This window comes from Curtobacterium sp. 1544 (assembly GCF_040544915.1).
In the GTDB taxonomy this organism is placed as follows: domain Bacteria; phylum Actinomycetota; class Actinomycetes; order Actinomycetales; family Microbacteriaceae; genus Curtobacterium; species Curtobacterium pusillum_C.
In genome coordinates this window covers 1-57671 of sequence record NZ_JBEPKX010000022.1, presented here as the reverse complement: position 1 = coordinate 57671, position 57671 = coordinate 1, and the positions used below count along the sequence as shown (strand labels likewise).

At 71.6% G+C, this 57671-nt stretch carries 53 protein-coding genes (1 of these 53 running past the window's edge); 33 read left to right on the top strand and 20 right to left on the bottom strand.

The genetic code is table 11. The features are described from left to right. Positions 1-1642, bottom strand: the 5' portion of a protein-coding gene (locus ABIC61_RS13115) for a DNA gyrase/topoisomerase IV subunit A (RefSeq protein WP_354030255.1). The gene continues 845 nt to the left of window position 1, outside the view; only the first 1642 of its 2487 coding nucleotides appear in the window; it begins with the start codon at positions 1640-1642; its stop codon lies off the left edge, out of view. Positions 1643-1668: 26 nt separating this feature from the next. Here ABIC61_RS13115 and ABIC61_RS13110 point away from each other — a divergent pair, with 26 nt between their 5' ends. Continuing rightward, entirely contained in the window at positions 1669-2820 is a 1152-nt protein-coding gene (locus ABIC61_RS13110; RefSeq protein ID WP_354030254.1) for an alkaline phosphatase family protein, read from the top strand. Between the two features lie 18 nt (positions 2821-2838). On the opposite strand, the gene sepH is transcribed toward ABIC61_RS13110, so the two are convergent. Beyond that, complete coding sequence (gene sepH / locus ABIC61_RS13105) at positions 2839-3861, bottom strand: septation protein SepH (RefSeq protein WP_354030253.1); 1023 nt, start codon at positions 3859-3861, stop codon at positions 2839-2841. A 264-nt stretch (positions 3862-4125) separates the two neighbouring features. Here sepH and ABIC61_RS13100 point away from each other — a divergent pair, with 264 nt between their 5' ends. After that, entirely contained in the window at positions 4126-4425 is a 300-nt protein-coding gene (locus tag ABIC61_RS13100) for a DUF4193 domain-containing protein (protein ID WP_031263038.1), read from the top strand. 165 nt (positions 4426-4590) lie between these two features. Here the strand turns inward: ABIC61_RS13100 and ABIC61_RS13095 are convergent, their stop codons facing one another. Beyond that, positions 4591-5022 (bottom strand): DUF3093 domain-containing protein, encoded by a 432-nt coding sequence (locus ABIC61_RS13095; protein WP_144750109.1) that lies wholly within the window; start codon positions 5020-5022, stop codon positions 4591-4593. A 65-nt stretch (positions 5023-5087) separates the two neighbouring features. On the opposite strand from ABIC61_RS13095, the gene dut reads away from it, so the two are divergent. The 5 genes from dut (at position 5088) to dxs (ending at position 12107) form a co-directional block, all read left to right on the top strand. Beyond that, entirely contained in the window at positions 5088-5579 is a 492-nt protein-coding gene (dut, locus tag ABIC61_RS13090; RefSeq protein WP_354030252.1) for a dUTP diphosphatase, read from the top strand. Beyond that, positions 5576-6298: a DUF3710 domain-containing protein gene (locus tag ABIC61_RS13085; RefSeq protein WP_260852530.1), complete on the top strand. Its 723-nt coding sequence runs from the start codon at positions 5576-5578 to the stop codon at positions 6296-6298. The genes dut and ABIC61_RS13085 overlap by 4 nt, the downstream gene beginning before the upstream one ends. A gap of 23 nt (positions 6299-6321) precedes the next feature. Beyond that, on the top strand, positions 6322-7074 hold the full coding sequence (locus tag ABIC61_RS13080) for a DUF3159 domain-containing protein (RefSeq protein ID WP_354030251.1): 753 nt from the start codon (positions 6322-6324) through the stop codon (positions 7072-7074). Between the two features lie 128 nt (positions 7075-7202). Then, positions 7203-10019: an aconitate hydratase AcnA gene (acnA, locus tag ABIC61_RS13075; protein ID WP_354030250.1), complete on the top strand. Its 2817-nt coding sequence runs from the start codon at positions 7203-7205 to the stop codon at positions 10017-10019. Between the two features lie 153 nt (positions 10020-10172). Continuing rightward, positions 10173-12107: a 1-deoxy-D-xylulose-5-phosphate synthase gene (gene dxs, locus ABIC61_RS13070; RefSeq protein ID WP_354030249.1), complete on the top strand. Its 1935-nt coding sequence runs from the start codon at positions 10173-10175 to the stop codon at positions 12105-12107. A 124-nt stretch (positions 12108-12231) separates the two neighbouring features. On the opposite strand, the gene ABIC61_RS13065 is transcribed toward dxs, so the two are convergent. From ABIC61_RS13065 to ABIC61_RS13050, 4 genes are all read right to left on the bottom strand, one after another. Beyond that, positions 12232-14370, bottom strand: coding sequence for a 3-hydroxyacyl-CoA dehydrogenase NAD-binding domain-containing protein (locus tag ABIC61_RS13065; protein WP_354030248.1), 2139 nt, complete (start codon positions 14368-14370; stop codon positions 12232-12234). Positions 14371-14372: 2 nt separating this feature from the next. Beyond that, the gene (locus ABIC61_RS13060; protein ID WP_354030247.1) at positions 14373-15605 is read right to left on the bottom strand and encodes a thiolase family protein; all 1233 of its coding nucleotides are present in this window, start codon (positions 15603-15605) and stop codon (positions 14373-14375) included. Positions 15606-15711: 106 nt separating this feature from the next. Beyond that, complete coding sequence (locus ABIC61_RS13055; RefSeq protein WP_354030246.1) at positions 15712-16938, bottom strand: HRDC domain-containing protein; 1227 nt, start codon at positions 16936-16938, stop codon at positions 15712-15714. Then, a complete protein-coding gene (locus tag ABIC61_RS13050; protein WP_354030245.1) occupies positions 16931-17515 on the bottom strand; it encodes a DUF3000 domain-containing protein in 585 nt (194 codons plus the stop codon). The genes ABIC61_RS13055 and ABIC61_RS13050 overlap by 8 nt, the downstream gene beginning before the upstream one ends. Positions 17516-17538: 23 nt before the next feature. Between ABIC61_RS13050 and ABIC61_RS13045 the strand changes: the two genes are divergently transcribed. Then, positions 17539-18762: an alpha/beta fold hydrolase gene (locus ABIC61_RS13045; protein WP_186321884.1), complete on the top strand. Its 1224-nt coding sequence runs from the start codon at positions 17539-17541 to the stop codon at positions 18760-18762. Positions 18763-18940: 178 nt separating this feature from the next. Here ABIC61_RS13045 and ABIC61_RS13040 read toward each other — a convergent pair whose 3' ends face one another. Next, positions 18941-19393 carry a SufE family protein gene (locus ABIC61_RS13040; protein WP_354030244.1) on the bottom strand — a complete coding sequence of 151 codons (453 nt, stop codon included), beginning with the start codon at positions 19391-19393 and terminating at the stop codon, positions 18941-18943. Continuing rightward, positions 19390-20295, bottom strand: coding sequence for a sulfurtransferase (locus tag ABIC61_RS13035; RefSeq protein ID WP_354030243.1), 906 nt, complete (start codon positions 20293-20295; stop codon positions 19390-19392). Before ABIC61_RS13035 ends, ABIC61_RS13040 begins: the two co-directional genes overlap by 4 nt. Before the next feature lie 199 nt (positions 20296-20494). Between ABIC61_RS13035 and zapE the strand changes: the two genes are divergently transcribed. From zapE to ABIC61_RS13020, 3 genes are all read left to right on the top strand, one after another. Continuing rightward, entirely contained in the window at positions 20495-21454 is a 960-nt protein-coding gene (gene zapE / locus ABIC61_RS13030) for a cell division protein ZapE (RefSeq protein WP_354030257.1), read from the top strand. 272 nt (positions 21455-21726) lie between these two features. Beyond that, the gene (locus ABIC61_RS13025; RefSeq protein WP_144750084.1) at positions 21727-23001 is read left to right on the top strand and encodes an ammonium transporter; all 1275 of its coding nucleotides are present in this window, start codon (positions 21727-21729) and stop codon (positions 22999-23001) included. Between the two features lie 288 nt (positions 23002-23289). Continuing rightward, a complete protein-coding gene (locus ABIC61_RS13020) occupies positions 23290-23946 on the top strand; it encodes a tyrosine-protein phosphatase (RefSeq protein ID WP_354030242.1) in 657 nt (218 codons plus the stop codon). A 246-nt stretch (positions 23947-24192) separates the two neighbouring features. On the opposite strand, the gene ABIC61_RS13015 is transcribed toward ABIC61_RS13020, so the two are convergent. After that, complete coding sequence (locus tag ABIC61_RS13015; protein ID WP_144750067.1) at positions 24193-25164, bottom strand: aldo/keto reductase; 972 nt, start codon at positions 25162-25164, stop codon at positions 24193-24195. A gap of 142 nt (positions 25165-25306) precedes the next feature. Here ABIC61_RS13015 and ABIC61_RS13010 point away from each other — a divergent pair, with 142 nt between their 5' ends. Next, a complete protein-coding gene (locus ABIC61_RS13010) occupies positions 25307-26275 on the top strand; it encodes a beta-ketoacyl-ACP synthase 3 (RefSeq protein ID WP_354030241.1) in 969 nt (322 codons plus the stop codon). Positions 26276-26361: 86 nt separating this feature from the next. Here ABIC61_RS13010 and ABIC61_RS13005 read toward each other — a convergent pair whose 3' ends face one another. The 6 genes from ABIC61_RS13005 to ABIC61_RS12980 form a co-directional block, all read right to left on the bottom strand. Continuing rightward, entirely contained in the window at positions 26362-27276 is a 915-nt protein-coding gene (locus tag ABIC61_RS13005) for a hypothetical protein (protein WP_354030240.1), read from the bottom strand. Between the two features lie 57 nt (positions 27277-27333). After that, a complete protein-coding gene (locus ABIC61_RS13000; RefSeq protein WP_354030239.1) occupies positions 27334-28287 on the bottom strand; it encodes a hypothetical protein in 954 nt (317 codons plus the stop codon). Positions 28288-28572: 285 nt separating this feature from the next. Then, on the bottom strand, positions 28573-28941 hold the full coding sequence (locus ABIC61_RS12995; RefSeq protein ID WP_354030238.1) for a flagellar assembly protein FliW: 369 nt from the start codon (positions 28939-28941) through the stop codon (positions 28573-28575). After that, positions 28938-29819 carry a flagellar hook-associated protein FlgL gene (flgL, locus tag ABIC61_RS12990; RefSeq protein WP_354030237.1) on the bottom strand — a complete coding sequence of 294 codons (882 nt, stop codon included), beginning with the start codon at positions 29817-29819 and terminating at the stop codon, positions 28938-28940. The genes ABIC61_RS12995 and flgL overlap by 4 nt, the downstream gene beginning before the upstream one ends. 2 nt (positions 29820-29821) lie before the next feature. Then, positions 29822-31243 (bottom strand): flagellar hook-associated protein FlgK, encoded by a 1422-nt coding sequence (flgK, locus tag ABIC61_RS12985; RefSeq protein WP_354030236.1) that lies wholly within the window; start codon positions 31241-31243, stop codon positions 29822-29824. 4 nt (positions 31244-31247) lie between these two features. Beyond that, a complete protein-coding gene (locus ABIC61_RS12980) occupies positions 31248-31733 on the bottom strand; it encodes a flagellar protein FlgN (RefSeq protein WP_144750055.1) in 486 nt (161 codons plus the stop codon). Between the two features lie 421 nt (positions 31734-32154). Here ABIC61_RS12980 and ABIC61_RS12975 point away from each other — a divergent pair, with 421 nt between their 5' ends. The 20 genes from ABIC61_RS12975 to ABIC61_RS12880 all read left to right on the top strand — a co-directional run bounded on the left by ABIC61_RS12975 (position 32155) and on the right by ABIC61_RS12880 (position 48731). Continuing rightward, complete coding sequence (locus ABIC61_RS12975; protein WP_354030235.1) at positions 32155-32970, top strand: sigma-70 family RNA polymerase sigma factor; 816 nt, start codon at positions 32155-32157, stop codon at positions 32968-32970. Between the two features lie 131 nt (positions 32971-33101). Further along, positions 33102-33959 carry a flagellin N-terminal helical domain-containing protein gene (locus ABIC61_RS12970; RefSeq protein WP_222121922.1) on the top strand — a complete coding sequence of 286 codons (858 nt, stop codon included), beginning with the start codon at positions 33102-33104 and terminating at the stop codon, positions 33957-33959. Between the two features lie 102 nt (positions 33960-34061). Next, positions 34062-35459, top strand: coding sequence for a flagellar filament capping protein FliD (fliD, locus tag ABIC61_RS12965; protein ID WP_354030234.1), 1398 nt, complete (start codon positions 34062-34064; stop codon positions 35457-35459). Between the two features lie 11 nt (positions 35460-35470). Further along, positions 35471-35947, top strand: a complete 477-nt coding sequence (fliS, locus tag ABIC61_RS12960) for a flagellar export chaperone FliS (RefSeq protein WP_354030233.1) — start codon at positions 35471-35473, stop codon at positions 35945-35947. After that, the gene (locus tag ABIC61_RS12955; protein WP_354030232.1) at positions 35937-36206 is read left to right on the top strand and encodes a hypothetical protein; all 270 of its coding nucleotides are present in this window, start codon (positions 35937-35939) and stop codon (positions 36204-36206) included. The genes fliS and ABIC61_RS12955 overlap by 11 nt, the downstream gene beginning before the upstream one ends. A 347-nt stretch (positions 36207-36553) precedes the next feature. Further along, on the top strand, positions 36554-36898 hold the full coding sequence (locus tag ABIC61_RS12950; RefSeq protein WP_144750047.1) for a flagellar basal body rod protein FlgB: 345 nt from the start codon (positions 36554-36556) through the stop codon (positions 36896-36898). Further along, complete coding sequence (locus ABIC61_RS12945; RefSeq protein WP_092096696.1) at positions 36895-37290, top strand: flagellar basal body rod protein FlgC; 396 nt, start codon at positions 36895-36897, stop codon at positions 37288-37290. The genes ABIC61_RS12950 and ABIC61_RS12945 overlap by 4 nt, the downstream gene beginning before the upstream one ends. After that, on the top strand, positions 37290-37625 hold the full coding sequence (gene fliE / locus ABIC61_RS12940) for a flagellar hook-basal body complex protein FliE (protein ID WP_079235908.1): 336 nt from the start codon (positions 37290-37292) through the stop codon (positions 37623-37625). Before ABIC61_RS12945 ends, fliE begins: the two co-directional genes overlap by 1 nt. Next, entirely contained in the window at positions 37625-39295 is a 1671-nt protein-coding gene (gene fliF / locus ABIC61_RS12935; protein WP_354030231.1) for a flagellar basal-body MS-ring/collar protein FliF, read from the top strand. Before fliE ends, fliF begins: the two co-directional genes overlap by 1 nt. A gap of 53 nt (positions 39296-39348) precedes the next feature. Next, positions 39349-40347 carry a flagellar motor switch protein FliG gene (gene fliG / locus ABIC61_RS12930; protein ID WP_354030230.1) on the top strand — a complete coding sequence of 333 codons (999 nt, stop codon included), beginning with the start codon at positions 39349-39351 and terminating at the stop codon, positions 40345-40347. Then, entirely contained in the window at positions 40340-40999 is a 660-nt protein-coding gene (locus tag ABIC61_RS12925) for a FliH/SctL family protein (protein ID WP_354030229.1), read from the top strand. The genes fliG and ABIC61_RS12925 overlap by 8 nt, the downstream gene beginning before the upstream one ends. Then, on the top strand, positions 40996-42351 hold the full coding sequence (locus ABIC61_RS12920; protein ID WP_354030228.1) for a FliI/YscN family ATPase: 1356 nt from the start codon (positions 40996-40998) through the stop codon (positions 42349-42351). Before ABIC61_RS12925 ends, ABIC61_RS12920 begins: the two co-directional genes overlap by 4 nt. Continuing rightward, on the top strand, positions 42351-42782 hold the full coding sequence (locus ABIC61_RS12915) for a flagellar FliJ family protein (RefSeq protein ID WP_097179251.1): 432 nt from the start codon (positions 42351-42353) through the stop codon (positions 42780-42782). Before ABIC61_RS12920 ends, ABIC61_RS12915 begins: the two co-directional genes overlap by 1 nt. After that, positions 42779-43477, top strand: coding sequence for a C40 family peptidase (locus ABIC61_RS12910; protein WP_354030227.1), 699 nt, complete (start codon positions 42779-42781; stop codon positions 43475-43477). The genes ABIC61_RS12915 and ABIC61_RS12910 overlap by 4 nt, the downstream gene beginning before the upstream one ends. Continuing rightward, the gene (locus ABIC61_RS12905) at positions 43474-44883 is read left to right on the top strand and encodes a flagellar hook-length control protein FliK (RefSeq protein WP_354030226.1); all 1410 of its coding nucleotides are present in this window, start codon (positions 43474-43476) and stop codon (positions 44881-44883) included. The genes ABIC61_RS12910 and ABIC61_RS12905 overlap by 4 nt, the downstream gene beginning before the upstream one ends. A 40-nt stretch (positions 44884-44923) precedes the next feature. Then, positions 44924-45367: a flagellar hook assembly protein FlgD gene (locus tag ABIC61_RS12900; protein WP_144750032.1), complete on the top strand. Its 444-nt coding sequence runs from the start codon at positions 44924-44926 to the stop codon at positions 45365-45367. A 38-nt stretch (positions 45368-45405) separates the two neighbouring features. Next, the gene (locus ABIC61_RS12895; RefSeq protein ID WP_144750030.1) at positions 45406-46581 is read left to right on the top strand and encodes a flagellar hook protein FlgE; all 1176 of its coding nucleotides are present in this window, start codon (positions 45406-45408) and stop codon (positions 46579-46581) included. A 148-nt stretch (positions 46582-46729) separates the two neighbouring features. Continuing rightward, a complete protein-coding gene (locus ABIC61_RS12890; protein WP_354030225.1) occupies positions 46730-47266 on the top strand; it encodes a DoxX family protein in 537 nt (178 codons plus the stop codon). A gap of 77 nt (positions 47267-47343) precedes the next feature. Beyond that, positions 47344-47691 (top strand): ArsR/SmtB family transcription factor, encoded by a 348-nt coding sequence (locus ABIC61_RS12885; RefSeq protein ID WP_354030224.1) that lies wholly within the window; start codon positions 47344-47346, stop codon positions 47689-47691. Then, positions 47688-48731 carry a DMT family transporter gene (locus tag ABIC61_RS12880; protein WP_354030223.1) on the top strand — a complete coding sequence of 348 codons (1044 nt, stop codon included), beginning with the start codon at positions 47688-47690 and terminating at the stop codon, positions 48729-48731. Before ABIC61_RS12885 ends, ABIC61_RS12880 begins: the two co-directional genes overlap by 4 nt. 123 nt (positions 48732-48854) lie before the next feature. Here the strand turns inward: ABIC61_RS12880 and ABIC61_RS12875 are convergent, their stop codons facing one another. The 4 genes from ABIC61_RS12875 to ABIC61_RS12860 all read right to left on the bottom strand — a co-directional run bounded on the left by ABIC61_RS12875 (position 48855) and on the right by ABIC61_RS12860 (position 54998). Continuing rightward, positions 48855-50435 carry a Na+/H+ antiporter gene (locus ABIC61_RS12875; RefSeq protein ID WP_354030222.1) on the bottom strand — a complete coding sequence of 527 codons (1581 nt, stop codon included), beginning with the start codon at positions 50433-50435 and terminating at the stop codon, positions 48855-48857. A gap of 162 nt (positions 50436-50597) precedes the next feature. Next, positions 50598-52088, bottom strand: a complete 1491-nt coding sequence (locus ABIC61_RS12870) for a glyceraldehyde-3-phosphate dehydrogenase (protein ID WP_354030221.1) — start codon at positions 52086-52088, stop codon at positions 50598-50600. Continuing rightward, positions 52085-53434: a phosphoenolpyruvate carboxykinase domain-containing protein gene (locus tag ABIC61_RS12865; protein WP_354030220.1), complete on the bottom strand. Its 1350-nt coding sequence runs from the start codon at positions 53432-53434 to the stop codon at positions 52085-52087. The genes ABIC61_RS12870 and ABIC61_RS12865 overlap by 4 nt, the downstream gene beginning before the upstream one ends. Before the next feature lie 115 nt (positions 53435-53549). Further along, entirely contained in the window at positions 53550-54998 is a 1449-nt protein-coding gene (locus ABIC61_RS12860; protein WP_354030219.1) for a helix-turn-helix domain-containing protein, read from the bottom strand. 134 nt (positions 54999-55132) lie between these two features. Between ABIC61_RS12860 and ppsA the strand changes: the two genes are divergently transcribed. Then, positions 55133-57535, top strand: coding sequence for a phosphoenolpyruvate synthase (ppsA, locus tag ABIC61_RS12855; protein WP_354030218.1), 2403 nt, complete (start codon positions 55133-55135; stop codon positions 57533-57535). Positions 57536-57671: the final 136 nt, after the last annotated feature.

Below are 57671 nucleotides of genomic sequence, written 5' to 3'. Positions count from 1 at the left end.
GCTTGGGCACCCTGACGATGCCCAGGTCCGACGACGGGATGTCGACACGGACCAGCCGACCGGTCGTCGAGAGCAGGACGCGGCACGGAGCGTCGGCGATCTGCAGCGACTCCGGGTCGACGGCTGCCTTCCGACCGCCCTTGACGGGGGCGTCCGCCTCGGTGAGGAGGGTGCGGCGCGGGGTCGCGAACCTGTCCGAGACCTCGGTGAGCTCGAGGGCGACCTGGGCACGGAGGCGCTCGTCGGACGCCAGGAGCTCTTCGAGCGCTGCGATCTCGGTGAGCAGCTGGTCGCGCTCGCCCTCGAGTTCGAGCCGTGAGAACTTCGTCAGGCGCCGGAGCCGGAGTTCGAGGATGTACTCGGCCTGCACCTCGGACAGGTCGAACACCGTCTGCAGGCGGGAGCGCGCGGCCTCGGAGTCGTCCGACGACCGGATGACCTCGATGACCTCGTCGATGTCGAGGATCGCGATGAGCAGCCCCTCGACGAGGTGCAAACGCTCCTTCTTGCGCGCGAGGCGGTACTGCGACCGCCGGGTGACGACGGACAGGCGGTGCTGCACGTACACGTCGAGGAGCTCGCGCAGCCCGAGCGTCCGGGGCGATCCACCGACGAGCGCGACGTTGTTGATGCCGAAGCCGTCCTCGAGCGGGGTGTGCTTGTACAGCTGTTCGAGCACGGCAGCCGGGTTGAAGCCGCTCTTGATGCCGATGACGAGCCGGAGCCCGTGGTTGCGGTCCGTCAGGTCGTTCACGTCGGAGATGCCGACGAGCTTCTTCGACTGGACGCCGTCCTTGATCTTCTCGATCACGCGCTCGGGGCCGACCAGGTACGGCAGCTCGGTGACGACGAGACCGGCCTTCCGCGGGGTGAGGTTCTCGACCGAGACCTTCGCCCTGGTGCGGAACGAGCCGCGGCCGCTGGCGTAGGCGTCCCGCACGCCGGAGAGGCCGACGATCGTGCCGCCGGAAGGCAGGTCGGGGCCCGGCACGAACTCCATCAGTTCCTCGAGCGACGCCTGCGGGTTCATGAGCAGGTGTTTGGCGGCCTCGACCACCTCGCCGAGGTTGTGCGGCGCCATGTTCGTCGCCATGCCCACTGCGATGCCCGAGGCGCCGTTGACGAGCAGGTTCGGGAACGCCGCGGGCAGCACGCCGGGCTGCATGATCTGGTTGTCGTAGTTCGGGACGAAGTCGACGACGTCCTCGCCGAGGCCCTCCGTCATGGCCATCGACGGCTCGGCCAGTCGGGCCTCGGTGTACCGGGCGGCTGCCGGTCCGTCGTCGAGGGAACCGAAGTTGCCGTGCCCGTCGACCAGCGGCACCCGCATCGTGAACGGCTGCGCCATCCGCACCAGCGCGTCGTAGATCGCGCCGTCGCCGTGCGGGTGCAGCTTGCCCATCACCTCACCGGTGACGCGGGCGCTCTTCACGTGCCCGCGGTCGGGCCGCAGGCCCATCTCGGACATCTGGTAGAGGATGCGCCGCTGGACGGGCTTCAGGCCGTCGCGTGCGTCGGGGAGTGCCCGTGAGTAGATGACGGAGTACGCGTACTCGAGGAAGGAGCCCTGCATCTCCTCGGAGACGTCGACGTCCTCGATGCGTTCACCGTCGGGCAGGCCGACTGCTTCCGTGCGTGCCATGGCACCCTTCTGCGAGACTGGGGGAGATGGGAACAAGCGTACCGACGGCCCCCGACGCCACCGCCAACCTCGCCGACGTCTTCCCGAGTTGCCTCGTCGCGCTCGGCGCTGCGGACGACGCGTGGTTGCGGACCACCGGACTGGAGGCACGGATCACCCTCCGTCCCGCCCGTTCCGCGATCGTCGTGCTGGTCGACGGCCTGGGGGCCGGCGCGCTGGCGGCCCGTGCGGGCCACGCGCGATGGCTCGCCGCCGGCAAGCGGAAGCTGCGCAGCGGCTTCCCCACGACGACGGCAGCGGCGCTCAGCACCCTCACCACAGGCCGCCCGCCCGGCGAGCACGGCGTGGTCGGGTACAGCGGCTGGAACCCGGACACCGGTCAGGTGATGAACCTGCTGAGCGGCTGGGACAGCGAGGTGCCGGCCGACTGGTTCCTCGCCCGGACCCTGTTCTCCGAGGCGCCCACGCTCGGTGTCGACCCCGTGGTGGTCGGTCCGGCCCGCTACCGATCGTCGGGCATGACGGCGAACGTGCTCGGCGGCGCCCGGTACGTCCCGGCGGACTCGATCCCGCAACGCGTCGACGCTGCCCTCGCCGAGACGGCCTCGGGCCGGTCGCTCGTGTACCTCTACGTGCCCGAGCTCGACTCGATCGGCCACAAGAACGGATGGCAGTCGGACCGGTGGACCGCCGCGCTCGAGCTGCTCGACGGCGAGCTCGCACGACTCGACGCACGAGCCGGTTCGGACGTGGGCATCGTCGTGACGGCGGACCACGGCGTGCTCGACGTGCCCGACCACGCGAACATCGCGATCGACCCGCTCCTGCTCACGGACGTGATCGGGGTCGCCGGGGACCCGCGCTGCCGGCAGTTGACCGTCGCGCCGGGCACCGACGTCCGGTCACTCGTCGGTGCCTTCCGTGCGCGCTACGGCAAGAAGGCGTACGTCGCCAGCCGTGACGAGGCGATCGCGGCGGGGTGGTTCGGCACCGTGTCGGACGCGGTCGTCGAGCGGATCGGCGACGTCATCGTCGTGGCCCGAGGCTCCTGGGCGTTCAACGACGACCGCGGCCTGCGCGACGGCGAGGTTCCGAAGCGGATGATCGGCCAGCACGGCGCCATGACGGACGAGGAGACGATGGTGCCACTGCGGCTCGCCGGAGCGTTCGCGCAGTAGCCCACCGGGCCCCACGGATCAGGCCGGGTCTTCGTCCGGTCGCGTGCCGAAGACGATCTCGTCCCAGCTGGGCATCGACCGGCGGTTGCGCTTCTTGCGCTCCGGACGGCCGTTCTCGGGTTCCGGGGCGGAAGCGGGCCGGGCATCCTGCGGCTCGGCAGCCGAGGAGTCGTCCTCGAAGCCCTGGAGCGGGATGTCGACGACGCTGATCGAGGTCCCGCGCGGTGCGTCCTGCTGGTCGCCGAAGGCCGCGGACTCGCGTTCCCCGCGTCGACGGCGCAGCGCCTCGAGCAGGTCGGCGGTCTCGTTGCCCGGGGCGCGCTCCTCGACGGCTGCACCGATGCGGGGGAGCGGTGCACGGAGCGGGCGTTCCTGCACGTCGGGGTTGGTGACGTCCTCGTCCGGCTCGTCGACGCGGAACGCGCCGGAGTCGAAGCGCGTGCCGTCGGTGTCGTGGTGGTCGGTCTCGACCGCACGGAGGCGCGGTGCGATGCCCTCGTCGTCGGTGTGGGACAGGCGGTGCGCATCGCCGTTGTCCGGCGTGAGGGTCGCCGTCTTCGGGTCGAAGCGCCACTGGGCGTCGTGCTCGACCTCGGAGGCGGTGTAGTGCACGCGCACCTGCCAGCCGCTCTCGACGTGCTTCCACGAGGCCCAGCTGACCGCCGTGGCCTCGCCGGCCTCGAGCTTGGCGGTGATCGCCTCGCCGAAGGTGTCGGGGGCCTCGTCGTCGACCGGGCTCACGGCGACGCGGTGTGCGGCGTCGAGGATGAACGCACGCTCGGCGAGCACGGGGCCCTCGAAGCGACGGACGTACTCGACGTCGACGTCGAGCGCCGCGGCGACCTCGGCGGCGTCGGCACCACCACGGATGCGGGCCTGGACGTCCTTCGGGGACACGCGCTTCTGCGGACCGGCCTCGGGGTTCGCCTGCCGGACCTGGCCCGGCAGCGACGAGGTCACGGGCAGCCGGAACTCGGTGCCGCCGTCGGTCGCGAGCAGGAGCGCCCCGGACTCCACTCCGATGACTCTCACGTCTTGCATGGTTCCGCCTTCCGAGCGTCGCGTACGGTCGTGCGTCGTACCTCAGGAGTATGCAGCCGTGGACACCCGTTCACGCGGAGGCGCACGGGCGTGCCGCGGACTGCCGCGACGCGTTTCCGGACGCCGGGAATAGCTGCGCACGACGACGGGTTGCAGCGCCAGAACGACCCGCCGGAGACTTCGGTTTGCGCTCTGGCGAGACGTGGTGCAAACTGTCGCCGCCGATCACCGGCGACGACCTCTCGATACGAGAAATGGATGGGCATGGCCACCGATTACGACGCCCCCCGGAAGACCGACGACAACTCCGACTCGGAGTCGATCGAGGCCCTCAAGGAGCGCGTTCCCGACAAGATGTCGGGGGTCGTCGACGATGATTCCGACAACCCCGGCAGCTTCGAGCTCGCCGGACAGGACCTCAGCGACGTCGACCTCGACGTCGTCGTGCTCCCGCCCCAGGTCGACGAGTTCACCTGCGTCGAGTGCTTCCTGGTGAAGCACCGCTCGCAGCTCGACCACGAGTCGAAGCTCGGCCCGGTCTGCGCGGAGTGCGCGGCGCTCTAGGGGCAGTACCCACGGGAACGTACGAACACGAACGGCCCGTCACCTCCTCGGAGGTGACGGCCCGTTCGCCGTGCCGGCGCCGCGGCGTGGGACGGAACGGGCGGGGCGGGGGCGCGCCGTGCCTCCAGGCCGGACCCGCAACCACGGGACCGACGCGACCCGGACTCAGGAACGCAGCGCGGCGACCACCGCTGCCGGGTCGCGGACGCTGACCAGCCAGTACGGCGTCGGGTCCGCGGCGTCCGCGACCTCGACGCGCACGACCCCGCGCACGTAGCCGCGGAACAGCGTCCACGCGCGAGCGTCGAGCTTCGGGCCGCGCTGGGTGGTGGCCTCGGCGCCCTCGAACGCCTCGGCCGATCCGACGAGCGACCGGGGCAGGTGGGCCTTGCCGGCACGGAACTCGGTGTCCGTGACCTCGATCGTCGGGGCGAGCGCCCAGAGCAGGACGAGCACGCCGAGCTCCATGCCGATCGCGACCAGCACGCCGGCGAGCACGCTGATCGGCAGGAACACGAGGAGGCTGGCGGGGATGACGAGCGCCGTCGCCAGGTAGAGGACGGGCGGAGCCCACAGTCGTTCGCGGTACAGGGTCACGACACCATTCGACCACGACTCCGGCCAGGTCACGGAACGGTCACGGTCTGCACTACCCTCGACACGTGACCGAACCAGTCGACGTGCTCTGGACCGGGGAGAACGCTCCCGGATACGCCCACCCCGGTGACGCCGGTGCCGACCTCGTCTCGACCGAGGCCTTCGTGCTGCAGCCCGGCGAGCGACGCCTCGTGGGCACCGGGCTCCGGATCGCGCTGCCCGACGGGTACGCCGCCTTCGTCGTCCCGCGCAGTGGCCTGGCCGCGAAGCACGGCATCACGATCGTGAACGCGCCCGGCACGGTGGACGCCGGGTACCGGGGCGAGATCAAGGTCGCACTGCTCAACACCGACCAGGCCGCGGCGCACGAGGTGCACGTCGGCGACCGCATCGCCCAGATGATCGTGATGCCGGTCCCGCGCGTGTCGTTCACCCGCGTCGAGGAGCTCCCCGACAGCGTCCGCGGCCAGGGTGGCTTCGGGTCGTCGGGCTACGGTGTCCGGAGCGATGCCGTCAGCGGCACCGCCGACAACGCTCAGGAAGGAACGCGCGCATGAAGTTCGGTCGACGCAAGCGTGACGAGGTCGAGGTGGCCGAGGCCGTCGCCGACGAGGTCGAGATCGCGGACACGACTCCCGAGGTCGACATCGCGACCGACGCCGACGCGGACCTCGACGAGGTGGACGCCGTCGCGCCGACCGACAAGTCCGCTCCTGACGACCGCGCCGACAGCGGGCCGCACGACGAGACCGAGGCGAACCTGGTCCGCCCGTACGTCGACCTCGGCGGCGTGAAGGTCCTGCCGCGCGAGGGCCTGCACCTGCGGCTCGAGGTCGAGGAGGGCTCGCAGCGCGTCGTCGCGGTCGGGCTCGACTACGACGAGTCGACGCTGCAGGTGCAGCCGTTCGCGGCCCCGCGCTCCACCGGGCTCTGGCACGAGATCCGTGCGCAGATCGCCGAGCAGATCGAGCGCCAGGGCGGTGTCGTGACCGAGGTCGACGGCCCGTTCGGCCCCGAGCTCCGCGCGCAGGTCCCCGTCGTCTCGGACGGCACCGGCGTGACCGACGGCGCCCGCCCGGCACGCTTCATCGGCGTCGACGGCCCGCGCTGGTTCCTGCGCGGCGTGATCGCCGGCAAGGCCGCCGAGTCCCCGGACGACGCCGCCGAGATCGAGGACCTGTTCCGCAGCGTCGTCGTGGTCCGCGGGAACACGCCGATGCCGCCGCGAGACCTCATCCCGCTGCACATGCCGAAGTCGACCCAGTCGGCCATCTGACCCACGACCTGCCTGGAGGCACGGTGCCGGACAACGACGACACCTCCCGTCCCGACGAACGCGCGTCGGACGCGCTGCCCTCCTTCAACGAGCAGTTCCGCGCGGCCGTCGCGAACACGGGGCTCGGCAAGGTCGCCCCGGGCGAGGCGCCCTCCGGGCACGCGCTCGTCGCTGCGATCGGCGGCGTCCGCGGGCTCGCCGAGTCGGTGCTGCCGGGGCTCGCGTTCCTCGTCGTCTACGCGATCACGAAGGAGCTCGTCCCGAGCGTCCTGATCCCGGTCGCGATCGGCGTGGTGTTCGTCGTGCTCCGGCTGCTGCAGCGGCAGTCGCTCGTGATGTCCCTCGCCGGGATCCTCGGCGTGGCGATCTCGGCGGGCCTCGCGCTCATCACCGGACGCGCCGAGAGCAACTTCATCCCGGGGATCATCATCAACGCGGTCTGGCTCGTCGGGCTCCTCGTGACGCTCGCGATCCGGCAGCCGCTGATCGGACTGGTCGTCGGGTTCCTGCTGCCGCCGAACGAGGACGGCAGCCACCAGGACTGGCGTGCCGACCCCGCCAAGCGCCGCGTGCTCACGGTGGCGACCTGGCTGTGGGTCGGGCTCTTCGCGATCCGGCTCGTCATCGAGGTCCCGCTCTACCTGACCGCCCAGGTGGAACTGCTCGCCGGCATCAAGCTCATCACCGGCGTCCCGCTCTACGCGGCACTGCTCTGGGTGACCTGGTTGCTCGTCCGCACGGTGTTCAAGCGAGAGGGCGACACCGCCACGGTGTAGAGTTGTCTCGACATCGAGACACTTCTCGTCGGTCCTCCCAGGGCTGACGGGTTTAGGTTTGCCTTGCTGGTGGGACGCCGCGCGCCCCGCTTGGATGGGGGCACACCGATCAACAGGGAGGCGGCACAGTGGCTGCAGTCAACAGCTTCGGCTCGAAGGACACACTGTCGGTTGGGGGTGTCGACTACGCGATCCACCGGATCGACACGGTGCCCGGGCACGAGAAGCTCCCGTACAGCCTGAAGGTGCTGCTCGAGAACCTCCTCCGCACCGAGGACGGCAAGAACGTCACCGAGGGGCAGATCCGCGCCCTCGGGTCGTGGCAGCCCGACGCCGAGCCGGACACCGAGATCCAGTTCTCGCCGGCGCGCGTCGTCATGCAGGACTTCACGGGCGTGCCGTGCATCGTCGACCTCGCCACCATGCGCGAGGCGATGGCCGACATCGGCGGCGACCCGAACAAGATCAACCCGCTGTCGCCGGCCGAGATGGTCATCGACCACTCCGTCATCGCGGACCTCTTCGGTCGCGAGGACGCCCTCCAGCGCAACACCGACCTCGAGTACGAGCGGAACGGGGAGCGCTACCAGTTCCTCCGCTGGGGCCAGACCGCGTTCGAGGACTTCAAGGTCGTCCCGCCGGGCACCGGCATCGTGCACCAGGTCAACATCGAGTACCTGGCGAAGGTCACCTACACGCGCGACTTCGACGGCGAGACCTACGCCTACCCGGACACCCTCGTCGGCACCGACTCCCACACGACGATGGTGAACGGTCTCGGCGTCCTCGGCTGGGGCGTCGGCGGCATCGAGGCCGAGGCGGCGATGCTCGGTCAGCCGGTGTCGATGCTCATCCCGAAGGTCGTCGGCTTCAAGCTGTCCGGGTCGATCCCGGCCGGCGTGACCGCGACCGACGTGGTGCTCACCATCACGCAGGAGCTCCGCAAGCACGGCGTCGTCGGCAAGTTCGTCGAGTTCTACGGCGAGGGCGTCGGCGAGGTCCCGCTCGCGAACCGCGCCACCATCGGCAACATGTCGCCGGAGTTCGGCTCCACCGCGGCGATGTTCCCGGTCGACGACGTCACGCTCGACTACCTCCGCCTGACCGGCCGCGACGACGCGCAGATCGCACTGGTCGAGGCGTACGCCAAGACCCAGGGCCTCTGGCACGACCCGTCGGTCGAGCCGAACTACTCCGAGTACATGGAGCTCGACCTCTCCACGGTCGTCCCGTCGATCTCCGGCCCGAAGCGTCCCCAGGACCGCATCGAGCTGTCGAAGGCCAAGGACCAGTTCGAGGTCGACCTCAACAACTACACGACGCCGAGCGAGCAGACGGACCTCGACGACGCGGTGGAGGAGACCTTCCCGGCCTCCGACCCGATCGCCGCGGGCTCCGCCAACGAGGACACGCACCTGCACGAGCACGTGTACGTGTCCAGCGCTCCGTCGACCGCGTCCCAGCCGACGAAGGTCGCCATGGACGGGGCCGACCCGTTCACGATCGACCACGGCGCCGTCGCGATCGCCGCGATCACGTCGTGCACGAACACGTCGAACCCCTCGGTCATGATGGCCGCCGGCATCCTCGCCCGGAACGCCGCGAAGAAGGGCCTCACCGCCAAGCCGTGGGTCAAGACCACCCTCGCGCCGGGCTCGAAGGTCGTCACCGACTACTACGAGAAGGCCGGTCTGACGACCTACCTCGAGCAGCTCGGCTTCTACACGGTCGGCTACGGCTGCACCACCTGCATCGGCAACTCGGGCCCGTTGCCCGAGGAGATCTCGCAGGCCGTGCAGGACAACGACCTCGCCGTCACCGCGGTGCTCTCCGGCAACCGCAACTTCGAGGGCCGCATCAACCCCGACGTGAAGATGAACTACCTGGCGTCGCCGCCGCTGGTCATCGCGTACGCCCTCGCCGGGTCGATGCACTTCGACTTCGACAAGGACGCGCTCGGGCAGGACCAGGACGGCAACGACGTCTTCCTGCAGGACATCTGGCCCGACGCGGTCGAGGTCCAGCAGGTCATCGACGCGTCCATCGACACCGAGATGTTCACCCACGAGTACGGCTCCGTGTTCGAGGGTGACGACCGCTGGAAGAACCTGCCGACCCCCACGGGCGACACGTTCGAGTGGGACACCGAGTCGACGTACGTCCGGAAGCCCCCGTACTTCGAGGGCATGACGATGCAGCCCGACGCGGTGTCGGACATCTCCGGCGCCCGGGTGCTCGCGAAGCTCGGCGATTCGGTCACCACCGACCACATCTCGCCGGCCGGTTCGATCAAGGCGGACAGCCCGGCGGGCCAGTACCTCGCGGAGCACGGCGTCGACCGCAAGGACTTCAACTCCTACGGATCGCGTCGCGGCAACCACGAGGTCATGATCCGCGGCACGTTCGCGAACATCCGCCTCCGCAACCAGCTCCTCGACGGCGTGGAGGGTGGCTACACCCGTGACTTCACGACGCCGGACGGTGCGCAGTCGTTCATCTACGACGCGTCGCAGCACTACCAGGAGCAGGGCATCCCGCTCGTCATCTTCGGCGGCAAGGAGTACGGCTCCGGTTCGTCGCGTGACTGGGCTGCGAAGGGCACGAACCTCCTCGGCGTGAAGGCGGTCATCACCGAGAGCTTCGAGCGCATCCACCGCTCGAACCTCATCGGCATGGGCGTCGTCCCGCTGCAGTTCCCGGTCGGCGAGTCGATCGAGTCCCTCGGGCTCGACGGCACCGAGGTCGTCTCGATCTCCGGCCTGACCGAGCTCAACGAGGGTCGTACCCCGAAGACCGTGCACGTCACGGCCGAGCCGAGCGAGCACTCGCCGGCGGGCAAGCAGACGATCGAGTTCGACGCGGTCGTCCGCATCGACACCCCCGGTGAGGCGGACTACTACCGCAACGGCGGGATCCTGCAGTACGTGCTGCGGTCGCTCGTCTGACGCGACCACGAGACGGACGGGAGGCGGGGGGGGGGGGGGGCCCCCCCCCCCCCCCCCGGGGGGGGGGGGGGGGGCCCCGCGGCCCCCCCGCCTCCCGTCCGTTGTCGGGTCACGCGCATAGAGTGAGTGGTCAGCACCACGAAAGGAGCGCCCGTGAGCCTGCTGAGCAGCATCACGTCGCCGCGCGACCTGAAGCGTCTGTCGGACGCGCAGATGATGGACCTCGCCGCCGAGATCCGCCGCTTCCTCGTCGCCGAGGTCGCGAAGACCGGCGGGCACCTCGGTCCGAACCTCGGCGTCGTCGAGCTGACGCTCGCGATGCACCGGGTCTTCGAATCGCCGCACGACCCGTTCGTCTTCGACACCGGGCACCAGTCGTACGTGCACAAGCTCGTGACCGGGCGGCAGGACTTCTCGCGGCTCCGGGAGCGGGGCGGTCTGGCGGGCTACCCGCAGCGGAGCGAGTCCGAGCACGACATCGTCGAGTCCTCGCACGCGTCGTCGTCGCTGTCCTGGGCCGACGGGATCTCCCGGGCTTTCGTGCAGACGGGGCAGGCGGACCGGACGGTGGTCGCGGTCGTCGGCGACGGCGCCCTGACCGGCGGTATGACGTGGGAGGCGCTCAACAACATCTCCGACGGCAACGACCGGCGGCTCGTGATCGTCGTCAACGACAACGGTCGCTCGTACGCCCCGACGATCGGTGGCATGGCACGGTTCCTCAGCTCGGTCCGGACCCGTCGTGAGTACCGAGCGTTGTTCGAGAAGTCCCAGGCCGCGGCTGCTCGTTTCGGCGCGCCCGGTCGTGCGCTCTACCGGGGGATGCGCGGCGGCCTGCACGGGTTCCTGTCGCGGTTCACGAACAACGAGGCGCTGTACTCGAACCTCGACATCAAGTACATCGGCCCGGTCAACGGGCACGACCAGCGTGCGATGGAGGCCGCCCTCCGTCAGGCAAGAGAGTACGGCGCGCCGACGATCGTGCACGCCATCACCGAGAAGGGGCACGGCTTCGAACCGGCGCTCCGCGACCAGGCGGACCAGTTCCACGCGGTCGGGCACATCGACCCGGAGACGGGCGAGTCGCTCGACGTGTCGTCGGGGCCCTCGTGGACGTCCGTGTTCGCGTCAGAGCTCGCGGCGGTCGGCGGGTCGGACGAGCGGATCGTCGCGATCACCGCAGCCATGCTCCGCCCGACCGGGCTGCACCTGTTCCAGGAGCAGCACCCGTCGCGAGTGATCGACGTGGGCATCGCGGAGCAGCACGCCGTGACGACCGCGGCCGGGCTCGCGTACGGGGGACTGCACCCCGTGGTCGCCCTCTACGCCACGTTCCTCAACCGCGCGTTCGACCAGGTCCTGATGGACGTCGCGCTGCACCGGGCGGGCGTCACGTTCGTACTCGACCGCGCCGGCATCACCGGTCCGGACGGGCCGTCGCACCACGGCATGTGGGACCTCGCGCTGCTGCAGGTCGTGCCGGGCATCCGGATCGCCGCACCCCGCGACGCCCCGACGCTGCGCGAGGAGTTCCGCGAGGCAGTCGCCGTCGACGACGCCCCGACGGTGCTCCGGTGGTCGAAGGGGCAGGTCGGACCGGACATCCCCGCGCTCCGGCGCCTGGACGACGGCGTCGACGTGTTGCACGCGCCCGACTCCGGAGCCGAAGAGGACGTCCTGCTGGTCGCGGTCGGATCGATGGTCCCGGTCGCCCTCGAAGCCGCAGCACTGCTCGAGGCGCAGGGCATCGGCGTCACGGTCGTCGACCCACGGTGGGTGGTGCCGATCCCGGAGTCGCTCGTCGAACTGTCCCGGACGCACCGCCTCGTCATCACGATCGAGGACGGCGTGCGGGTCGGCGGCGTCGGGACCCGGCTGCGGCAGGACCTCCGCGCAGCGGGCGTCGACACCGGTGTGAACGAGCTGGGGCTCCCGGACGAGTTCATCGACCACGCCTCCCGCTCCCAGATCCTGACCGACGTGGGACTGACCGCGCAGGCGATCGCCCGGGACGTGATCGACCAGGTCGTCGGGACGAAACTGCCCCAGGCGAAGCCGGCGCGGTCGCGTTCGTCCGTCGACGGCTGAGCCGCCGACTGCGCGACCGGCCGTCAACGGTGGAGCCGCAATCGCGCCCCGTCACGAACATCGCGCCCCGTCGTGACGGGGCGCGATGTTCATCTGCGGGCGCCATCGCGAGCGCCGCGCTCCGTCAGCGGGAGGCGGGGCCGACGATCAGCGGTTCGTGGAACGAGCTGCCGAACACACGCTCCGAGGCCCCGGAGCGGTCGAGGTACGGGCTGATGCCACCGGCCTGGAACGGGTAGCCCGCGCCGAGGATCAGACCGAGGTCGATCTCCTCGACGTGTTCGACGACGTGGTCCTCGAGCATCCGGTGCACCTCATCCGCGAGGGCGTCCTCGAACCGCTGCTGCATCGTCGCCGCGTCCACGGGCGCTGCGTCCTTCTTCGCCGGTGCGACGAGCTTCACGGCAGCCGGGTCGTACCCGGTCGCGTTGCCCTTCTTGTCGCGGGTGAGGATGTGCCCGAACTCGGCGATCTTCTTCAGGCCGTCGCCAGGGTAGAAGCGCTCCGGCCAGGCAGCGTGGTGCGAGTCGAGCACGTGCGCACCGACCGGCAGCCCGACGAGTTCGAGCAGCTCGAACGGCGACATCGGGAGCCCGAGCGGTGCCGCTCCCTGCGCGACGACGTCGAACGAGGTGCCCTCCTCGACGCCGCGCATCGCCTCGCCGAGGACCCGCGCGAGCACCCGGTTGACGACGAAGCCCGGCTGGTCGGCGGTGATGATCGCGGTCTTCTTGAGGGTCTTCGCGACGGCGAGTGCCGTGACGAGGGCCTCGTCCGAGGTCTTCGACGCTCGCACCACCTCGAGCAGCGGCATGACCGCGACCGGGTTGAAGAAGTGGAACCCGACGAGGCGCTCCGGGTTGGTCAGCACGGACGCCATCTCGTCGACCGACAGCGACGACGTGTTCGTCGCGAGGATCGCGTCCGGGGCGACGACCTGCTCGATCTTCCGGAAGACGTCCTGCTTGACGCCCATCTCCTCGAACACGGCCTCGATCACCCAGTCGGCATCCGCGAACGCGTCGTAGGAGACAGAGCCGGACACGAGCGCCTTGATGCGGTTCGCGTCGTCGGGGGAGACCCGGCCCTTGTCGAGCAGCTTGTCGACCTCGCCGCGGATCCGGTCCACGCCGGCGTCGACGCGGCTCTGGTCGACGTCCGTGATGACGACCGGGACGCCGAGGCGGCGGGCGAAGAGCAGCGCGAACTGGGACGCCATGAGGCCGGCGCCGAGCACGCCGACCTTCGTGATCTTCTTCGGTTCGACGCCCTCCGGTGCACCGACCGGACGCTTCGCGCGCTTCTGGACGAGGTCGAACGCGTACATCGACGCGGCGAACTGGTCGCCGGAGATGAGGTCGGCGAGGGCGTCGTCCTCGTCGGCGAACCGCTCGTCCAGCGACCCGGACTTCGCCGACGCGACGAGGTCGAGCGCGCGGAACGGCGACTTCGGGACGGTGCCGATCTTCGACGCCACCTGGCCGCGGGCGACCTTGACGACTGTGCCCCACGCGGCCTTCTCGATCATGCCGGGCTCGTTCTTCCGGACGACCTTCGTCCGACCGGAGACCACGCCGTCGACCCACGCCACCGCGGAGGGCAGGAACGTGACCGACGGGATGAGCGCGTCGCCGATGCCGAGCTCGACCGCGGCGGGCCCGTCCATCAGGCGGTTGTTCTTGAGCGGGTTCTCGACGATGACGCGGAGCGCCTTCTCCGGACCGATCAGGCGGGGGAGCAGCGTGGCGCCGCCCCAGCCGGGGATGATGCCGAGGAAGACCTCGGGCAGCCCGATGCCCTGCGCCGCCGACGAGAACACGCGGTACGTGCAGTGCAGCCCGATCTCCAGGCCACCGCCGAGGGCGATGCCGTTGATGAACGCGAACGACGGGACGCCGAGGTCGGAGAGCTTCCGCAGCGTGGCGTGCCCGAGGGCGGCGAGGTCGTGCGCGGCTTCCCGCGACGGCACGGCGGCCGCCTGGGAGAGGTCGGCCCCGGCGGCGAAGCAGTACTCCTTGCCGGTGATCGCGACGGCCTGCACCGTGCCCGCGGACGCCTCGGTCTTCAGGGTGTCGAGCACCCCGGAGAGCTCGTGCAGCGTGCGCGGCCCGAGGGTGTTCGGCCGCTTGTAGTCCTTGCCGTTGTCGAGCGTGATGAGCGCGAGCGTGCCACCCGAGGGCAGCGCGACGTGCTTGAGGTACGAGTGGGTGACGACCTCGTCCTCGCTGAGGGCGAGGAGCCGGTCGTTGTCGACGATGGTCATGCTCAGGCCGCCTTCCGTGCCGCGGACTTGCTGAAGTTCGGGTTCTCCCAGATGACGGTGCCGCCCTGGCCGAGCCCGATGCACATCGTGGTGATGCCGTACCGGACGTCGGGGCGCTCGGCGAACTGCGCCGCGAGCTGGGTCATCAGGCGGACACCGCTCGAGGCGAGCGGGTGCCCGACGGCGATCGCGCCACCCCAGGCGTTCACGTTCGTGGAGTCCTGGTCGATGCCGTAGTTGTCGAGGAAGGCGAGCACCTGCACGGCGAACGCCTCGTTGATCTCGAACAGCCCGATGTCGTCGATCGTCAGACCGGCCTTGGCGAGGGCCTTGTCGGTCGCGGGGACCGGGCCGATGCCCATCACCTCGGGGTCGACACCCGCGAACGCGAACGAGACCATGCGCATCTTCGTCGGCAGGCCGTGCTGCTTCGCCGCGTCGGCCGACGCGAGCAGGCTCATCGTGGCGCCGTCGTTCAGGCCGGCCGCGTTGCCGGCGGTGATCCGTCCGTGGGACCGGAACGGCGTCTTCAGGGCGGCCAGTGCCTCCAGGGTGGTGCCGGGCCGGGGCGGCTCGTCACTGGAGACGATGTCCCAGCCCTCGCCGGTGTTGACCTCGACCGGCACCAGGTCCGGCTGGAGCTTGCCGGCGGCCCACGCGGCGGCGTAGCGCTGCTGGGACTGGACGGCGTAGGCGTCCGTGCGGTCCTTGGTGATCGCGGGGAAGCGGTCGTGCAGCCGCTCCGCGGTCTTGCCCATCACGAGTGCGTCGCCGTTGACCATGCGCTCCGCGATGAAGCGGGGGTTCGGGTCCGAGTTGAAGCCCATCGGGTGGCGGCCCATGTGCTCGACCCCACCGGCGATCGCGACGTCCGCCGCGCCGAAGGTGATCGCTCCGGCGAGCGTCGTGACGCTCGTCATGGCACCGGCGCACATCCGGTCGATGGCGTACCCGGGGACCGTCTTCGGGAGGCCCGCGAGCATCCCGACGGTCCGGCCGAGGGTGAGTCCCTGGTCGCCCTGCTGCGTGGTGGCCGCCACGGCGACGTCGTCGACCGCGGCCCCGTCCAGCGAGGCGTTCCGGTCGAGGAGTCCGCGCATCGCGTGCACCGCGAGGTCGTCCGCGCGGGTCTTCCAGAACACCCCCTTCTCCCCGGCTCGTCCGAACGGTGTCCGAACGCCGTCAACGAAGACGACGTCTGCTGCCTTTGGCAATCTGGGCCTCCAGATCCTCATCGATCAGGTCGGGGCACGTTCCGCCCCGACCGGCCGGGACGTACCCGGCATGCAGGGTCGACGCTATGCCCCGACCCTGTGCGGACGCATGCCGGTTGGGGCGTTCCTACGACTCCGTGTTGCTCTCGGCAGCAGGCGCCTGTGCAGCAGCGACAAAGGCGTGCGCGATGATCGACGCGGTCTCCTCGACCTGCCACGGGCGGGCGTCGTGCGAGGCGAGTGCGGCCCCGACGGTCTCGGTGGCGATCGGCTGCGGCGGCTCCCACGACACCACGCGGAGCGTCTCCGGGGTGAGCAGGTTCTCGACGGGCAGGTCGAGCTCCTCGGCGCGCGTGACGACCGCCGCGCGTGCGGCCTTGTACCGGCGGTCGGCGGCCGGGTTGCGGTCCGCCCAGGCGCGAGGCGGCGGCAGCGTGGCCTCGCCCGTGCCGCGGAGCTTCGGGAGGTCCTCGGTCGTGCGGCCGTCCTCGACGGCGGCCCACCAGCGGTCGAGTTCGGAACGGCTGGCGCGGCCGGTGAAGGCCTTCACACCGCTCAGCTCGCCCTTCGACGCCGGGTTGGCCGCGGCGGCCGCGACGATCGCCGAGTCCGGGATGGTGCGGCCGGGCGCGATGTCGGTCTCGCGGGCGTAGGCGTCCCGCGCGGTCCAGAGCGACCGGGCGATCGCCAGCGCACGGGTCCCGCGCAGCGCGTGCATCCCGGACAGCCGGCGCCACGGCTCGGCCTTCGGGGGCTTCGGTGCCCGGGTCAGCACGGCCGCGAACTCCTCCTCGGCGATCCGGGACTTGCCGGCCTCGTCGAGCTTCGCCGCGAGTGCGTCGCGGAGGTCGGGGAGCAGCTCGACGTCGAGCGAGGCGTACACGAGCCAGGACTGGGGGAGCGGGCGGGTCGACCAGTCCGCGGCGGAGTGCGCCTTCGCGAGCGTGATGCCGAGCAGCTGCTCGACGACCGCCCCGAGCCCGACGCGCGGGAAGCCGGCGATCCGTGCGCCGAGCTCGGTGTCGAAGATGCGGGTGGGGACGAGGCCGACTTCCTGGAGGCAGGGGAGGTCCTGCGAGGCGGCGTGGAACAGCCACTCCTCGTCGACGATCGCGTCCTGCAGCTCGGAGAAGTCGCCGATCGGGATCGGGTCGAACAGGAACGCACCGGCGCCGCGGCGGAACACCTGGATGAGGTACGCCCGCTGCGAGTAGCGGTACCCGCTGGCGCGCTCGGCGTCGAGGGCGACGGGTCCGTGTCCGGCCGCGATCGCGGCGACGGCCTCCAGGTACTCCTCGCGGTTCTCGATGACCTTCACTGCGTCATGCGAGTCCTCGAAGGCGGGGTCAGTCACGGGCGAGCCTCCTCGGGGCCAACAGGGTCACGCCGTCCGACGCGGGCGGCAGACCGGCGAGCATCGCCACGATCTCCTCCCAGGCCTCGACGTGTGCGGTGAGGTCGTCCCCGCGCGGGGTCCACGAGGCACGCAGCTCGAGCTGCGCCCCGTCGCCCTGCGCCGCGAGGTCGCCGTAGCCGCGCGAGATGATCTTGGTCGCCGTGCCCGAGGCGTGGTCGTAGGTGGCTCCGTGCGCCGCCAGGGCGTCCACGAGCCAGCTCCACGTCACGTCGGCGACGAACTCGTCGACGCCGATCTCGGGTTCCAGCGGTGCCTGGGCGAACGTCACGATGCGGAACGAGCCGCCCCAGCCCTCGGGTTCGTCCGGGTCGTGCAGGGCGATGAACCGGCCCGTGCCGAGGTCGGAGTCGATGCCGTGCGCAGCGCCCGAGACGTCCGCCGCGAGGGCGATCGAGAAGGGCGCGATGCGCGAGGGCGAGGGGATCTCGGTGATCGTCGTCTCGGCGCGGGTGCCACCCGACGCCACGAACGCACGGAGCCGCGCGAACGCGTCGGGCTCTCGGGTTTCGGACACGAATGCAGACTAGGCTCCGGACCATGTCCCGATCCGCGCGACCCGCCGAGGACGTCGTCCAGGAGACCGCACGATCGGCCGGGTTCGTCGCACTGGGAGCGGGCATCGCAGCGGCCGCCGTCACCACCGCGGTGATCGGCGGGTTCGTCGCGGCGGTGGCCCGGGCGGTGGTCACCCCCGACCGCAAGCGCACCGAGCGCGTCCCGATCCACGCCGTCGACCCCGTTCGGAAGACCGTGACGCTCGAGCGCACCGCCGACACCGAGCTGCAGGGCCGCTACAGCCTGTGGTTCGGCGGCGGCACCGGGCACATGCGCGTCGGCGAGGTCCTCGGCACGACCGACACGACCGTGACCCGTCGCATCATCGCGATCGACGCCGGCGACCCCACGGCAGCGCGGCGGGGTCGCTGGGGTGGCTGGTTCTACCTGACCCCCGGTGAGCTCGACGTCCCGGTCGAGGACGTCGACGTCTCCACCCCGAACGGCCCGGCGCCCGCCTGGGTGATCCGCGCTGACGACCCGGAAGCACCGTGGGCCGTCCTCGTGCACGGCCGCGGCGTGACCCGCGCCGAGACGATCCGCGCGGTGCCGGTCTTCCGGGCGGCGGGGTACTCCGTGGTGCTGGCGAGCTGGCGGAACGACGGCGTCGCCCCGCGGAGCGTCGACGGCCGCTACGGCCTGGGCAGCACCGAGTGGGAGGACATCGACGCCGTCCTCCGCTGGGTCTCCGGCCAGGGTGCGTCGAGCGTCGTGCTCATGGGCTGGTCGATGGGTGGCGCGGTCGTGCTGCAGACCCTCGTCCGCTCACGGTTCGCGGGACTCGTCGACGGCATCGTGCTCGAGTCGCCCGTCGTCGACTGGCACGCGGTCCTCAAGTCCCAGAGCCAGCTGCTCCGCCTGCCGCGGCCGGTCCGCAAGGTCGCCCAGCGGCTCCTCCGCACGCCGGTCCTGCACCGGCTCACGGGTCTGCACCAGCCCGTCGACCTGCGCGAGCTCGACATGGTCGCGCGCGCCGACGAACTGCACGTCCCCATCCTGCTCATGCACAGCGACGACGACGGATTCGTCCCGTCCTCGGCGTCGCACGCCCTGGCCGAGGCCCGCCCGGACCTCGTCCGGCTGGAGATCCAGACGACCGCCCGGCACACGAAGCTCTGGAACCACGACGCCGACTGGTTCGATGCCCGCATCCTCGCGTGGCTGACCGAGGTCGTCCAGCGGGACGGCGCGGCCAGCGCGCGGTAGACGCGACTGCAGGACGGACGGGAGGCGCGGTGCCAGCTGGCACCGCGCCTCCCGTCGGTCGGTGGAACGGCCCGCAAGGTCGCGCCCCGATGCGAACATCGCGCCCGATCACACACGGGCGCGATGTTCGCCGACGGGCGCGATTCCGGGTCGCGCCTCGGCTGCCTGCCGGTCGGATCTACGCGACCGCGGCCTGCGTCTTCACCTGCCGCTGCACCCGACCCAGCATCCCCACCATGCCGCGGATCCGCAGCGGGCTGACGGCCTCGCTCAGCCCGATCGTCAACGGGTAGTCCGTCGGGACGGCGAGCACCTGCTCGACCGTCAGCCCGGAGAGCCCCTGCGCCAGGATCGACGCGAAGCCGCGCGTGGTCGGCGCCTCGCGCGGTGCCGTGGCGTGCATCCGGACGATCCCGGGAGCGTCGCCGTCCTCGCCCACGGTGACCGTGATGAAGACGGGCGACTGACACTCCTCGACGCGTTCGAGTTCGTCCTCGTGCCCCTGCAGGCGCTCGGGCAGCGCCGGGAGCTCGTTCGAGAACTCGAGGAGCAGCTGCAGGCGGTCCTGCTGGGAGAGCTCGAGGAAGTCGTCGCGGATCTCGGCGAGGGACTGGGGGAGTGCGTCGGTCATCGGTCGGTGATCGTACCCGGTTCGGTGCCGACGGCGATCGGGACGCGGACGGCGCTGCCCCACTCGGTCCAGGAGCCGTCGTAGTTGCGGACGTTGTCGTACCCGAGCAGGTGCTGCAGGACGAACCAGGTGTGGCTCGACCGCTCGCCGATGCGGCAGTAGGCGATGACCTCGTCCGCGTCGCCGATGCCGGCGCCGTCGCGGTAGATGGCGTCGAGCTCCTCGCGGGTCTTGAAGGTGCCGTCCGGTGCGGCTGCGGTGGCCCACGGGATGTTCACGGCGGTCGGGACGTGGCCGGCGCGGAGGGCGCCCTCTTCCGGGTAGTCGGGCGCGGTGGTCCGCTCGCCGGAGTACTCGGGCGCGCTGCGGACGTCGATGAGGGGCTTGCCGAGGTGCGCCAGGACGTCGTCCTTGTACGCGCGGATCTCGGTGTCGACCCGGTCGACGACGGGGTACTCGGCGGGGGTGACGACGGTGGCGTCCGTCGTGAGTGCGCGGTCCTCGGCGATCCACTTGGCACGGCCGCCGTCGAGCAGGCGGACGTCCTCGTGCCCGAAGAGGGAGAAGACCCAGAGGGCGTAGGCGGCCCACCAGTTGTTCTTGTCGCCGTAGATGACGACGGTGGTCTCGCGACCGATTCCCTTGCTGCTGAGGAGTGCGGCGAAGGCCTCACCGTCGATGTAGTCGCGCTGCACGGGGTCGTTGAGGTCCGTGTGCCAGTCGATCTTGACCGCACCGGGGACGTGGCCCGTCTCGTAGAGCAGGACGTCCTCGTCGGACTCGACGACGACGAGGTCGGGGGTGCGGGCGTCGAGCTGTTCCTGCAGCCACTCGGTGGAGACGAGTCGTTCCGGGTGCGCGTAGGCGGTGAACTTCTCGGACGTGTCGACCGGTGCGGTCATGGTGGGCTACCTCCAGGTGGTCATCCGGCACCGGACTAGGATCGGTCGTCGGTGCCTGTGGGCAACGGTACGCGGACGTACCGTGCCCCTGACGCAACGTGACACCCCACGACATGCTTCCCGAAAGGGCCTTCCGATCTCCGTGAGCACAGCGCCTGAACACCTCGTCGACCGTGACCCGCAGGTGACCCCGCAGCAGATGGCTGCCTCGCTCGTCCCGCCGCCCCAGTTCGCGGACGCCTCCTTCGCCTCGTACCGACCGGACGCGGACTACCCGTCGCAGGCGTCGGTGCGGGACGCGGTGGAGGCCTTCGTCGCTGCGGGCCCCGCGGACCAGCCCCGCCGGGGTCTGTTCGGGCGGCGTCGCGCGGCTGTGTCCGACACGCCTGCGAAGTCCGGCGTCTACCTCGACGGCGGGTTCGGCGTCGGCAAGACCCACCTGCTCGCCGCCGCGTACCACGCCGCCACGGGGCGCAAGACGTTCGGCACCTTCATCGAGTACACGGCGCTCGTCGGGGCGCTCGGGTTCCAGGGCACGGTCGACCTGCTCCGCGGGACGTCGCTCGTCTGCATCGACGAGTTCGAGCTCGACGACCCGGGCGACACGATGGTGATGACGCGGCTCATCAAGGAGCTCACCGAGACCGGCACCCGCTTCGCGGCGACGTCGAACACCCCGCCGGGCGCGCTCGGTGAGGGCCGGTTCGCCGCGCAGGACTTCCTGCGCGAGATCCAGGCGATGTCCGACCGGTTCGACACGATGCGCATCGACGGCCTCGACTACCGCCGCCGCGCCGTCGACGAGTCCGCCGGGGTCGTCGCCGACGTCGAGGGGGCCCTGCCAGCGGGCACGGTCACGCTCGACGACTTCCGGGCCGTGGTCGGACACCTCGCGTCCGTGCACCCGTCGAAGTACGTCGCGATGGTCGAGGACCTGGACGCCGTGGGACTCACCGACGTCCAGGCGTTCACCGACCAGACCGACGCCCTGCGCTGGGTGGCGCTCGTCGACCGGCTGTACGACGCGCAGGTCCGGATCGTCGCGTCCGGGACCCCGCTCGACCAGGTGTACCCCGACACGATGCTGAACGGCGGGTACCGCAAGAAGTACCTGCGTGCCGCGAGCCGTGTCGTCGCGCTGACCCGGGCCGTGGACTGAGCCACCTGCCGGGCCCGTGGCGGCGCACCTGGGCCGCGCCGCGCCTCCAGGCGGTGTTGCGCGACGGGTGTCGAACACCGTCCGGACGGACTGCGGATGCTCCTGGCCCCCGTCCAGGGGACTGCCCGGGTGACGAAACACGACGTTTACACAGCGCGTCGTCGCGTTACACCCGCGAAACACTTCGTGCCTCCTCGTGAAACCTCACCTCGCCAGACTCGGTGACACCCGACGCGGACCAAGAGCCGCTGGTGCAATCGAGAGGTGAACAGATGCTTGATCAGGGCAACACGACGTTCGTGTTGGTCATGGCGGCGCTGGTGTTGTTCATGACACCCGGCCTGGCCTTCTTCTACGGCGGTCTGGTGAAGGCCAAGTCCGTCATCAGCATGATGATGATGTCCTTCGGGGCGATCGCCCTGGTGAGCGTCCTCTGGGTGCTCTACGGCTACGCGATCGCCTTCGCCAACCACGGTGACGGCACGGCGGTCTCCGGTGTCGTCGGCTTCTTCAGCATCGACTGGAACCAGATCGGCCTCGGCCAGGCGTTCGAGGAGGCCAAGGCCTCCACGATCAACGCGGCGTACCCCTCGATGGCGTTCGTCGGCTTCCAGGCCACCTTCGCGATCATCACGGTCGCCCTGATCTCCGGCGCGATCGCCGACCGTGCCAAGTTCGGCGCGTGGATGGTCTTCGCCGGCGTGTGGGTCACGGTCGTCTACTTCCCGGTCGCCTCGTGGGTCTTCAACCTCACCTCGGGCTGGGCAGCGACCTGGGGCGTCATCGACTTCGCCGGTGGCACCGCGGTGCACATCAACGCGGGTGCTGCGGGTCTCGCCCTGGCGATCGTCCTCGGCAAGCGCGTCGGCTTCGCCAAGGGTGCGCACAAGCCGCACAACCCGCCCTTCGTCCTCCTCGGTGCCGCGATCCTGTGGTTCGGCTGGTTCGGCTTCAACGCCGGGTCCGAGGGTGCTGCTGACGGCATCGCCTCGATCGCCTGGGTGAACACGCTCGCCGCCCCGGCCGCCGCCATCCTCGGTTGGCTGCTCGTCGAGAAGCTCAAGGACGGCAAGGCCACCTCGATCGGTGCCGCGTCCGGTGCCGTCACGGGCCTCGTCGCCATCACGCCGGCCTGCGCCGCGCTCACCCCGGGCTGGGGCATCCTGCTCGGCTTCGTCGCCGGCATCATCTGCTGCTTCGCGATCGACTGGAAGTACCGCCTCGGCTTCGACGACTCGCTCGACGTCGTCGGTGTGCACCTGGTCGGCGGCATCGTCGGCACGCTCTACCTGGGCTTCTTCGCCAACGACACCGGCCTGATCTACTCGGGCTCGTTCGCCCAGCTCGGCAAGCAGGCAGCTGCGGCCGGTGCGGTCGGTGCGTACTCGTTCATCCTCGCCTTCCTCATCGGATGGATCATCGAGAAGACGATGGGCTTCCGCGTCAAGACCGAGGACGAGGTCGCCGGCATCGACACCGCGGTCCACGGTGAAGAGGGCTACGTCCTCTACGAAGACCGCGACGAGACCCCGGTCTCCGTCCGGTAGGCACCAGCACCACCCGTCCGACGGGCCCCGCGCACACAGCAGGCGCGGGGCCCGTCGTCGTGTGGGTGTGCTGTGGGGCCGGGCGGACTCGGAACGACAGCTCCGACGTCGTGCGACATCGGAAGAGTCGTTCGTGCACGTCCGCGACGGCCCGCGCGCGCACGCAACGACGAGACCGCGGTCGTGCGACATCGGCGTTGTCGTACTGAGTCCACCTCCGCCGGTGGCCGGTGCCGGACGGCTGGTGCACAGCGCTCGCGGATGCCGGACCTCCGGCAGAGTGGACCCATGACGACGACGTCGCGCGCCCTGACCAACCTCCGCCCCGTCGGAGGACCCGCACTCCAGGTCGATCGCCCCCGTACCGTGTACCGCGCGAACACCGAGCCCGTCGGGCCCGAGGCGTACCCGTCCGACCTGGCAGCGGTGATCGACCTCCGCCGGGTCGACGAGACGGCCGCCGTGCCGCATCCGCTCGCGGCGTCGCCTGGCTACCGAGGTGTCCCGATGTTCGATCCGTCGTCGGGCCTGGAGTCGGCCGCCGAGGCGACCGCCCTCGAGGACCAGTACATCGACTGGCTCGACCGGCACCGCAGCGGGATCGCCGACGCCCTGCGTGCCGTCGCCGCGACGGACGGAGACGTCCTCGTCTGCTGCTCCGCCGGCAAGGACCGGACGGGGATCGTCAGTGCGCTCCTCGCTCGGCACTGGGGTGACAGCGTCGAGGCGATCGGGGACGACTACGCCGCGAGTGCCGCCGGGTTGGCGGACCGGTTCGCACGGGAACGCGCCGCGAGCACCGACCCCGAGGCCACCGCGACCGCGCAGCGCTGCGTCCCGGAGATCATGACGACGGTCATCGAGCACCTCGAACGCAGCTGGGGGAGCGTCGACGACTACCTGCTGGCCATCGGCCTGCAGGACGCGGAGATCGCGGCGCTCTGATCGCGACGCTGGTCGCGTTCTCGACGTGACCACGGACTGGAGGCGGGGGGGGGGGGGGGCCCCCCCCCCCCCCCCCCCGGCCGGGGGGGGGGGGGGCCCCCCCGCGGGGGGGGGGGCGGGCGGCGGGGGGGGGGGGGGGGGGGGGGGGCCCCCCCCGCCGGGGGGGGGGGGGGGGGGGCCCCCCCCCCCCCCCCCCGCCTCCAGGCAGATGGTCGCGTCAGCGACCCGTCGATTCCGTCGGCGACGTCACCAGGCGTAGTCCTCCGGCGAGGTCTTGTGCCCCGGGAAGATCTCGTCGAGCCGGTCCAGCGCACGCTGGTCGAGGCGGATGTCGACGGCGCGGACCGCGGACTCCCACTGCTCCATCGTGCGGGGGCCGGTGATCGGCGCGGTGACGCCGGGCTGGTGCAGCAGCCACGCGAGGGCGAGCTCGCCCGGGGTGTGGCCGAGCTCCTTCGCGAAGGACTCGTAGGCGGTGAGCTGGTCGCGGTGCCCCTCGACGTACTCGGCGCTGCGGCCACTCAGGCGGCGCGAGCCCTGCTCGGTCTTCTCGATGATGCCGCCGAGGAGCCCGCCCTGCAGCGGGGACCAGGGGATGACGCCGAGGCCGTACTCGCGGGCGGCGGGGAGGACCTCGCGCTCGATGTCACGGACGACGAGGTTGTAGATCGACTGCTCGCTGACGAGGCCGAGGGTGTTCCGGCGTGCCGCTGCCTCCTGCGCCTGGGCGATGTGGAAGCCGGCGAAGTTCGACGAGCCGACGTAGAGCACCTTGCCCTGCTGCACGGCGACGTCGATCGCCTGCCAGATCTCGTCCCACGGGGTCGCACGGTCGACGTGGTGGAACTGGTAGAGGTCGATGTGGTCGGTCTGCAGCCGTCGGAGGCTGGCGTCGAGGGCCTGGCGGATGTTGTACGCGCTGAGCTTCCCGCCGTTCGGCCAGTCGATCATGTCGCCGTAGACCTTCGTCGCGAGGACGGTCTTCTCGCGACGCCCGCCGCCCTTGGCGAACCAGCGGCCGATGATCTCCTCTGTGGCGCCCTTGCCCACCGAGCCGCCGTAGCCGTTGGCGGTGTCGAAGAAGTTCACGCCGAGCTCGTGCGCCCGGTCCATGATCGCGTGCGAGTCGTCTTCGCTGGTCTCCGGGCCGAAGTTCATCGTGCCGAGCACTGCTCGTGAAACCGACAGCCCTGTCCGTCCGAGGTGTGTGTAGTCCATGGGTCCGGTCTACGCGATCGAGGGGGTGGGTGGCAGGCCCTGCGAGTACCGGCCTCGGCCCGCGGCGCACGGGTGGCCCAGACGTCCCGCGCATGCCGCGCCGGGCATGCGCCGGTCGGGGAGGGGAGTAGCGTGCCGTCTCGTGAACACCCCAGCTCTCCGTGGCAGCCGGATCCTCGGGTTCGGCCACCACCAGCCCTCGCGCATCCTGACCAACGACGAACTCTCGACGATGGTCGACACGAACGACGAGTGGATCCGCACCCGGACCGGGATCGAGACCCGGCACATCGCCGGGCCGTCGGACACGGTCACCTCCATGGCGATCGAAGCGGCCCGGAACGCCCTCGCGGACGCCGGCGTGACGCCGGCCGACGTCGGTCTCGTCATCGTCGCGTCCACCACGCACCGCGACCGGGCGCCCTACACCGCGGGCCGGGTCGCCGCGGCCCTCGGGCTCTCGCCGTCCGCCGCCCCGATCGACATCAACACCGCGTGCAGCGGCTTCGAGTACGGGGTCGCGCTTGCCGACCAGGCGATCCGCGTCGGTTCGACGGACATCGCCGTGGTGATCGGCTCCGAGATCCTCTCCGGCATCGTCGACTGGTCCGATCGCTCCACCTGCGTCCTCGTCGGCGACGGCGCCGGCGCGGCCGTGCTCGGCGTCTCCGACGAGGCACAGATCGGACCGGTGTCGTGGGGGAGCGTGCCGCACCTCGAGGAGGCGGTGCTCGTCTCCGGGGACCCCGAGCGCTTCAGCCAGGAGGGCCGCTCCATCTACCGCTGGGCCATCACCGAGGCCGCCGACCACGCCCGCGCTGCCGTCGCGGCCGCCGGGCTCACGCTCGACGACATCGAGGTGTTCGCGTTCCACCAGGCGAACCTGCGGATCATCGAGCCCCTCGTCACGGCGCTCGGCGGCGAGTCGAAGTTCGTCGTCCGGGACGTCGTGGAGTCGGGGAACACCTCGGCCGCGAGCGTGCCGCTCGGGCTGTCGAAGGCCTGGGCGCGGGGCGACCTGCCCGAGGGTGTGCCGGCGCTGCTGTTCGGGTTCGGCGGCGGGTTCGCGCACGCCGGGCAGGTGGTGACGACGCCCGTGCGGGCGCGGTGATCGGGAACTGACCGACAGCGGACTGGAGGCGCGGTGCCAGCTGGCAGCGCGCCTCCGGTCCGGTCGGTGCAGTTCCGTCCGGTCCGTCAGACCGAGTCGTCGGTGTGGTCGGGGGTGTCGGCCCAGAGGTCCTCGCGGCCCTTGCGGCGCGTGATGGCCCGGCGGTCCTTGGGTGCCTTCGTCTGCTTGGGCGCCTTGACCTGCTTCTGTTCCTTCGACTGCTTCGGTTCCTTGGGCTCGAGCACGATCGGGAACTGTGCGGGCGGAAGGCCGAAGCCTGTCCGCGACGCCTGGATCACCTTCCGACCCAGGGCGTGGTTGCCCAGGCCGCCGACCGCCGCGCCGATGCCGAACGGAAGCGCTCGACCGACGATCGTCGTGCCCTGCCGAGCGGCGAAACGCTTGATGAACTGGTCGCGGACCTGTCCGCCGATCCCGTTCACGACCTGCTTCGGCAGGGACGACGTCACCATCTCGCCCCAGAACGCCGTCCGGACCTGACCGCCGGCGATCTGCCCGGCGAGCTGGTTGATGAGCTGCGTGCCCGGTGTCCCGAGGATCATCGCCATGACGAGCATGCGCGCTCGCTCGGGGTCGTCCAGGGCGATGCCGTGCACCTCGGTCACCGACTGTGCGAAGAGGGCCGTCGTCTCGAGGAACCCGACCGTCTCCGCCCCGCTGAGCCCCAGGGCAGCGGCCATGCCGACGCCGGGGATCACGGCGCTCGCACCCACTGCCGCGCCACCGGTGGTCACAGCGGTGAGGTACTGCCGCTCGAGGATCTGGATGATCTCGGCAGGCGTCGAGTCGGGATGGCGCCGGCGGAGTGCTCGGACGTGCGCGACCACGACGGGACGCTGCACGCTCAGCACGCGGTCGAGCATCTTCACCCATCCGGCGGGTTGCTGCTCGGGGGTGCGGGCGTTCGGGTCGGTGGGGGTGGAGGCCACAGGCGCTGCCGGCAAGGGCACGATCGCCTGGTCCTTCTGCTCTCGGGCCATGCGGACGACGGTACGCCGCACGGGTGGGAGCTCCGTCGGACTGTGCTGTGCGGCGCGTCATCGGCAGGGTACCCCCGCTCGGTGGAGCTTCATGCGGAGTCGATCCGGGTCCATGAGGTCGGCCCAGGTCACCCGGACGACGGTGCGCACCTCGGGGAAGGACCGGACGAAGTCTTCACGCTGTTTCTCCTGCCAGTGCGCGTCCGCCGTCGAGCGACCGTCGAGCATCGCGTCGTCCTCGTACTTCGCCCGGCCGTCCACCTCGACGACGACGCCGTGCTCGGGGAACCAGAAGTCGACGATCGCCGTGCGCTCCCCGGGGCGGGCGAACACGTGCTGCTGCACCGGGTCCGGGACACCGAGCTGCCGGAAGCGCACGCGGCAGACGGACTCCGCGGGCGATCCCGATGCCGCCGACCCCATCCCCACTGCGACCGCCGCCTTGTCGCTGCCCCGGGTCGGTCGCGCAGCCAGTTCGTCGTGGAGCATCGCGGGCAGGACCCGTCGGTCGTACAGCGCGGCATCGATCATGGGGACAGCGTCGATGAGGTCGACGGTCGATGCGACGTCGATGAGGGTGCGCACCAACGACGTGACCGGAGCGCCGGCGAACACTGCCGTCGTGGTCGGCGGGAGACCGTCCCACCGTGACGATGACGACCCGGTCGGCACGTGCACCCGGAGCAGCGCGGTGGTCTCCCCGCGAGAGCGACGCGGATCGGACACGTTGACACGGTCCGGAGGTCCTCCGATGTACGGGAGGCCGTGCACCGCCGCCGCAGACCAGTGGGAGATCTCGACCGGCGGATGGATCGTCGGCGCCGTCGCGCGGAGGAGCAGGAGGTGGTGGTGCTCGGGCCGGAGCCCTTCGAGGTGTTCCGGACGGGCGAGGACACCGGGCCGGATCGCGACGAGTTCGCCGCGGTGGACCTGGCGCTGCAGCGCACGGCGTTCGGCGCTCGGATGACCGCCGGTGCGGATGAGCGGGACGGCGAGGACTCGTTCGTGCATGCCGCAACCATGGCGCGGTGGACCGCACCACACGGCGGAACCGGGCTGATCTGTGGATGGTGAGCCGTGCCTCCAGGCTGTGGAGGGGTAGCACGGGTGCAACGTGCGACAACGTCGATGTCGCACGACAGCCGCCTTGTCGCAGGCAAGCGTGCGCAACTGTTGCGGACGCGCAGCGGCGACAACTCCGATGTCGTACAACAGCGGAGTTGTCGTTCCGAGTCGGAACTGGGGCGCGGCGGATCGGGTGCGAAGCCCCCGGCGCGCCCGCGCCCCGCGCGCGCGTCAGCGCCGGGCGAGCTCCGCGCGCAGCGGCAGGTCCTGGTCCTCCAGGATGAGCTGGGCGCCGGCCGAGGTCCGGGCGTTCACGACGATCGGCGCGAGCAGGTTCACCGTGGTGCCGGACTCGCTGGGGTTCGCGACGACGAGCAGCATGGCGTCCTCGGCCGAGGTCAGCCCGAGCCCCGAGGCCTGCTCGTCGGTGAGCTCGGGGGAGTACGAAGGCAGGTGCACCGAGGCGTCGAGCACGAACAGGCGCGAGGAACCCCCGACCAGGGTGAACAGACCGTCGGCACCGTCGACCGGCGTCAGGGTGAAGACGTCTGCCGGCGCGAGGCCGAACGGCGGGACGGCGAAGGTCAGGTCGATGCTCATCGGAGGTAGTCCATCAGGGTCGGCTGCAGGACCTTCGCGGTGACGGCGAGGGCTGCCTGGTAGTTGGTCTGCTGCACCTGCAGGTCGAGGACGGCCTTCGCCAGGTCCTTGTCCTCGATGCCGGCGCGGCGGCTCTCGAGCGACACGGTGGCGCTCTTCAGCGAGTCCTGGGCGGCGAGGGCGGCCGCGTGCCGGACACCGACGTCTGCCTGCACGCCGCGCACGGTGTCGATCGCGGCGTCGACGTCGTCGATGCGCGGGTTCAGGTTCACACCGTTCTGCAGGTCGCCGACAATCGAGTCGATCATCGAGAACACGGACGAGCTGCCGGAGCCGAACACGGCGGTGCCCGCGGTGTCGACCCGCACGGTCGTGCCGTCGCCGATGCGCCGGGTGACGTCGGTGCCGGCGGTCGCCCACCCGGTCGCGGGGTCGTACGCGTTCGCAGCCGTCGAGGACCCGGCGAACACCGAGCGGGCGCCGTACGTGGCGTTCGCCTTCGACTCGAGCTCGGTCTTCAGGGACTGGAACTGGGTGATGAACGCGTCGCGGTCGGTGTCGCTCATGGTGCCGCTGTTCGCCGCCTGGACGGTGAGGTCCCGCACGCTGTTGAGCACCGAGTACACGCTCGACAGGGTGCTGTCGGTCGTGGCGAGCCAGCCGACGGCGTCGTCGGCGTTGCGCGTGTACTGCGCCGCGGCGGCCTGCTCCTTGCGGACCTGCATCGACGAGGCGGTGCCGACCGGGTCGTCGGACGGTCGCTGGATGTTCTTCAGCGTGGTCGCCTGGTCGGTCAGCTGCGCGAGCTTCGCAGCGCCGGCCTGCAGCCGCGCGCTGGCGGCCGTCATGGACATCTGGGTGGTCACTCGGGTGATCACGGTCAGCCCCTCCCGACGATGCCGGTGCGGTTGATGATGGTGTCGAGCATCTCGTCGACGGCGGTCAGGACGCGCGCGGCGCCCTGGTACGCGTGCTGGTAGCTCAGCAGGTTCACGTTCTCCTCGTCGAGGTCCACACCGGCGCTCGACTGCTGCTGCGTGCGCGCGTTGGTCAGGGCGAGTCCGGTGAGCGTCGATTCCGACGAGGCCGACCGGGAGGCAGTGCCCACCCCCGCCATGAAGGTCGCCCAGGAGCGGTCAGCGCCGTCCGGCGCCGTGCCGAGTCGCGAGAGCGCGTCGGCGAACGAGTCGTCGAGTTCCCCCGCCGCGTTCCGCGTCGCCAGTCCGCTGCCGTCGGTCGGGACGACGCCGAGCCCCTGGGCGGCCGGCACGCCGGCAGCGAGCGAGAAGAACGGGGTGCCCGTCGCCCCGGTCGGGGTCGTGCCGGTGGCGTGCACGGCGTTGACCGCGGTGGCGAGCTTCGTCGCGACCTGGTCGTACGACGCCGAGGCCTCGGCCAGGGCACCGCCGGTCCCGTTCGCGGTGACGGGTGCGAGGAGCGAGAGGTTCCCGCCGATCGAGCCGCCGGACAGGGACACCGCGCCGGCCGTCCCCGAGGTCCATGTCAGGGTCACGGCGGCCCCGTCGGCCAGTCGCTGTCCGCCGCCGAGGGCGACCGAGCGGGCGTCGGTGCCCTGGACGATGGCGTTGCCGCCGATCAGCACGTCGACCGTGCCGTCGGCGTTCTGGCGGACGGTGCCCCCGGCGAGGGACGCGATCTGCTCGGTGAGCTGGTCCCGCTGGTCCAACAGCTCGTTGGCGTTGCCTCCCGAGGCGAGGGCGGTGCGGATGCGTCCGTTCAGGTCGGCGACCTGCGAGGCGGCGCTGTTGAGCTGCTGTACCTGGCCGTCCACGGTCCCGCGGACGGTGGACCACTGCGCGTCGATCGCCTTGGAGCCGCTCGCGAGCGCACTCGCGACGGTCTTCGCGGCGCCGATGACCGCGCTGGCGGCACCCGGGTCGTCGGGGTGGGTGGACAGCTCGCTCCACGACGACCAGAAGGCGTCGAGCTTGCTGGCGAGGCCGTCGTCACCGGGCTCGTTCAGTCCGTTCTCGAGCGCCGACAGTGCCGCGGCGCGGGCGTCGGCGTAGGCCGAGGACCCGGAGGCCACCCGGACGCCGGCGTCGAGCGTCAGGGAAGCGAGGCGGGCGATGCCGTCCACCGAGACCCCCTGCCCGGCGAGGGCGGCGGTCCCTCGCACGAAGCCGGTCTGCGCGGCGGGGATCGACGACTGGGAGACGCGCTGGCGCGTGTACCCGGCGGTACCGGCGTTGGCGATGTTCTGCCCGGTGACGTCGATGCCGGCGCGGGCCGCCGCGAGGCCGGAGTAGGCGGTGGCGAGGGATCCGAAGGTGCTCACCACGGCGCTACAGGGTCCCCTCGAAGAGCCGCGCGCCGTCGGAGCCGGCACCCGAGGCACCCGAGGCGTCGTACGTGGCGGCGCCCGTGACGGATCCGGCGAGGGTCTCCTCGGTCGCCTGTGCGGCGGCCCGGAGGAAGCGGTCGTTCTCGTCGCGGAGGGAGCCGATCTGGGTGGTCAGCTCGACCATGGCGGTGAGGTGCGCGGCGAGGATCTCGCCCCAGGGGCCGTTCGGGGCCGCGGCGACGACCTCGCGCAGGGGTGCGTCGGTGGGGACACCCCACTCCTCGGCGACCTCGGCGCTCGACGCTGCGCGCTCGAGCCCGGTGCTGCGGAGGCGCTCGAGGACCTGTTCGACCTCGCGGCTGGCGTGCGAGACCCAGCGGGAGCGTCCGGCCGCGAGGAGCAGCTGTTCCTCCTCGAGCTTGAAGGTGAGCAGCTCGAGCAGTTCGCGTTCGCGCCAGAGCACGGCGGACAGTTCGTTCACGCTCATCGTCTCCTCCCGGTGGGGTGTGTCGGTCATCCTGCGGACACCGGGACCTATCGGGTCGCCGGTCGCGGACGTAAGCGCCGCTCTGGTGACTGCGTCTGCCGGACACGAGCCGCGCCTCCAGAGATTCACCCCGAGCGGGGGACAAGAACGCCCGTTCCCCACCCGGTGTCCCCCCAAATGCCGACCGGGAAAACACCCTCTCACCCCCGCACTGGGGACGGTTGTGCACCCGTACAGGGCTTTGTCAGCCGATACATTCGAAGCGCACCGCGGGGGACATCCCGCACCGCGTCGCAGGGGCGCGGACGTGCACCACCCGGAAGGAACCGGGTGGTTCTTCGGCGTACGCACCGGCCATCCGAGGCCGGTGTCCGCCGCGCCCAGGGACGGGTCAGTCACGTCAGTCGACCAGGGGATCAGCATGGACCGGAACGACCGCAACGCGATGATCGTGGAGCACCTCCCGCTCGTGGGCTACATCGTCGCCGACGTCCGAGCGCGTGCCACCCACCTCGACCGTGACGACCTCGCCGCCGTCGGTTCGCTCGCACTCGTCGCCGCGGCCGAGGCCTTCGACCCCGACCTCGGCGTCCCGTTCGGCGCCTACGCCCGGACTCGGATCACGGGCGCGATCGCCGACGACATGCGCTCGGCCGACTGGGCGTCCCGCGGCACGCGGAAGCGCATCCGGGAGACCCTCGCCACGCAGGAGGCCCTCTCCGCGCGCCTCGGCCGGAGCGTCGGCGTGCAGGAGATCGCCGACGCCATGGGTGTGGACCGGCAGACCGCCTCCGACGCGATGAGCGATGCCGCCCGCACCGTGACCCCGATCGACGAGACGGTGCACGACACGCTGGCCGCCGACCTGCCGCTGCCGGGCGAGGACCTGCTCGAGGCGGAGAAGCGTCGCTACCTCCGCGCCGCCGTCGAGGCGCTGCCGGAGCGGATGCGCTACGTGGTCGAGAACGTCTACTTCGGCGACCGCTCCGTGACCGAGGTCGCCGCCGAGCTCGGCATCACGCACTCCGCGGTCTCCCAGCAGCGCTCCGAGGCGATGCGCCTGCTCCGCGACGGACTCGCTGCGCACTACGGCGACGGAGGGGCCGCTGCCGAACCCGCCTCGCGCACCACGGCCGCGCGCCGGAGCGCCTACCTGGCACGGGTCGCCACGAACGCCGCCGCCGGTGTCGCCCGCGCCGTGCACGACGCCACCACCCCGGTCGTGGCGGCGAGCTGAGACGTCGACGAGGCGATCTCACCGGAAATCCTCGTCGATCCCCTAACGGCTCCGGCCGACCGGTCGAGAGTCACCCATGTCAGCCCACGGACGGGCAGACGCAAGACCCAGATTTCACGGAGGAAACCACCATGGGTATGTCCATCAACACCAACCTCTCGGCACTCAACACGTACCGGAACCTCAACGCGACGCAGAACGACCTGTCGAAGTCCCTCGAGAAGCTCTCGTCGGGCCTCCGCATCAACCGTGCTGCCGACGACGCGGCCGGTCTGTCGATCTCCGAGGGGCTGAAGTCCCAGGTCGGTGGCCTCACGGTCGCCGCCCGCAACGCGCAGGACGGCATCTCCGTCGTGCAGACCGCTGAAGGTGGCCTCACCGAGACCCACTCGATCCTCCAGCGCATGCGCGACCTGGCCGTCCAGGCCGGCAACGACTCGAACAACGGCGACTCGCGGACCGCGATCGACACCGAGGTCGGCCAGCTCCAGAAGGAGCTGACCCGCATCTCGGAGTCGACCAACTTCAACGGCATCAACCTGCTCGACGGCTCCGCTAACACCAACACCGGCAAGCTGACGTTCCAGGTCGGCGCCAACGCGGGTACGTCGAGCCAGATCGAGGTCGACCTCAGCGGCGCCAACGTGAAGGACGTCGCCGACGCCCTCACGACCGGCACCGGTGGGAAGATCGCGTTCGACACCGCGGCGAACGCGCAGCTCGCGATCACCGCGATCGACGACCAGATCAAGGCCGTCTCGACCGCTCGTTCGACCCTCGGTGCCGTCCAGAACCGGTTCGACCACGCCATCAACGTGACGAACGTGGCGAAGGAGAACCTCACCGCAGCCGGTTCGCGCATCACCGACGTCGACATGGCGCAGGAGATGGTCAAGTACACGCGCGACAACATCCTCAGCCAGGCCGGCACGTCGATGCTCGCGCAGGCGAACCAGAGCACGCAGGGCGTGCTCTCGCTCCTGCGCTAGCACCCCTGACGTCGCTGCCCGGGACCGTTCAGGCGTCCCGGGCGGCGGCGTCGCCCGCACCCGACCACCACCACCACCACCTCCGACGGCAGGGAGCCCTCGATGTCCTCCGTGTCATCGGCCAGCAGCCTCGCGATCGACGGCCTCGTCAGCGGTCTCAAGACGACCGACCTCATCAACTCGCTGATGAGTGTCGAAGGCGTCCCGCAGACGCTGCTGAAGAACAAGCTCACCAGCACGAACTCGTTCATCTCGTCACTGCAGACGATCAACAGCCTCGTGCAGACCCTCGCCACGAAGGCCGCTGCCGCCGGGAAGGCGACGTCGCTCGACGTCTTCACCGCCACGAGCTCGTCGGCCGCGGTCACCGCGGTGACCGGCGCGAACGCGACCGCCGGCTCGATCACGTTCTCGGTCGGCTCGACCGCCTCCGCCCAGGTCGGCGTCACCGCGGCGACGTCCGCGTGGTCCGCCTCGGCGGAACCGCTCACCCTCGTCGGGTCCGACGGCAAGCAGACGACCGTCACGCCCGCGTCGGGGTCGCTCGACGACACGGTGTCCGCGATCAACAAGGCGGGGGCGGGCATCACCGCGACGAAGGTCGCCGCGGGGACCGACACCGACGGCACGAAGCTCTACCGCCTCCAGCTGACGTCCGCGAAGACCGGCGCGGCCGGTGCGTTCCAGGTGTACCGGGGGACCGGTGCCGAGGTGACCGCCGGCTCCGCCACGAACGTCCTGACCGAGACCGGAGCGGCCGTCGTGACGCAGGCGAAGGACGCCAGCGTCACGCTCTGGGCCGGCACCGCCGCCGAGCAGGTCGTCACGAGCGCGACGAACACCTTCACCGACCTCGTGCCCGGCCTCACCGTCACGGTGACGAAGCCGACCACCGAGTCCGTCACCGTCGGCGTCGCACAGGACACCACCAAGGCCCAGGCCGTCGCGTCCGGCCTCGTCGACGCGATGAACGCGGTCACGGCGTACTACGGCTCGAACACCGCGGTCACGAGCACCACCAGCCCGACGAACGGGACCACGACGACGACCGCCGGGGTGCTCTCCGGCGACGGGACCACCCGGGACGTCGTGCAGCGCCTGACCAGCACGATGTCCGCACCGGTGGGCGGCAGGTCGCCGTCGTCGATCGGCATCGTGATCACGAAGGACGGCGACTTCACGTTCGACGCCGACGTCTTCCAGAAGGCACTCGCAACAGACCCCCAGGGCACCCAGGCGATGCTCTCCGGCGTGGCGGCGAACGTCGGCGCGGCGGCCACCGCGGCCTCGGACAAGTACGACGGCTCGATCACCACGAGCATCACCGGCCAGCAGGCGGTCGCGAAGGACCTCACCACCCAGATCGACAGCTGGACCGACCGGCTCACCGCGCGCCGCGCCTCGCTGCAGACGCTGTACTCGTCGCTCGAGACCAGCCTGAGCAAACTCCAGTCCCAGTCGAGCTGGCTCGCCAGCCAGCTCGCCTCGACGTCGAGCTGACGGGAACGACGATGAACGCCTTCGACCTCCAGGCCGCCGCCTTCCGACAGGCCGCCCAGCCACGCAGCGTGACCGACCAGCGGCGCGCGCAGTACACGAACGAGGCCGTGCTCTCCGCGACGCCGGCGCAGCTGGTCACGATGCTCTACGACCGGCTGCTCCTCGACCTGCACCGTGCCGAGGCCGCCCAGACGACCGCCGACTGGGAGGCTGCCCGCGAGCAGCTCCTGCACGCCCAGGCCATCGTCGGCGAGCTGTCGTCCACCCTGAAGATCGACGTGTGGGACGGCGGCGAGGGACTGCTCGCGATCTACAACTACGCGTCCACTTCGCTCATCACGGCGAACGTGCACCGGGACGTGCAGGCCACCCGCGACTGCATCCGGATCCTCGAGCCGCTCCGGCAGTCCTGGCACGAGGCCGCTGCGTCGCTGCCCGCTGCCTCGGCGGCCCAGCACCCCACGGGCGGAGCGCTCGGTGTCGCGTGACGCGTGGGAGGCGGCACTCGCCACCCTGGAACAGGACCTGACCGGCGACACCGACACCGTGTGGTCGGAGCCGACCGGGCTGGGACCGGTCCCGCGCGACCTGGTGGGTCGTGCCTCCAGGCTGCTCGCCGCGCAGCGGGACCGCATCGCGGTCCTGGACGCCGAGCGCCGCTCGACCGCCGGACACCTCGGGGTGTTGCGGTCGGTCGCGGAGACGCGGGAACCGCGCGGCTCGGTGTACCTCGACGCGTCCGCCTGACGCGCCGGCCGGTGCGGCTGCGGAGTCGGAACGACAACGCGGACGTCGTACGACGTCGGACCTGTCGCAGTGCGGCGCGTGCAACCGTCCGCGTCCGCAACGAGCGACTCCGCCGGTGTCGTACGACATCGACGTTGTCGTACTGAGTCGGCCCCGACCGCCCCGCCCGGCCCCACCCCGCCCCGCCGACCCCCCCCGCCCCCCGTTCGGGGCGAGCCCTAACGCGCCCCAGGGCCCGGCCGACAGCGCCACCTGAGCACGGATCGCTCACCAGTTCGGCCACGGATCGGCCACCGCCATCAGGCGACGTCACCAGGGGACGTCGTCAGCGAGGGGACGGTCCACCAGTGTTCGATTCCGTGACGAGCGTCGCACTGCAGAGTGCGCTCGACGGCCTGTCGATGCGGCAGAAGGTCATCGCGAACAACATCGCGAACATCAACACGCCGAACTACCACGCCGAGAAGGTCCAGTTCGAGGACGCCCTGGCGAAGTCGATCGTCGACGGCAACGGCGGCACCACCCCGACCGTCGCACGGAGCCTCGAGCCGACGAACACGAACGGGAACAACGTCAACCTCGACGAGGAGACCCTCTCGAACGTCGACACCGTGCTCCGGTACCAGTTCGCCACCCAGGCGATGAACTCCGAGCTCACCAGCGTCCGTGCGGCGATGCGGACGAACTCGTGACGACGTTCGACGCGATCGGCATCGCGAGCACCGGCATGACCGTGCACCGCAAGTGGCTCGACGCGGTGTCGGACAACATCGCCAACGCCAACACGGTGAAGTCGATGGACGACACCGCGTTCCAGGCCCGGTACGTCGAGGTCCAGGAGGGCAACGGGGTCTCCGGCGCCTACGTCAAGGGCGCCGCGTTCGGCAGCGCCGCCGGCCGCGTGACCTACGACCCGGACAACCCGCTCGCGAACGCGGAGGGCTACGTCCGCATGCCGGACATCGACCTCGGCACGCAGATGGCGGACCTCATCATGGCCCAGCGCGGCTACCAGGCGAACGCAGCCGTGGTCGACCGTGCGAAGACCGCCTACGAGGCGGCCCTGCAGATCGGGAAGAACTGATGCCCATCGACGCCGTCAACGGTGTGACCACCAACGCGATGACGAACGCACTGACCAGCGTGTCCGGCACCTCCAGCGACGTCGCCGGCACCGCCGGGGCGACGAGCACCGACGGCAGCGGGTTCGCCGCCAGCCTCGGCAACGCCGTCGACGGGCTGCAGCAGCTGCAGAGCGACTCGAAGACCCTGGCGCTCAAGGCCGTCACGGGCAACCTCGACGACATCCACGACGCCACGATCGCCGCCACCCGCGCGCAGGTCACCCTCGAGCTCGTCTCCGCCGTCCGCAACAAGGGCGTCGACGCGTTCAACGAGATCATGAGGATGCAGGCCTGATGCCGGTCGCCGTCAAGAACGTCTTCGGACGTCTCGCCGCCTACGTCAAGGGCTTCAGCGCCGCCCAGCGGACGATCGCGATCCTCGTCATCGCGGCGCTCCTGCTCGGCGGCATCGCGCTCGCGAGCTGGCTCGGCAAGGCGTCCTACGCGCCGCTGTTCACGGGCCTCGCGGCAGCCGACGCCAGTTCGATCACGGACCAGCTGCAGACCGACGGCGTGCCGTACCAGCTGACCGACGGCGGCGCGACGATCCTCGTGCCGCAGGCGCAGGTGTACTCGGAGCGGCTCAAGGCCGCGTCGAACGGGCTGCCGTCGTCGAACGAGGGCGGCTACTCGCTGCTCGACAAGATGGGCGTGACGAGCTCCGAGTTCCAGCAGGACGTCACGTACAAGCGGGCGATGGAGGGCGAGCTCGCGAAGACCATCGGCGCGATGGACGGCGTGCAGACCGCGACCGTGCAGCTCGCGATCCCGGAGAAGACCGTGTTCGTCTCCGAGGAGAAGGACCCCACGGCGTCGGTGTTCATCGCGACGAAGAACGGCGCCGAGCTGAGCACCGACCAGGTCCAGGCGATCGTGCACCTGACGAGCGCGGCTGTCGAGGGCATGCAGCCGACCGACGTCTCCGTCGTCGACTCCAAGGGCCAGACGCTCTCCGCCGTGGGCACCGGGGCGACCGGCAGCGGTGCGGACCAGGCGGCGGACTACGACGCGTCCACCAGCAAGAAGGTGCAGGACCTGCTCGACACCACGCTCGGCGTCGGCAACGCCAGCGTCGTGGTCTCCGCCACGATGAACCAGAACTCCGGCACCCGCACGTCGGAGTCGTACACGACGCCGACGACCGGCCCGGTGGCGCTCAACGAGTCGTCGACGACCGAGCAGTACGGCTCCGGATCCGGCGCTGCCGGCAGCGGTGCGACCGGCGTGCTCGGCCCGGACAACATCGCCGTGCCGAACGGCACCGCCAGCAGCGGGACGGGTGACGACGGGTACACCAACGAGTCCGCGACGAAGAACAACGCCGTCGACCACACCACGGAGACGACCCAGCTGCCCGCCGGCGGTCTGTCCCGCCAGACGATCTCCGTCGCGCTGAACTCGAAGGCCACGGCGGTGCAGAACGCGAACCTGCAGAGCATCAACGACCTGGTGTCCGCGGCGGCCGGGGTCGACCAGACCCGCGGTGACCAGGTGCGCGTGGCGATGATGGACTTCGACACGAGCACGGCCGATCGTGCCGCGAAGGCCCTGAAGGAGCAGCAGCAGGCCGACCAGCAGGAAGCGCTGTGGTCGTCGATCCGCACCGCCGGGATCGTCATCGGCGCGCTGCTCGCCGTGATCGCGATCGTCGTGTTCCTCGCTCGTCGCAGCCGGAAGCAGGAGCGCGAGGCGGTCGACCTCGGCGAGCTCGACGCCTTCGCCGGTGACACGTTCCAGCTGCCCCTCGCCGTCGACGGCGCGGACCGGAGCACGCTGCAGGCCGGGGACGCCCCGACCGTGGCGCTGCCGACGATGCCGCACGACGACGCGCCGACCGAGATCCTCACCACCGAGGAGATCACCGCCGAGCGCCGCCGCCAGGACATCTCCGCCCTGGCCGAGCGCGACCCGAAGCGCACGGCCGAGCTCCTCCGCGGGCTCCTCGACGACCGGGCACCGGTGTGAGCGCGCTGGTGCCGAGCGCCGGTGGCCCGGGCAACGGCGCGAACGAGCGCCCGTTGAGCGGCGCCCAGAAGGTGGCGCTCATCCTCATGCAGATGGAGACCGACCGCGCCGCCGAGGTGATGAAGCAGTTCACCGAGATGGAGGCCGAGGAGATCTCCGCCGAGATCGTCCGGATGCGCCGCGTCGAGGACACCGTCGTCGACAGGACCCTCACCGAGTTCCACCGGATGACCATGAGCGGCCGCATGCAGAAGCGCGGCGGCAAGGAGACCGCGCTCGGACTGCTCGAGGCGTCGTTCGGCGCCGAGCGGGCCGCCGGTGTGATGGACCGGCTGGCGTCGAACCTCGCGGGGCAGTCGTTCGACTTCCTCGACGACGCCGAACCCGGGCAGGTCGTCACCCTGCTCGAGGGTGAGCTGCCGCAGACCATCGCGCTCGTCCTGGCGCACCTCAAGCCGGGCCAGGCGAGCGCCGTCCTGGCGGGCGTCGACGAGCGGGTCCGCACCGACGTGGCGCAGGCGTTCGCCACGATGGGCAGCGCGACCCCGGAGGCCGTCGGCATCGTCGCCGGCGTCCTGCGGCAGCGCGCCGGCGCCGTCGTGTCGCCGCGCGAGAGCGTCGAGGTCGTCGGGGGCATCGCGCCCCTGGTCGACATCATCAACCGCTCCGACGTCGCCACCGAGAAGGCCGTGCTCGACGGGCTCGAGGCGCGCGACCCCGAGCTGGCCGAGGACATCCGCTCTCGGATGCTCACCTTCGAGGACATCGTCAAGCTCGAGTCCCGCGACATCCAGCAGGTCCTGCGCGGCATCGACTCGAAGCTCCTCGCGACCGCCATGAAGGGTGCGGCCGCCCCCGTCGTCGAGACCATCCGCGCCAACGTGTCCGAGCGCAACCGCGAGCTCCTCGACGACGAACTGCAGGCCATGGGCCCGGTCCGGGTGTCGCAGGTCGAGGAGGCCCGCGCCGAGGTCGTCCGTTCCGTGCGCGAACTCGAGGCGCAGGGCGTCATCACCGTCCACCGCGCCGAGGAGGACGAGCTCGTTGACTGACACCGCCGCCACCGTCCAGCGCGTCGCGTTCCCCGTCATCGCGGACGCGGCCGGACGCGACCGCGCCGCCAGCGCCGACGTCCGCGGGCACGCCGCCGGGTACGCCGCCGGCCTCCGCGCCGCGCAGGCCGAGACGGACGCGCTGCGGGTCCGGCTCGAGGCCGAGCACGCCGCGCGCCTCGCGTCGATGCACGCCGACACCGCCCGTCGCATCGCTGTCCTCGACGCCGCGACGAACGCGATGCTGTCGCAGGTGACGCCGGTCCTGGACGCCGCGGAGCAGTCGGTCGCGGCCGCCGCCGTCGACCTGGCCGAAGCCGTCGTCGGGTACGCGATCCGTGCCTCCAGGCCGTCCGACGCGGCGTCCGCCGGACCGGCGGATGCGCACAGCCTGGAGGCGCGGGGTGCGTCCGGCGCCGAGGCGACCGTCCTGCGGGCACTCGCCTCCATCGACCGCACGGTCGCCGTCGCGGTCCGGCTGAGCGTCGGCGACGCGGCCCGCGTGGCCGACCTGGACCTGCCGGTCCCGGTGGTGGCGGACCCGACCCTGTCCGACGGCGACGCCGTCGTCGACCTGCCGGACGGGCTGCTCGACGCCCGCATCGCCACCGCGCTCGACCGCGCCCGCACCGCGCTGGGGGTCGCCTCGTGACCGCCACGCTGCAGCGGCCGATCCTCCGCCCCCGTGGGCTCGACGAGGCGCTCCGACAGGCCGCCCCGCAGCGCGTCGGCGTCGTCACGAGCGCCGTCGGGCTGGGGCTCACCGTCGCCGGCCTCGACGCGCGCGTCGGCGAGGTCGTCTCGGTCGGCGCCGAGGGTGCCCCGCAGACACTCGTCGAGGTCGTCGCGACCGACGTCACGGGCGTCCGCTGCATGCCGCTCGGACGGCTCACCGGGGTCACCGCCGGAACACCGGCACGCCCGACCGGCCGCCCCGTGCTCGTGCCGACCGGCGCCGGACTGTTCGGACGGGTGCTCGACGGGCTCGGCCGGCCGATCGACGACCGCGGTCCGCTCGTCGGTGCCGCCGGCGAGCCGGTCGCCTGGGTGCCGCTCGACCACGACACGCCCAACGCCATGGCGCGCACGCGCATCGACGCGCCGATGCAGCTGGGCGTCCGGGTGCTCGACACCCTCACCACCGTCGGCCGCGGGCAGCGCATGGGCCTGTTCGCCGGCTCCGGCGTCGGCAAGTCGTCGCTGCTGTCGATGATCGCCCGGGGGAGCGACGCCGCCGTCAACGTCATCGCGCTCGTCGGGGAGCGCGGCCGCGAGGTGCGCGAGTTCCTCGAAGACGACCTGGGACCCGAGGGCCTCGCCCGCTCGATCGTCGTCGTGTCGACCTCGGACGAGCCCGCGCTCATGCGCCTCCGTGCCGCGTTCGTCGCCACCCGCATCGCCGAGTCGTTCCGCGACGCCGGCCAGGACGTGGTCCTCATGATGGACTCGCTCACCCGCGTCGCGATGGCCCAGCGGGAGATCGGGCTGTCCGTGGGGGAGCCGCCGGCCACCCGGGGCTACCCGCCGTCGACGTTCTCGGTGCTCGCCGGACTGCTCGAGCGCGCCGGGACCGACCGGGTCGGGAGCATCACGGGCCTGTACACGGTGCTCGTCGACGGGGACGACCACAACGAGCCGATCGCCGACGCCGCCCGGAGCATCCTGGACGGCCACGTCGTGCTCGACCGGAAGCTCGCGATCACCGGGCACTTCCCGTCGGTGGACGCGCTCGGGTCGGTGTCGCGCGTGGCCTCGAAGGTCACGACGCCGTCTCAGCGCGGTGCCGCGACGACCCTCCGGAAGGTCATGGCCGCGCGGACGGCAGCGCAGGACCTGCTCGACGTCGGCGCGTACCAGCCCGGGACGAACCCGCTCGTGGACGCCGCCGTCGACCACCAGGACGCGATCGACGCCTTCCTGCGCCAGGGGATGGACGAGCGCGCGACCGCAGCCGCAGCCTGGCAGCACCTCGGCACGCTCGTGCAGCAGTTGGCGGTGGCCTGATGGCGCGCCGCTTCCCGCTCGCCGGGCTCCTCCGCCTGCGGCACGCCGAACAGGACCGTGCCGCCGCTGCCCTCGCCGCCGCCAACGAGCGGGTGCGCGACGCCGCCGACGCCCGGATCGCCGCGCGCCGGAGCCTCGCCGACGCCGAGGGTTCGCAGCCGATCCAGGACGCCGCGACCCTCAGCGCCGTCGCCGCCGCACGTGCCGCGACCCGGGGCATGCTCGAGGAGCTCGACGCCGTCGTCCGCAGCCGTCGCGCCGATGCCGACCAGGCGCAGGACGACTACAACGGCGCCCGCCGGTCCGCCCTCGGGCTCGAGAAGCTCGAGGTCCAGCACACGGAGCAGCAGACCGCCGAGGAGCTCCGCACCGAACAGAACGCCCTCGACGAGATCGCGGCCCGGAGCCGTGCGGAAGGTGGTGCCCGATGAGCGTGGACGCCGTGCTCTCCCGGATCTCCGAGATCCGGACCCAGATCGACGCCCTGCGCACGGGGACGACCGGCACCGGGACGACCGCCACGGCGTCGTCATCGAGTGCCGCGAACTCGACCGCGTTCGCCGACGCGCTCGCGACCGCGACCGGCACGGGGACGACCTCGGCGGCTGCGTCGGGCGCTTCGACCGCGACCTCGGTCGACGCCGGTGCCGGCACCCTCGCGACGGGCAGCGGCGCCACCGGGGCCGACGTCGTCGCCGACGCGAAGAAGTACCTCGGCGTGCCGTACGTGTTCGGCGGCACCACGACGAGCGGCATGGACTGCTCCGGCCTGGTGCAGACGGTGTTCAAGGACCTCGGGGTCACCATGCCCCGGGTCGTGCCGGACCAGGCGAAGATGGGCGTCGAGGTCGGCTCGCTCAAGGACGCCCAGCCCGGGGACCTCATCATCCCGAAGGGCGAGGGGCACGTCGTCATCTACGTCGGCGACGGCAAGGTCCTGCACGCGCCGCGACCGGGCAAGGACGTCCGGATCGTCGACAACTGGTACAAGGACTCCGACATCGCCACGATCCGGCGCATCGTCCCGGCGCAGGCCTCGGCGACGCCAGCTGTCTCGGGTGCGTCGGGTACCGACCTGCAGACCGCGGCACTGCTGTCGCTGATGAACTCGGGGAGCGCAGCATGAGCATGACGATCGCCACGCCGGGACCGGCACCCGCCGCCGCGACGAAGCCCGCCGCCGGCGCCGCCCAGGGGAGTGCCGACTCGTTCGGTGCCGCCCTGGTCGCCGCCGGGCACGACTCCGGGACCACGCCGGCCGTCGGAGCCGGTCGTGATCGGCCTGCCGGCGGTCGGTCGCACGACGATGCCCAGACCGCCCCGGACGGCGGTGCCGCAGCGCCCACCCCGCTCGTCGACGTCCTCGTCCCGACGACCCCGCTCGTCGCCCCCGTCCTGACCACCGCCGCCGCGCCCGCCGACGCCGTGTCCGCCGACGTCGCGCCTGCCGCCGTCGCGCCGACCGCACCGACCGCTGCTGCGCCGACGACGGCCCTGCCGGCGACCACGACCGTCCCGACGACGACGGCCCTCCCGACCCCGGACGTCGTGACCGCCCCGGCTGCCGTCGCGGTGCCCGCCGCACCTGCTGGCCCGTCCGAGGCCCTGCCCGCGGCGATCGACACTCCGTCCGCGTCCCCGGCGGCCGCTGCGCCGTCAGCGACGACCACCGCGGCGCCCGTGGCGGTCGGCACGCCCGCGCCGACTGCACCGACCCCGGCGCCCGACGCGACGGCGGCCCCGACCCCGACGGCAGCTCCCACCCCCGGGTCGACCGTCACGACGGCACCGCCCGCGGCGGCCAGCACCGCGGGCCTCGCCGTGGCAGCACCGACCGGCCCGCGTGCCGACACCACGAGCCCGGCCCCTGTCGTCACGACGACCACCACCGTCACCGCGCCCACCGCGCCCATCGCACCCGCCGCCGAGGCTCAGGGCAGCAGCGCCCAGACCGGCCACGGGTCGGACCGCGGCACGGCCGGCCAGGGCGATCCGGGCCTCCAGGCAGTCACCGCCCCGCGCGGAGGCGAGACGCCGTTCGCCGTCCCGACCACGAGCCCGACCGCCGCGCCGGCACCGACGTCCGGCTCGACCACCGCGAACGCGCCCGCGCCGCTCGCGCAGCAGCTGAGCCGCCCGGTGTTCACCCTCGCGCAGGCCGGTCCCGGCGAACACGTGGTCACCGTCCAGGTGACGCCGGACACGCTCGGCCCGGTCACGGTGCGCGCGCACGTCACGACGCACGGGATGCACGTCGAGCTGTTCGCGGCCTCCGACGCTGGGCGCGAGGCGGTGCGGCAGGTCCTGCCGGACCTCCGCCGCGACGCGTCGGGCACCGGCCTGACGACGACGATGGACCTCTCCTCGCAGAACCACCCGGGCGACGCGCCGGGACGCGAGCAGCGACAGCCCGCCGGGACGCTCCGCCCCGACGTCGGAGACCCCAGCCTGGAGGCACGGCTCACCCCGCGCAGACCCGGCACCACCCACACGGCCACCGTCCGCACCGCCGGACTCGACGTCCTCGCCTGAGCGACGTCCGCCCGCCCAGGCAGAACCGAAGGGAACGACCATGCCGATCGACGGCATCACCGGCAGCGTGGACCAGGCCGCGCAGGCTGCGGCCCTCGCCGCGAACGCCTCCTCGAAGAAGTCGCAGACGATGGACTCCGAGGTGTTCATGAAGCTGCTCGTCACGCAGCTGCAGAACCAGGACCCGTCCTCGCCGATGGACACGAACCAGATGATCAGCCAGCAGACGCAACTCGCGATGATGGAGCAGATCACGAACCAGACCACGACGGCGAACGAGAACTTCTCGCTCCAGATGCGGATCGCCGCCGCCAACCTCGTCGGGAAGCAGGTCAGCTACACCGACGCCGCGACGGGCACGTCCGTCACCGGGACCGCCTCGGCCGTGTCGTACGCGAACAGCGTGCCCACGGTCACCGTGAACGGCAAGGAGGTCGCACTCGACGTGATCTCCGGCATCACGACCACCGCTCCGGCTTCCTGACCCCTCTTCTTCTTCCTCGTTCTCCGAAAGGACGCACCATGCTCCGCTCGCTCTACTCCGGGATCTCCGGCCTCCGTTCGCACCAGCAGATGCTGGACGTCACGGGCAACAACATCGCCAACGTCAACACGGTCGGCTTCAAGTCGTCGTCGACGGTCTTCCAGGACACCCTGTCGCAGATGACCCAGGGTGCCGGTGGACCGCAGACCGGCATCGGTGGCACGAACCCGGCGCAGATCGGCCTCGGTGTGCAGGTCGCCGGCGTCTCCACGAACTTCGCCCAGGGCTCCGCGCAGGCCACCGGCAAGGCCACCGACCTGATGATCTCGGGCGACGGCTTCTTCGTCACCCGCCTCGGCAACGACACCGTCTACACGCGCGCCGGAGCGTTCGACTTCGACGCCGACGGCCGCCTCGTCACCGCCGACGGCAAGATCGTCCAGGGCTACCCGGCCACGAACGGCGTCGTCAACGAGAACGGTGCGCTGTCGGACATCGTCCTGCCGCTCGACGCCGCCGCCCCCGCGGTCCGCACCACCACCGCCGGCGTCACCGGCAACCTGCCGTCCGAGACCGCCGTCGACACGGTGATCACCCGTGACGCGACCGTGTACGACGCGTCCGGCGCGAAGCACACCATGTCGATCGCCTACAAGCGCACCACGACCGGGTGGGACGTCACGGCGACCGACGGTCAGGGCACGCAGGCGACCTCGTCGATCGCCTTCGGTGCGAACGGCGCGCTCACCAGCGGCGGGACGCTCGCGGTCGGGGGCATCACCGTCGACATGCGCCAGCTCACCGGCTTCGCGTCGCTCAACACCGCGTCGATCGCGTCGCAGAACGGCCACGAGGCCGGCTCCCTGCAGGGCTACTCGATCTCGAAGGACGGCACGGTCGTCGGCAGCTTCTCGAACGGCGCGTCGCTCGCCATCGGCCGCATCGCCCTCGCGACGTTCGCGAACCCGGCCGGCCTGGAGAAGACCGGCGCTTCGGGCTACCGTGCCACCGCGAACTCCGGCAACGCGTCGGTCGGCGCTCCGGGGTCGCCCGGTGTCGGCCAGCTCGCGTCGGGCACGCTCGAGATGTCGAACGTCGACCTGTCGCAGGAGTTCACGAACCTGATCGTGGCACAGCGCGGCTTCCAGGCGAACGCGCGCATCATCACGACCTCGGACGAGGTGCTGCAGGAGCTGACGAACCTGAAGCGGTAGGTGGGGCGCGTTCGCTGCGCGTTCAGTGAGCAGAAATGGTCGAGTCGGGTGATCCGACTCGACCATTTCTGCTCACTGGACGGACGGTCGCGGGCATGCGGCACGGCGCGGCGTACCGTCGGCGGCACACCGACCCTCGGAGGACCGCATGAGCTCGCGCACCACCACCGCATCCGTCACCGCCAAGACCCTGCTCCGCATCGCACTCGGAGCCGTCCTCGTGTCGCACGGCTCCCAGAAGCTCTTCGGCGCGTTCGGCGGCGGCGGCATCGAGGGCACCGCGAAGGGCATGGACGCGATGGGGTTCCGCCCCGCGCGTCGGAACGCCGTGCTCGCGGGCATCGGGGAAGCCGGCTCCGGCGCGGCCCTGGCGCTCGGCCTGGCCACCCCGATCGCGGGCGCCGGAGCCGCGACGACCATGGGCGTGGCGTCGAGCGTGCACACCCCGAACGGGTTCTTCAACGCCGACGGCGGCTTCGAGTTCCCGGCGTTCCTCGGGTTCTCCGCGGCGATGTTCGCACTCGGCGGCCCGGGGCCGGTCTCGCTCGACCACGCGACGCGGCACGCGTTCGACCGCCCGTGGCTGCGCGGTCTCGCCCTCGCGGCCGTGCCGGTCGCGATCGCGGTCCAGGTCGCGCAGCGACGCAAGGCGCTCGCGTCCGACGGCGCGGCGAACGAATCGTAGGACGAGGCGGACGGGAGGCACGGTGCCAGCGGGCACCGTGCCTCCCGTCCGCCCGTTCCTTGCGTTAGTATCTGCGTGTGCAGGTAGACAAGCAGCCATGCGGACTCGATCCGGAGTCGGAGTACGTCGAACTCGCGGTCGAGGTCTTCGCGATGCTCGCGGACGCGACGCGCGTGCGGATCATCCTCGCGCTGCGGAGCGCCGAGGAGATGTCCGTGAACCACCTGGCGGACGTCGTCGACAAGAGCCCGGCGGCGGTCTCGCAGCACCTCGCGAAGCTGCGGCTCGCCCGGATGGTGTCCACGCGGCGCGACGGCACGACGGTGTTCTACCGGCTCACCGACGAGCACGCCTCGGAGCTCGTGATCGACGCGGTGAAACAGGCCGAGCACGTCGTCGGCGCTGCGTCGCACCACCGCTCGTGACGGCGGCGCTCCGGAACCGCGGCGTGCAGGCGGCACTGCTCTCCGCCGTGCTCTTCGGCGCCGGGACCCCCTTCGCGAAGCTCCTGCTCGGGGACGCGAGCCCCTGGATGCTCGCCGGGCTGCTGTACTGCGGGTCTGGTCTCGGCCTGACGCTGCTGCGTGTCGGCCGCCGGGCACCCCGCGTGCGGCTGGCCCGGGCCGATGTCGTGCCCCTCGCGGGGGCGATCGCCGCCGGCGGTGTCGCTGGTCCAGTGTTGCTGATGCTCGGACTTGCGAACATGCCGGCGTCCGGGGCATCGCTGCTCCTGAACGCGGAAGGGGTGTTCACCGCGGCACTCGCGTGGTTCGTGTTCCGGGAGAACTCCGACCGTCGGATCGCCCTCGGGATGGTCGCGATCGTGGTCGGCGCGGTGGTGTTGAGCGTGCCGTCCGGGGCGAACCTCGGCTCGCCCTGGCCGGCGTTGGCGATCCTCGGCGCGTGCCTGTGCTGGGGGCTGGACAACAACCTGACCCGGAAGGTCGCGTTGACCGACGCGACCTGGCTCGCCGCGGTCAAGGGCGTCGTCGCCGGGCCCGTGAACCTCGTCCTCGCGTTCGCACTCGGTGCGACGTTGCCGGCATGGCCCGCAGTGTTCGGAGCGCTCGTCGTCGGGTTCTTCGCGTACGGGGTCAGCCTCGCGCTGTTCATCGTGGCGATGCGGCACGTCGGCACCGCCCGCGCCGGCGCGTACTACTCGATCGCCCCGTTCTTCGGTGCGGTCCTCGCCTTCGCGTTCGGCGACCGGGTCACCTGGCCGTTCCTGGTCGCCGGCGTCCTGATGGCGATCGGCGTGTGGCTGCACCTGACCGAACGGCACGAGCACGAGCACACCCACGAGCCGATGACGCACGACCACTGGCACACCCACGACGAACACCACCAGCACGACCACGACGAACCCGTCCCCGCCGGCACCTGGCACCGGCACGAACACCACCACGAGCGGATCACCCACACGCACGAGCACTACCCGGACGCCCACCACCGGCACATGCACTGACGCGTGAGCGCCCGTGTGCCGTGCGTCCACTGAGCAGAAATGGTCGAGTGGGGTCGTCGAACCCGACCATTCCTGCTCACTGAACGCGCGGGGCGGGCTGGAGCCGCGCCTCCAGGGCGCTCGTCAGGCCGGGGTCGCGCCGCTCAGGCGCGCCTCCTCCGCGTCGTAGCCCGCACGCACCTGCCGGAGCACCAGGTCGTCGATCTCGTCCGCGTCGCGGAGCCGCAGGAGCGTCGCGGCCTTGTGCTGCACGAGCGCCAGCTCGAGGGCGACCGCGGTGTCGTGCCGCTGCAGGGCGGGGTGGTCGTCGTCGTCCTCCTCGCGCGCCTGGATGACATCGAGGTGGGCCTCGTAGTCCTTGCGCACGCGGTCGACGGTGGCGCGGTCGGCTCCCGTCGAGCGGGCGAGCCGGGGGAGGGCGTCGAGGGCCTCCTCGATCGCGGTGCGCTCGGCGTAGCGGCGTTCCTCGCCGACGGATTCGTCCTCGGGAAGGGCAGCGCGGCGCAGGACGGCGGGGAGCACGAGCGCCTGGCCGACGATGGTGACGACGACGACCCCGGCGGTGACGAAGACGATGAGGTCTCGGTCCGGGAACGCATCGCCGGACTCCAGCATGCGCGGGACGGCGACGGCCATGGCGAGCGACACCGCACCGCGGAACCCGGCGAAGCCGCTGACGAGGCGGTCGCGGTGGCCCTCGCGGGGTGCGCCGCCGGTACGCCGGGTGACGAGCCAGACGGTGCCGCCGGCGGCGTTCAGGAAGGCGAAGCGCACGAGGACGAGGAGCACCGCCACCGCGGCGATCACCCCGGCGGCACGGAGGAGTTCGGAGGGATCCAGGGCACGTGCGGCGACCATCGCCTCGATGCCGACCAGGACGAACAGGGCGCCGTTGAGCAGGAAGGTCAGGAACGACCAGAACGCCCGGACCTGCTGCCGGGTCTCGGCACGGTCGAGCTTCGGTCCGACCTGGCTGACGACGATGCCGGCGGCCACCACGGCGAGCACGCCAGAGGCGCCGATCGCCTCGGCGGCCAGGAACGCGCCGAACGGCACGAGCAGCGTCACGAGGTTCTCGAGGACGACGGTGTCGACGCGGCGCAGGACGAGGGTGCCGACCCACGCGGCGGCGAGTCCGGCGGCGACACCGCCGAGGTACGACAGCGCGAGCATCCCGGACACGCCCCAGAACGTGAGCTCCTGCGTGCCGACGGTGACGGCGACCGCGATCCCGTAGACCACCAGGGTGGTGCCGTCGTTCACCAGGCTCTCGGCGCGGAGCACCGTGACGTTCCGACGCGGCAGCATCTTGGTGAGGACGCCGACCGCGGTGGCGTCGGTCGGGGCGACGGCGGCGCCGAGGACCCAGGCGGGTCCCCACGGTATGCCGAGCAGGTGCAGCAGGACCGCGACCGCGCCAGCGGTGACCACGACGAGGAGGGTGCCCATCAGGACGATGCCGCGGAGGTTCTTGCGGATCTCCCGGAGCGAGGTGGTGAGGCTCTCCCAGTAGAGCAGCGCGGGAAGGAACAGCAGCAGGACGGCGTCCGCGGGGAGCTCGACGTCCGCGAACTCCGGGACGAACGCGAGCCCGGCACCGATCACGAGCAGGAGCACCGGCGGGGCCACCCGGATGCGGTCGGCGATGCCGGCCGTCAGGGCGATGGCGAGGCCGAGCACCACCACCAGTTCAGGTCCCAGCACACGCACTCCTCGTTCGACCGACACCCCAGTCAACGCGGTGGGTGCTGACAGCGCACGGCAACGGGGCCGTGTCCCCACACCCCTGCGCGGACACGGCCCCGGATCGGCCCGGTCGGGCCGCTCTGCTCGGCCGGACGGCCGGCACCCCGGCCCGGTCGGGAGCTACCGCTCGGCCACTGCGAGCGGCGCGATCGACCGGCCATCGGCGTCCACCCGGTCCCGGGGGAACGCGGGCAGGCGGACGCCGGTCATGGACTCGAGCACGCGGACCACCTGCCGCGAGTACCCGTGCTCGTTGTCGTACCAGACGTAGACCACCGCCGAACCGTCGCCGTCCGCGATGGTCGCCAGGCCGTCGACCACCCCGGCCTTGCGGGAGCCGAGCACGTCGGTGGACGCGAACTCCGGTGACTCGACGTAGTCGACCTGTCGCCGGAGCGACGACACGAGGGACACGTCGCGCAGGAACGCGTTCAGCTCGTCGCGGTCGGGCGCACCGTCGAGCTGCAGGGACAGGACGGCGAGCGACCCGTTCGACACCGGGACGCGGATGGCGTTGCCGGTCAGGCGTCCGGCGAGCTCCGGGTACGCCGCGCCGACGGCCTTCGCCGCACCGGTCTCGGTGAGCACCATGTTGAGCGTCGCGGCACGGCCCCGGCGGTCGGCGCGGTGGTGGTTGTCGGTGAGGTTCTGGTCGTTCGTGAACGCGTGCACGGTCTCGACGTGGCCGTGCCGGACCCCGTACCGCTCGTGCAGGGCAGCGAGGATCGGTGTCACCGCGTTCGTCGTGCAACTGGCCGCGGCGAGGATCCGCTCGTCGGCGATCTCGGCGTCGTTCACCCCGTGCACGATGTTCGGGACGTCGCCCTTCGCCGCGGTCGTCAGCAGGACCCGCCCGGCACCCGGTGCCGCGAGGTGCCGTTCGAGGCCCGCCCGGTCCCGCCAGCTACCGGTCGAGTCGACGACGACGGCATCCTCGATCCCGTGCACCCGGTAGTCGACGCGGTCCGGCGCCTCCGCGCGGATCACCTGGATGACGGTGCCGTTCGCCGTGATGGTCTGCGCGGTCTCGTCGACGGTGATCGTGCCGTCGAACGGGCCGTGGATGGAGTCGCGTCGGAGCAGGCTCGCGCGCTTCGCCAGGTCGCCCGGGCCGCCGGGGCGGAGGACGACGGCGCGGAGTCGCAGACCGCTCGCCCCGCCGGCGCGGGCGAGCAGGATCCGGGTGACGAGCCGTCCGATGCGACCGAAGCCGTAGAGGACGACGTCGGTCGGTGCGAGCGCCTCCGACCCGTGGCCGACGACGTCGGCGAGCTCGGTGCGGAGGAACGTGCCGAGGTCGCTGGGAGCGGAGTCCCCTGCCAACAGCTCGCGGTGGCGGCGGAGCAGCGCCGCGACGTCGACGACCGCCGGCCCCAGGTCGAGCGTGGCCAGGGCACGCAGGACCGGGAACGTCTCGGACGGGTGCAGTTCGGTGCCGTCGAGGTGTCGGGCGAACCGGTGCGCCTTGAGCACCTGGTTCGCCGACAACCCCACGAGTCGTCGGCCGTGGATCGTGGTGACGACGTTCTGCCGGCGGTACAGGCTGCCCACGATCGGGATCGAGGCCTCGGCGAGGGACTCCTCCTCGATCCAGTCGGCGAAGACGCTCACGCGGCGACCTCCCGTCGCGCAGGCGCCACTGTCGCGGCCGGGGCCGCGACCGCGGTCCCGGTCGTGCCGGACAGGTCGTCGAGGGCGGTGGCGATCTCCGCCGGACCGCCCCACGCGGTCGTGCTGAGGGGCATCGCGGTCCCGACGAGTGCCGCGAGCGTGTCGACGTCCGCGGCACCGGCAGGGTCGGTGACGACGAACGCGTCGACGGTGATGCCGCGCGAGCGGACGGCAGCACGAGCAGTCGTGCCGTGCAGTCGGACGGCGACGGTCGCGTCCGGGGCCCCGGCAGCGGCGGGGTCGCCCCCGCGGGGTAGGTAGTGGCCGTGCCGGTCGATCAGGTGCAGCGCCCGGTCGTCCTCGCTGCCGGGCCACCACACGTCGCCGTCCTCGTCGAGTGCGGTGTCGACGAACACCGCGTCCCGCTCGACGTCGGCTGCCAGGATCGACCTCGGTGAGAGGCCGGCCACGGGGACGACCGTGCCGTCGGTCAGCGCTCGGGCGACGACGCCGTCGGATCCGGGGCGGACGAGCACCGGGCCGGCGGCGAGGAGCTCGACGTGCTGGCCGCCGGGGGTCGTGTGGTCGAGACGGACCGCCGTGCGACCGGTGACGGCCACAGTGGTCGTGCCGTGGGACCCGTGCACGCGCAGGAGCGTGACCTCGACGGCGCGGTCGTCCGTGTGCGCCCGGAGTGCCTCGACGACACCGGCACCGTCGTCACCGCCGACGAGCCACACGGTGCGCACTCCCGCGCGCTCGTCCAGCAGCACCGTGCGACCGGTCGGACGGGTGTCACGCGGACTGCGGAGGCTCGTGTGCACCGTGCGCACGACGTCGGCCTCCGGGCCCATCGCGTCGAGTGCGTCGACCCCGACGGTGGTGAGGGCTCGGAGCACGGCCACGCTCGCGGGGGAGTCGGTGACGTGCACGCCGAGGACGTCGGGCGCGTCCGGATCACCGAGCAGGAAGGGCACGACGTACATCGTCCGACCGCGCATCGACTCAGCGACGCGCTCGACGACGCCGGCTGCAGTCCGGTCCGTGACAGCAGTGCGCCCGACGCGTTCCGGCGACCGCACGAGCAGGCTCCTCGGCCGCGCCCCCGGGTCGAGCCGCACCACGTCGGCGTCCATCGTGAACCGCGTCACGAGCTCCCGCCACTGCTCGTCCGACCCGTCCACCCAGACGACCTCGTCGGCCCGGGTCAGCAGTGCCGTCCGCGCCACCCACTGCGCCGTCCCGGCGTGGGCGAGGTCGTGGTTCCGCGCGCCGTCCGGCACCTCGGGCAGGGGCAGGACCCCCGCTGGTGGGAACGTGTGGCGGTGCTGAGCGGTCCGGGGCATGGTGGCCTCCTCGTCGAGATCCGTGCTGGTGTGCCACCACCCTCCGTCCAGCGGACCGGCACCGACGAAGGAACGAGCCTCGAAAAAGACCGAGATTCGGGAAAACCCGAATGCGTCACGCAGCATCCCCCGTGTGCCGCTCGAGGAACTCGAACACCTCGGTGTCGTCCACCCCGGGGAACCGCCCCGACGGCAGCGACGCCAGCACGCGGGTGTGCATCCGCGCGCTCGGCCACGCCGCGTCCGACCAGCGGGACGCCAGCGGTGCCGGCGGTCGACGGCAGCACGACTCGTCCGGGCACGTCGACACCTGGCGCTCGGTGGTCTCGCGACCGCGGAACCACTTCGCGTCGTCGAACCGCACGCCGAACGTGATGCTGAACGCACCCTCCGGTCCGGAGCCGGTCTGCGTGGACGACCAGTAGGTCCCCGCGGTGGTGTCGGTGTACTGGTGCGCCTCGGACGTCCGGGCGCTTCGGTCCCCGGCCCACCGTGCGACCCACTTCCGGCAGACCACCTGCCCCTCGACCGCACCGGTGACGTCGGCAGGCAGCGGCAGGTCGTCGTTCTCGTACGCCTTGTAGATCGCACCGTCCTCGCCGACCCGCAGGAAGTGCACCCGGACGCCGAGGTGCTCGGTGAGCAGGTTCGTCATCCGCAACGCCGCTGACTCGTGGGTGACGCCGAACGCGTCGCGGAAGTCCTCGACGGCGAGGTCCCGCGACGCCTTCGCCTCGGTGAGGAACCCGACCGCCTGCTTCCGGGGCATGAGGCACGCCGCGGCGAAGTAGTTGATCTCGAGCCGCTGCTGCAGGAACTCGGCGTACGACGAGGGCGGCTGGTGCCCGAGCAGCCGGTGCGCCATCGCCTGCAGCGCCATCGACCGCAGGCCGTGTCCGCCCGGGATCGAGGCGGGCGGCAGGTAGATCCGCCCGTTCGCCAGGTCGGTGATGCTCCGTGTGGAGTGCGGCAGGTCGTCGACGTAGAGCAGGGTGAACCCGAGGTGCTCCGCCATCCGGCTGACCTCGCGGTGTGTGAGCGCCCCGACCTCGTGGCCGACGGCGCCGACGACCTCCTCGGCCAGGGCGTCGATCTCCGGGATGGCGTTGTTCCGCGCGCGCATCCGGTCGCGGAGCTCGGTGTTCGCCCGTCGCGCCTCCTCCGGCGTCGCGGACGCCTCGCGGGCCTTCCGGTCGAGTTCCTGCAGGGTGCGGACCAGGGCCGCTAGCGCGTCCTGCGGCAGGGACTTCGAGACCCGGACGGGAGGCACGCCCAGCGCCGCGTACTGCGGCCCACCCTGCAACCGTTGCAGCTCCAGTTCGAGCGCGGACCGCGGGTCGGGAGCCTCCGCCTGCAGCAGGTCGAGGACCTCGACGCGGAGCGCCGACGCCAGGCCCGGCAGCTCCGCTGCGCGGACCGGCCGCTTGCCGTTCTCGATCAGGGACAGGGTGCTCGCGGTGGTCCGGAGCTCGGCCGCGAGCGCGGTGAGGGTCCAGCCGGCGCGGGTCCGGAAGTGCCGGATGCGCGCCCCGAGGATGCGTGCGTTGTCGTCGTCGACCTGCATGGAACGGACCGTATCCGAAAATCCGGCGGATTTCGAGGATGTTCGTCGGGTCGAAGCGTTCGCCGACCCCGCACGGTGGGTGACACGCCCAGCCGGGACACGATCCCGGCGGTTCAACGACGAAAGGCGAACTGATGACGATCATCGACGAACGGACGGCCCTGGTGCCGGACGTCCTGCCCCTCGACGCCGTCGGCCTGGAGGACCTCGCGTCCGTCGGCGGCAAGAACGCCTCGCTCGGCGAGATGCTCCGCTCCCTGTCGGGCCTCGGCGTCCGCGTGCCGAACGGCTTCGCCACGACCGCGACCGCGTTCCGCCGCCACATGGAGCACACCGGTCTGACGTCCTGGATCAGCGCCACGCTCCTCGCGCTCGACGTCGAGGACACGGCCGCCCTCGCCGCCGCGGGGGCGGAGATCCGTCGCCGTGTGCTGTCGACACCCCTCGAGCGCGGACTCGAGCAGGCCGTCCGGGAGGGCTTCGCACGGCTCACCGCCGAGGCACCCGACGAAGCCTCGTTCGCCGTCCGGTCCTCCGCGACCGCGGAGGACCTGCCCGACGCGTCCTTCGCCGGGCAGCAGGACACGTACCTGAACATCCGGGGGATCGAGCACGTGCTCGACGCCGTCCGCCGGGTGTTCGCCTCGATGTACACCGACCGAGCGATCGCCTACCGGGTGCACCACGGGTTCGTGCACGACGAGGTCGCGATCTCGGTCGGCGTGCAGCGGATGGTCCGGTCGGACCTGGCGTCCGCGGGGGTGCTGTTCACGCTCGACACGGAGTCCGGCTTCGACCGCGCGGTCTTCGTCACGAGTGCCCACGGCCTCGGCGAGGGCGTCGTGTCGGGCGCCGTGAACCCGGACGAGTTCACCGTGTCGAAGCCCACGCTGGCCGCGGGCCGTCCCGCGATCCTCGGCCGGGTGCTCGGCTCGAAGGCCCAGCGGATGGTGTTCACCGACGACCCCACCGTCGGCCGCACGACCGCCTTCGTGGAGACGAGCGCCGCCGAGCGCCGGCACTTCTCGTTGCGCGACGACGAGGTCACCGAGCTCGCACGCATCGCCGTCGTGATCGAGCAGCACTACGGACGCCCGATGGACGTCGAGTGGGGCAAGGACGGACTCGACGGTCGCCTGTACGTCCTGCAGGCCCGCCCGGAGACGGTCGCGTCGCGTGCCTCCGCGTCCGTGATCGAACGGCACTGTCTGGTCGTGCAGCCCAGCACGCCGCCGCGGCTCGAGGGACGCGCGATCGGCCAGCGCATCGGATCCGGGACGGTCCGGGTCCTGGCGAGCGTCGACGAGATGCACGACTTCCGCCGTGGCGACGTCCTCGTGGCGGACATGACCGACCCGGACTGGGAGCCGATCATGCAGCGGGCATCGGCGATCGTGACGAACCGCGGGGGCCGGACCTGCCACGCGGCGATCATCGCGCGGGAGCTCGGCATCCCCGCGGTCGTCGGCACCGGGACCGCCACGAGCACCCTGCACGACGGCGACCCCGTGACGGTGAGCTGCGCCGAGGGGGAGACCGGCGTCGTCCACGACGGGGTCCTCGACGTCGAGACCGAGCGCATCGAGGTCCACGACCTGCCGGAGCTCGACGTCGACCTGATGCTGAACGTCGGGAACCCGGCGCAGGCGTTCTCGTTCGCCGCGCTCCCGAACGCCGGCGTCGGCCTCGCCCGCATGGAGTTCGTGGTCGGCCGGCAGATCGGCGTGCACCCGAACGCCCTGCTCCGACTTGCCGACCAGCCGACCGACGTCCGCGAGCAGATCGAGGACCGGATCGCCGCCTACGGCTCGCCCCGGGACTTCTTCGTCAAGCGCCTGGCCGAGGGCGTCGCGACCCTCGCAGCGGCGTTCGACCCGAAGCCCGTCGTGGTCCGGCTGTCCGACTTCAAGTCGAACGAGTACGCGGGCCTGCTCGGCGGCGCCCGGTACGAGCCGGTCGAGGAGAACCCGATGATCGGGTTCCGCGGCGCCTCCCGCTACCTGTCCGAGGAGTTCGCGCAGGCGTTCGCCCTCGAGTGCGAGGCGATCCGCACCGTCCGGGAGGTCATGGGCTTCACGAACGTCCGCATCATGATCCCCTTCGTCCGCACCGTCGACGAAGCCCAGGCCGTCGTGGCCCTGATGGCGGAGCACGGTCTCGAGCGCGGCCGCCACGGTCTGCGGGTCGTCATGATGTGCGAGATCCCCGCGAACGCCCTCGACGCCGACCGGTTCCTCGACCACGTCGACGGCTTCTCGATCGGGTCGAACGACCTCACGCAGCTCACCCTCGGCGTGGACCGCGACTCCGCCCTCGTCGCCGAGTCGTTCGACGAACGGAACCCGGCCGTGCTCCGGCTCATCGACATGGCGATCGACGCCTGCCGCGCCCGCGGGGCGTCCGTCGGCATCTGCGGGCAGGGTCCGAGCGACCACCCGGACCTCGCGGACCACCTCCGCGCCCGCGGGGTCACGTCGATGTCGCTCAACCCCGACACGGTCGTGAGCACCTGGCAGCGGCTCGCGTCGGCGGTCTGACGCGACCACACCCCGGACTGGAGGCGCGGGGGGGGGCCGCCCCCCCCCCCCCCGGCGGGGCGGGGGGGGGGTAGAGCGCCAACACAGGACCACAATCCTAGGGTGACGGTATCCCGCGCGACCAATCGAGGAAACA

Coding starts and splice junctions, on each gene's coding strand:
- ABIC61_RS13110 (WP_354030254.1), top strand. CDS start 1,669: ATGGGAACAAGCGTACCGACGGCCCCCGACGCCACCGCCAACCTCGCC.
- sepH (WP_354030253.1), bottom strand. CDS start 3,861: ATGCAAGACGTGAGAGTCATCGGAGTGGAGTCCGGGGCGCTCCTGCTC.
- ABIC61_RS13100 (WP_031263038.1), top strand. CDS start 4,126: ATGGCCACCGATTACGACGCCCCCCGGAAGACCGACGACAACTCCGAC.
- ABIC61_RS13085 (WP_260852530.1), top strand. CDS start 5,576: ATGAAGTTCGGTCGACGCAAGCGTGACGAGGTCGAGGTGGCCGAGGCC.
- ABIC61_RS13065 (WP_354030248.1), bottom strand. CDS start 14,370: ATGACCATCGTCGACAACGACCGGCTCCTCGCCCTCAGCGAGGACGAG.
- ABIC61_RS13060 (WP_354030247.1), bottom strand. CDS start 15,605: ATGAGGATCTGGAGGCCCAGATTGCCAAAGGCAGCAGACGTCGTCTTC.
- ABIC61_RS13045 (WP_186321884.1), top strand. CDS start 17,539: ATGTCCCGATCCGCGCGACCCGCCGAGGACGTCGTCCAGGAGACCGCA.
- ABIC61_RS13040 (WP_354030244.1), bottom strand. CDS start 19,393: ATGACCGACGCACTCCCCCAGTCCCTCGCCGAGATCCGCGACGACTTC.
- ABIC61_RS13035 (WP_354030243.1), bottom strand. CDS start 20,295: ATGACCGCACCGGTCGACACGTCCGAGAAGTTCACCGCCTACGCGCAC.
- zapE (WP_354030257.1), top strand. CDS start 20,495: ATGGCTGCCTCGCTCGTCCCGCCGCCCCAGTTCGCGGACGCCTCCTTC.
- ABIC61_RS13025 (WP_144750084.1), top strand. CDS start 21,727: ATGCTTGATCAGGGCAACACGACGTTCGTGTTGGTCATGGCGGCGCTG.
- ABIC61_RS13020 (WP_354030242.1), top strand. CDS start 23,290: ATGACGACGACGTCGCGCGCCCTGACCAACCTCCGCCCCGTCGGAGGA.
- ABIC61_RS13015 (WP_144750067.1), bottom strand. CDS start 25,164: ATGGACTACACACACCTCGGACGGACAGGGCTGTCGGTTTCACGAGCA.
- ABIC61_RS13005 (WP_354030240.1), bottom strand. CDS start 27,276: ATGGCCCGAGAGCAGAAGGACCAGGCGATCGTGCCCTTGCCGGCAGCG.
- ABIC61_RS13000 (WP_354030239.1), bottom strand. CDS start 28,287: ATGCACGAACGAGTCCTCGCCGTCCCGCTCATCCGCACCGGCGGTCAT.
- ABIC61_RS12995 (WP_354030238.1), bottom strand. CDS start 28,941: ATGAGCATCGACCTGACCTTCGCCGTCCCGCCGTTCGGCCTCGCGCCG.
- ABIC61_RS12980 (WP_144750055.1), bottom strand. CDS start 31,733: ATGAGCGTGAACGAACTGTCCGCCGTGCTCTGGCGCGAACGCGAACTG.
- ABIC61_RS12975 (WP_354030235.1), top strand. CDS start 32,155: ATGGACCGGAACGACCGCAACGCGATGATCGTGGAGCACCTCCCGCTC.
- ABIC61_RS12970 (WP_222121922.1), top strand. CDS start 33,102: ATGGGTATGTCCATCAACACCAACCTCTCGGCACTCAACACGTACCGG.
- fliD (WP_354030234.1), top strand. CDS start 34,062: ATGTCCTCCGTGTCATCGGCCAGCAGCCTCGCGATCGACGGCCTCGTC.
- fliS (WP_354030233.1), top strand. CDS start 35,471: ATGAACGCCTTCGACCTCCAGGCCGCCGCCTTCCGACAGGCCGCCCAG.
- fliE (WP_079235908.1), top strand. CDS start 37,290: ATGCCCATCGACGCCGTCAACGGTGTGACCACCAACGCGATGACGAAC.
- fliF (WP_354030231.1), top strand. CDS start 37,625: ATGCCGGTCGCCGTCAAGAACGTCTTCGGACGTCTCGCCGCCTACGTC.
- ABIC61_RS12915 (WP_097179251.1), top strand. CDS start 42,351: ATGGCGCGCCGCTTCCCGCTCGCCGGGCTCCTCCGCCTGCGGCACGCC.
- ABIC61_RS12910 (WP_354030227.1), top strand. CDS start 42,779: ATGAGCGTGGACGCCGTGCTCTCCCGGATCTCCGAGATCCGGACCCAG.
- ABIC61_RS12905 (WP_354030226.1), top strand. CDS start 43,474: ATGAGCATGACGATCGCCACGCCGGGACCGGCACCCGCCGCCGCGACG.
- ABIC61_RS12900 (WP_144750032.1), top strand. CDS start 44,924: ATGCCGATCGACGGCATCACCGGCAGCGTGGACCAGGCCGCGCAGGCT.
- ABIC61_RS12895 (WP_144750030.1), top strand. CDS start 45,406: ATGCTCCGCTCGCTCTACTCCGGGATCTCCGGCCTCCGTTCGCACCAG.
- ABIC61_RS12890 (WP_354030225.1), top strand. CDS start 46,730: ATGAGCTCGCGCACCACCACCGCATCCGTCACCGCCAAGACCCTGCTC.
- ABIC61_RS12865 (WP_354030220.1), bottom strand. CDS start 53,434: ATGCCCCGGACCGCTCAGCACCGCCACACGTTCCCACCAGCGGGGGTC.
- ABIC61_RS12860 (WP_354030219.1), bottom strand. CDS start 54,998: ATGCAGGTCGACGACGACAACGCACGCATCCTCGGGGCGCGCATCCGG.
- ppsA (WP_354030218.1), top strand. CDS start 55,133: ATGACGATCATCGACGAACGGACGGCCCTGGTGCCGGACGTCCTGCCC.